We start from the raw sequence: 56,665 nt of genomic DNA on the forward strand, positions 1-56,665 counted from the left end.
GGCGTTCGCCGCTCCAGGCCAGGCTATCGTTTACCTCTTTTTCCTGCTCGGCGACGTGAATATGCACCGGCAGCGAGGCGGGGGAGGCCGCCAGCACGTCGCGCATCTGCTGCTCGCTCACCGCACGCAGCGAGTGGAAGCAAATTCCCTGGTTGTGCAGCGGCCTGTCGGCAATCATCGAAGCGACCTGCTGTTGCTGGCGCAGATAGCTGGCGCTGTCCTGAATAAAGCGTTTCTGACCAGGCTGTGGGGGCTGCGCGCCAAAACCGGCGTAGCTGTAAAGCACCGGCAGCAGCGTCTGACCAATCCCGGCGCGTTCCGCTGCGGCAATCAGCTGTTGCAGCATCTGATCCTGTGGATAGGGCGTGCCGTCGGTATCATGGTGCAAATAGTGGAATTCAGCGACCTGGGTATAGCCGCCCCGGAGCATATCGACATACAGATGGGCGGCGATGGCGCCGACCTGCTGCGGAGAGAGCCGCTGGACCATGCGATACATTAAATCGCGCCAGGTCCAGAAGCTGTCCTGCGGATCGCCAGCCACTTCGGCCAGCCCCGCCATGACCCGCTGAAAGGCGTGAGAGTGCAGGTTCGCCATCGCGGGGATTGCAGCGCCATTGAGGCGCTGTGCGTTATCCGCTGAGGCGTTGGGCGTCAGCGCGTGAATGAAACCTGCGCCGTCGACTTCAATCAATACGTTGTGCTGCCAACCGTCCTCAAGCAGGACGCGTGGCGCAAAATAGCGAGCCATCATGGTTGCTTCCCAGGCAATGTAGTTGTATATACATATACATACTTATGAATCAACAGTAAAGCCGGGAGAGAAGATGAGCGGTGAACTTCGCTGTGAAAGCCTGTGGTACGGCGCCGATATCGTGACGATGCAGGACGGAAAGTATAGCATCATCCCGGATGGGGCGATTGCGGTTCGTCAGGACAGGATCGTGTGGATTGGCCCCGCCAGGGAAGCTAAACACATTAAGGCCGGGATTCATACTCCTTTCAAAGGCGGCATCGTAACGCCAGGCCTGGTGGACTGCCACACTCACCTGGTGTTTGGCGGCGACCGCAGCCATGAGTTTGAGCAGCGCCTGAACGGCGTCAGCTACAGTGAGATCGCCGCGCAGGGCGGGGGGATAATTTCTACGGTCAACGCCACCCGCAAAGCGACGCTGGAGCAACTGGTCAGCAGCGCGGGCTGGCGTCTGGAAAGGCTGCTGGCTGAAGGCGTGACGACCGTAGAGATCAAGTCCGGCTACGGGCTGGATCGCGACAGCGAGCTGCGGATGCTGCAAGCTATTCGCCAGCTGGCCCATAATTATCCGGTTCAGGTCCAGTCAACCTGCCTTGCGGCTCACGCCACGCCTCCCGAATTTAAAGACGACCCCGACGGCTGGATCGCCGTGATTTGCGATGAGCTGCTGCCTCAGGTGGCGAGCGAGAAGCTGGCCGACGCGGTGGACGCATTTTGCGAGCATCTTGCCTTCTCTCCTGAGCAGGTTGCCCGCGTATTTACCGCAGCGCAGCGCCTGGGCTTGCCGGTCAAACTCCATGCCGAACAGCTCTCTTCGCTGGGGGGCAGCCGCCTGGCCGCGCAGTTCAACGCGCTTTCAGCCGACCATCTCGAATACGCGACGGAAGCTGACGTGGCGGCGATGGCGGCAAGCGGCACGGTGGCCGTCCTGCTGCCTGGTGCTTTCTATCTGCTGCGCGAAAAGCAGGTTCCGCCGGTTGAGCTGTTTAGAAAATATCGGGTGCCGATGGCGCTGGCGAGCGATGCCAACCCAGGCACGTCACCTGCGCTTTCGCTCCGCCTGATGCTCAATATGGGCTGCACGCTGTTTGGTATGACGCCGGAGGAGGCGTTGGCTGGCGCAACGATCCACGGCGCGCGCGCGCTGGGGCTGGCTGATTCTCAGGGCTCGCTGGAAGTGGGTAAATACGCCGATTTCGTTCACTGGCCGCTACAGCGTCCGGCGGAACTGGTCTACTGGCTTGGCGGGCAACTGCCCTGTCAGGTCATTTTCAGAGGAGAAGCAATACGATGAAACCCTTCGAATTTACTCAGGGAACGCTGCCGCTGCTGTTCAGCGCACCCCATGCGGGCACCGCGCTGACGCCGGAAGTCGAGCAGGGCTTGAGCGATGCTGCCCGTGGCCTGCCGGATACGGACTGGCATATCCCTCAGCTGTATGATTTTCTGCGTGACAGCGGCGTCAGCCTGCTGGTGGCGAACTATTCTCGTTTTGTGATTGATCTGAACCGTCCCCCGGACAACGAGGCGCTGTACACCACCGCCACCACCGGGCTTTTCCCGGAAACCTTGTTTGACGGCACGCCGACCTTTAAGCCTGGCATGACGCCGAACGAGGCCCAGCGTCAGGGGTATCTGGAGCAGATCTGGACGCCGTATCATCAGCAAATTCAGCAGGAGCTGGCGAGGATTAAGCAGAAGTTTGGCTACGCGCTGCTGTTTGACGCGCACTCAATAGCGTCAGTGATCCCGCGTCTGTTCGACGGCAAGCTGCCCGATCTGAATCTGGGCACCAACGGCGGCCTGAGCTGTAGCCCGGCGATAGCCAAAGGGCTTAGCGACGTTTGCGCCGCGCAGTCAGAATTTAGCTGGGTGATCAACGGCCGGTTTAAGGGCGGTTACATCACCCGCGCTTACGGCAAGCCCGAAGAAGATCAGCACGCGGTGCAGTTGGAGCTGGCGCAGTGCAATTATATGGATGAGACGCCGCCGTTTGGCTGGCGTGGCGACAAGGCGGCGAAGCTGCAACCGCTGCTGAAAAAAATTATCGACACCCTACAGCAGCGCTAGCCTCCTCTGGCTCCCGAACCTCGGGGGCCGCTTTACTCCAGCAGCAGCCTCTCAATATCCTGCCAGCTTTTCACCCGTCGATAGCCGGTAACCGCCAGATTATGCGGCGCGGTGTAGAGAATTCCCTCCCCGCAGAAGCCCTCAAAATTGATGGCGTTATCGTCGATCATATAATCGGCGTTGATGATGCTTTTGTTGCCGCAAAACACGATGTTGCTTGGTTTAATCGAGGGGAAGTGGGTGTTCAGCCAGCGGAATTTCGCGTTGAAAGAGCTGGGGACTTCCATCGCGGCGGTGGTGATAAAGACTTCGTACCGTCTGCTCAGCGCGGCAATGACCCGCTGGCTGTCGGCAATCACCTCAAGGTCGCCAAAAAACGCCGGTTCGCTGACCAGCGCCATAATCTCCTGTAGCATCTCTGGCTTTTCATGCCGCAGGCTGAACAGGTTCAGCTCGTCATGCGTCATTTGCAGGGAGAAATGGGCATTGACGGTATTAAGGATTTTAGGATGAAAATCGGCAATCACTTCATCCATGTCGATGGCAATTCTTTTCATTATCACTCCGTGACGGTTCTGAGATTAGGGGCATGATGCCTAATTTGGCGACTGAAATCGACCAAACATTTTGTAGCGTGCGCCGGGATAAAGGAGCCGGGCGCAGGTTACCACAGCCTGCTGATGCCAGGTGCGCCGCTGAATTTGCAGGCAGGGTTCATCGGCGGCGATATGCAAAAGCTGACGCTCCTCTTCCGTGGCGCTGACGGCCTCCACCACATGCTCGCCTGCCGTTAACGGGGCGACCTGGGTCAGATAAGCAAAGGGCGTACCCTGGGTGAAATCCTGCTGGAGATAGTCCGGCGCGACCAGCGGGTTGACCTGGCGATCCTCCAGCTGGACCGGGATCTCATTATCGAAATGAATAATGCGCGAGTGGAAGATCGTGGCGCCTACGCTTAACTCCAGCGCCTGCGCGGAAAGCAGTTCGGCTTTCTCAGCCCGCAGGAACAGCACCTTGCTGGCGTGGCGATGGCCCCGGCTGGCGATCTCATCGGCAATGTTATGCACTTCCAGCATGGGCGTGAAGGCCTTCGCCTCCGCGACAAAGGTTCCCACACCCTGCAAGCGCAGCAGAAAACCTTCGCTGGTCAGCTCACGCAGCGCGCGATTGATGGTCATTCTGCTGACGCTCAGCTCGGTCACCAGCTCGCTTTCTGAAGGCACGCGCTGGCGGGGTTGCCAGTGGCCAGAGCGGATCAGGCTGATGATCCCCTGTTTAACCTGTTGATAGAGTGGGGCGGGCTCGTTGCTGAGCAGGGTAATCCTCTCTGAAAGCGCTTTATGTTCTGACACACCGTTTACCTTTTTGCGGAACAGGAAGAAAAGTGTACACCAGACCAGCGGTCTGTATCTGTCTGTACAACAGACTTTTCTGCCGTGCAACACCGTCGTGCGGCCTGACCCTTTTCGGTGCGTGACGCCTTCAAATGGTGCAGACCTCTGCCGTTAAGCCACCGTTAACTCGCTGTTTTTTTCGACTGCCCGCTAATTTGTAAGGGGTTAATCGGGCGCTGGCGAAATGGCACAGTAATTGCTGTGGTTGTATGTACAAGACATAACAACCAATGTTACAGGTCATTAACATAGAGCGCGTCACAGTTTTGTCTTTCGTTACGAGAATAGTTAAATGAATGGTTGTATATACATGACATGGCTACTTAAAGTCTGTTGCTGGCTAACAGCGTTTTTTCCCCGGTCCGCTGCGTCTTTTTTGCCGTCGCCCGGCCACTATTTTTTTCCAGGAGCGCTTGATGAAACATTCGTTAATCCGTCGGGTATTGATTACCTCCCTTGTTACTTCCACGCTGGTTTGTGCGCTGCCTTCACAGGCGAAAGAGTGGAAATCGATCACCATTGCTACCGAAGGCAGCTATGAACCCTGGAATATGACGCTGCCCGGCGGCAAGCTCAGCGGCTTTGAGCCGGAGCTGATGGCCGATTTGTGCCAGCGCATGAAAATCAGCTGTAAGCTGGTGGTGCAAAACTGGGACGGCATGATCGCCGGGATGCAGGCAGGCAAGTACGACGTGATCATGGATGCGATTGTGATCACCCCGGATCGCCGCAAAGTGATTGATTTCACCGTGCCGTACGCCTCCACGCCCGCCAGCTTCATCACCACCAAAACCAGCGGCGTGCTGCCGAAAGGCACCGGCCCGGAAAATATCGTTAAGCTGCACGATGATGCGAAAGAAATTGAACCGGCCATTGCCAGCCTGAAAGCGGCGCTGAAAGGAAAAACGATCGGCATTGCTTCCGGAACGGTTTACACGCCGTTTATCGATAAGTACTTCAAGGATGTCGCCAGCGTGCGTGAGTACAACGCCTCGGCGGACGCCATTCTCGACCTCCAGGCTGAACGTATTGATGCGGTGTTCGACGATGTGACCTTTGCCAACTCAATCCTGAGCAAGCCGGAGAATAAAGACCTGCAGCTGGCTGGTACGCAGCTGGGCGGGCCGATCTGGGGAGAAGGGGAAGCGCTGGGCATCCGCAAGTCCGACGGCGATCTGAAGGCTAAGCTGGATGAGGCGATCAAAGCGGCGCTGGCAGACGGTACGGTGAAAAAGCTGAGCGAAAAATGGTTTAAAACTGACGTGACGCCATAGGCGGGGAGGGCAAACAATGGCCAATCTTGGGTTTGGAGAAAATGGCTGGGGAGGTTTAATCCTTAGCGCAGCGCTGACCACCCTACTGCTTTCGCTGGCAGCCATGCTGGTCGGCGCGGTGGCAGGCAGCGGCGTAGCGGCAGCCAAGCTTTCGCCTCGTCGGCCGGTGCGCTGGCTGGGCGATGGCTATTCCGTGATCTTTCGCGGCATCCCGGAGCTGCTGATTATCTACCTGTTCTATTTCGGTGGCTCCGGGCTGATTACCCAGATTGGCCAGATGTTCGGCGCGGATGGCTTTATTGAAGTCCCGCCGTTTCTGATTGGTGCGCTGGCGATTGGGCTGATCTCCGCCTCTTATCAGGCCGAGGTGTTCCGCGCCGCGCGTCTTGCGCTCAATTCCGGCGAGATTGAGGCGGCTCAGGCTATCGGTATGCCCCGGTGGCGCGTTTTGCAGCGCATCGTTCTGCCGCAGGTGGTTCGCTATGCACTGCCGGGTCTGTCGAACGTCTGGCAGATGAGCCTGAAAGATTCCGCGCTGATCTCGGTGACGGGCATTGTGGAACTGATGCGCGCCAGTCAGGTCGCCGCGGGCTCCACGCGCCAGTATTTCACCTTCTACCTGATTGGCGGCACCTGTTACCTGGTGCTGACGGTGCTCTCTAACACCGCCTTTAAAAAGGCGGAACAACGCCTTGGGCGCGCGCATCAAAGCCGCACTGCGGCCCACAGTTAACGGAGCGCCAGATGATTGATTTTCCCTTTCTTACCGATACTTTCCTCAAGCTTGCGGCGGCGCTGCCGGTGACGCTGGGGCTTTTTTTCGCTTCCTTCGTGCTCGGCGGCTTTCTGGCGCTGCTGATCCTGGCGATGCGGATGAGCCGCAACCCGCTGCTCAGCGGCTTTGCCCGGGGTTACATCCTGATTTTTCGCGGCTCGCCGCTGATGATCCAGCTATTCCTGATTTATTACGGGCTGGGGCAGTTTGAGGTGATTCGCCACAGCTTTGTCTGGCCGGTGCTGCGCGAACCCTTTTTCTGCGCCGTGGTAGCGCTGGCCCTGTGTACGGCGTCTTACACCGCCGAAATTTTTCGCGGCGGCCTGCTGGCGATCCCCGCCGGGCAGATTGAGGCGGGAATGGCCTGCGGCATGTCCCGCTGGCTGCTGCTGCGCCGGATTATCGCGCCGATTATGCTGCGCTACGCGCTGCCCGCTTACTCAACCGAAGCGATCCTGCTGGTAAAGTCTACCGCGCTGGCCAGCCTGGTTACGGTCTGGGACGTCACCGGCGTGGCGCAGCAGATTATTCAGCGTACCTACCGCACGATGGAAGTGTTCGTCTGCGCGGCGCTGATCTACCTGATCCTCAACTTTATCATTGTCCAAATTTATGCCTGGATTGAGCGCAGGCTGACGCCACGTCTGCGCCCGGTGGAGGCCGATTCGCCTCTGCCGGTTCCCCCTGTGATTGCCGGAGAGAAACATGACTAACTATGCCCCCATCACCCTGTCGATGAGCGAAATCCGCAAGTCTTTCGGCTCGCTGGAGGTGCTGAAAGGCATCTCGCTGGACGCCAGAAAGGGCGACGTCATCTCCATTCTGGGGGCCAGCGGCTCCGGAAAAAGTACCTTTCTGCGCTGCATTAATCTGCTGGAGACGCCGGACTCCGGCGTGGTCAGCGTGGCGGGCGAAACTATTGAGATGAAGCGCCACGCGCGCGGCCATCAGCTGGCGGCAAACCACCGTCAGGTTGAATCGCTGCGCTCGCGCCTTGGCATGGTGTTCCAGAGCTTTAACCTGTGGTCGCATATGACGGTGCTGCAAAACGTCATTGAGGGGCCGCTGTACGTGCTGAAGCGCAGTAAGAAAGAGTGCGTAGAGCAGGCGGAGAAGATCCTTGACCGCGTGGGACTGCTGAACCGCAAAGATTTCTATCCTTCGCAGCTTTCCGGCGGCCAGCAGCAGCGCGTGGCGATTGCCCGCGCGCTGGCGATGGAGCCTGAAGTGATGCTGTTTGATGAGCCGACCTCGGCGCTGGACCCTGAGCTGGTGGGCGACGTGCTGAAAGTGATGCGCAGCCTGGCCGAAGAGGGCCGCACGATGCTGGTCGTAACCCATGAAATGGGCTTCGCCCGCAACGTTTCCAACCGCGTGGTGTTTATGCATCAGGGCGCCATTGACTGTCAGGGAACGCCGGAGGAGATGTTTGGCGAGCAGGGATCGCCGCGTTTCCAGCAGTTTATCTCCAGCCACCGGGCAGGTTAAGCATGAGCGCAACGGAACAGATCACCTGGGGCGATACGCGCCTCAACTGGCAGGATGTAGTGCAGGTGGCGAAGTCTGGCGCGGTGCTACAGCTTAGCGTTGGCGCCTGGCAGCGAATCCACTCCGCCCGCGAGATCGTCGGCCGCATCGTTAGTGACAAGCAGATAGCGTATGGCATTAATACCGGGCTGGGCGCGCTGTGCAATATCACGCTGGAAGAGGATCAGCTTAGCCAGCTGTCGCGAAATACCCTGCTGAGCCACGCCTGCGGCGTCGGGCCAACGCTGACCAATGTCCAGGCAAGAGCGATTATCTGCGCGGCGATTGCCAATTACAGCCACGGCAAATCCGGCGTCTCGCCTGCCGTGGTGCAGGGGCTTCTTGCGCTGCTTAACCGCGGCATTACGCCGCAAATACCCTCGCAGGGTTCCGTTGGCTACCTGACCCACATGGCGCATGTGGGTCTGACGCTGATCGGCATTGGCTGCGTGAGCTATCGCGGCGAAATTGTTGCGGCTGCGCAGGCACTGGCCGCTGAGGGCCTTGAGCCTTGCCCGCTGGGCGCCAAAGATGGTCTGAGCCTGGTCAACGGCACGCCCTGCATGACCGGGCTTTCCTGCCTGGCGTTGGAGGAGGCCAGCCGCCTGTTCGCGTGGGCTGACGTCACCGGCGCGATGAGCTTTGAAGCGCTCCGCGGGCAGCTGGATGCCTTCGACGCCGAAATTCTGGCGCTGAAGGGCAGCGTTAACGTGCAGACTGTCGGGGAGAGGTTGCGCAAGCTGCTTGCCGGCAGCCAGATAATTCTGGCAAGCAAGGGGATTCGTACACAGGATGCGCTGAGCCTGCGGTCAATGCCGCAAATTCACGGCGCCAGCCGCGATCAGTTTGACTATGCCGCCCGACAGATTGAGACCGAACTGAATGCCGCCACCGATAATCCTCTGGTGCTGGGAACAACGGAGAAATGGCGGGTTGTGTCGCAGGCCAATCCTCACGGTCAGTCCGTGGCGCTGGCTGCCGATGCGTTGGCGATCGCGCTGGCGGAAACAGGCAGCGTGGCGGAGCGTCGTCTCGACCGGCTGATCAATCCGCTGGTCAGCGGTCTGCCGGCGTTCTTAGTGGCGGAGCCGGGCGTCAACTCTGGCATGATGATTGCGCAGTACGTGGCGGCCTCGCTGTGCGGAGAAAACCGTCAGCTTGCCCAGCCAGCGGTGCTGGATAACTACGTCACCTCGGGTTTACAGGAGGATCATCTCAGCATGGGCACCAGCGCGGCGCTGAAGCTGCTCAGGCTGGCGGAAAATACCGTGCAGATCCTTGCCATTGAGTATTTGCTGGCGGCGCAGGCGCTGGATTTCCACGGCGCGGAGAATGCGGGCGAGGGGACTCAGCGCGCCTGGGCATTACTGCGCAACGAGGTCGCCAGCTGGACGGAAGACCGTTGGCTGGCCCCGGAAATTGAGAAAGCCGCGGCGCTGATCCGCACCCAGCATCTCACCGTGTGAGGAGAGACAGCCGGCTATCCCTGTCGCCGCGCGTCCGGCCGCGTCAAATCGAAGCGTAACGCTTCGCTGATGCCGTAATAGGCGCTGGGGCCGCCCGCCCGCAGGATCGGGTTGGCCTTCGCCGTCTGATAAATGCCGTCTTCCAGCAGGGTCGGATCGATATGAATGGTCACGACTTCACCAAAAACCATCCACTGCTCCAGCTTCCTGCCGTCAGCGCCTTCCAGCTGTAACACCTGCGTCAGCCGACACTCAAAGTTCACCGGGCTTTCCGCCACCATGCTGACGTTAACCTGCGTTGCCGGTAGCGCCGTCAGGCCAGCCAGCACAAACTCATCCTCACCGCGTGGCACCGAGGCGGAGCTTTCGTTCATCGCTACTGCCAGCTCGCGGGTTGCCAGGTTCCAGACAAACTCGCCGGTCTCAACGATGTTGGCTACGCTGTCTTTCCAGCCCTGGCTGGAAAAGCCAATAATCGGCGGCTGATAATTGAAGCAGTTAAAAAAGCTGTACGGCGCCAGATTGCGCTCGCCCTTAGCGCTTTGCGAACTGATCCAGCCAATCGGTCGCGGGCCGATAATAGCGTTGAGCGGATCGTGGGGTAAACCGTGGCCTGCGCGGGGTTGGTATGAGTAACGTGATCGGGTCATCAGAGCGCCTGTGTCATTTTATCTGCCTGCGGCGCTTCCCAAAGGGAGGCCGCACAACAGCGGGATTCCCCTATACTAGCCGAACCGTTTGGGGAAAAAAGCCGGGAATTGTTTACGATCTTTACCATAGCAGGTATCTTACGCGCCTTCAGATAAGAGAGTCGCTCATGAAATACACCGCCGAAAAAACTCAGCTTCACCCGCGTAACCGCCACCGCGCGCGCTATGATTTTCCCGCGTTAATCGCAAGCCATCCGCGCTGGCCGATTTTGTCGCGGTGAATCAGCATGGTGATGAGTCGGTGAATTTTGCCGATCCGGCGGCGGTACGTACGCTGAACCAGGCGCTGCTGCGGCATTTCTATCAGATATCCAACTGGGCTATTCCTGACGGCTTTCTTTGTCCACCGGTGCCTGGCCGCGCTGACTACGTGCATCATCTGGCGGATCTGCTGGCCGGGGATAATAAGCGCGCGGTGCCGCGTCAGCTTAACGTGCTGGATATCGGCTGCGGGGCGAACTGTATCTATCCCCTGATTGGTCACCGCGAATACGACTGGCGATTTACCGGTAGCGAAGTGAACGAGGACGCGATGAAGGCTGCCAACGCTATCATTGCCGCTAACCCAGGCCTTAATCGCGGCGTCCGCCTGCGTCGTCAGAAAGATCCTCAGGCGATCTTCTCCGGCATCATCCATAAAAATGAGCTCTACCACGCGGTGATGTGCAATCCTCCTTTTCACGCTTCGGCCAGCGACGCTCAGCAGGGCACTCAGCGCAAGGTGCGCAATCTGGGCCTGGATAAACACGCTCCGCTGAACTTCGGCGGCCAGCAGGACGAGCTGTGGTGTGAAGGCGGCGAGAAGGGGTTTATCAGCCGGATGATTGCCGAAAGCGTTAACTTTTCACGTCAGTGCGTCTGGTTCACTTCGCTGGTGTCCCGCAAGGAAAACCTGCCGGAAATCTGGCGCGCGCTGGAAGCCGCAGAGGTTGCTGCCTCGCGCACCATTGAAATGGCGCAGGGGCAAAAGCAGAGCCGGATTATCGCCTGGACCTTTATGGATAAACCGGCTCGTGAACGGCAGATGGGCCGCGTTGGCTAAGCTGGCCCTGTCGCGTCAGGATACATGCTGCAGGAACTCGCGCAGGCGCGCACTCGGTGGGTTATCGATCAGCTCATCCGGGTTACCGTCTTCGGCGATGCGGCCTTTATCGATAAAGATCAGGCGCGAGGCGACTTTTTTAGCGAAGCCCACCTCGTGGGTCACAATCACCATCGTCATCCCTTCTTCCGCCAGATCCTGCATCACTTTCAGCACTTCATGACGCAGTTCCGGGTCCAGTGCGGAGGTCGGCTCATCAAACAGCATCATTTTAGGCTTCACCGCCAGCGCGCGGGCGATTGCCACGCGCTGCTGCTGGCCGCCAGAGAGCTCGGACGGGAAATGATGCGCGCGTTCGGCCAGGCCGACTTTACCCAGCAGCTCATTCGCCAGACGATGCGCCTCGGCTTTTGGCGTGCCGCGCACGCGGATTGGGCCAAACGCGACGTTATCCAGCGCGTTCATCTGTGGGAACAGATGGAACTGCTGGAACACCATCCCGGCTTCCTGGCGGATCAGGCGCTCGTCCACTTTTGGATCGTTAACCTTCAGGCCATCAACAATCAGCTCGCCGCTGGTGATCTCTTCCAGCTTGTTGATGCAGCGCAGCAGGGTCGATTTACCGGAGCCAGAAGGACCGATAATCACCACTACTTCACCTTTCTGGATCGTCAGATCGATATTGTGCAGTACCTGCGTTTCGCCAAAATGCTTGGAGACGTTTTTAAATTCAATCACAGGATTTTCATCCTTTTTTCAACGCGACGCAGCACGAAGCTCAGCACCAGCGTAATAAACAGATAGATAACCGCAACGGCGCTCCAGATTTCCAGCGCGCGGAAGTTACCGGCGATAATTTCCTGCCCCTGACGGGTCAGCTCGGCAACGCCGATCACGATAAACAGGGAGGTGTCCTTGATACTGACAATCCACTGGTTGCCCAGCGGCGGCAGCATACGGCGCAGCGCCAGCGGCATAATGACATAGCGCAGCGTTTCACGGCGGGACAGACCCAGCGCCAGCCCCGCCTCACGGAAGCCGTTATGGATGGACAGCACCGCGCCACGGGTAATCTCAGCGATATAGGCGCCGGAATTAATCATAATGGTCACCACGGCGGCGCTGAACGGATCGATGCGCAGATCGGTAAAGGCCATGGGCAGGGCGAAATAGATAAACATCACCTGCACCACAATCGGCGTGCCGCGGATCAGTTCGATAAATACCAGCGCGATATTGCGCGATATCCAGCCGCCATAAGCGCGGGCAAAACCGGCCACCAGGCCGATTATCAGACCGCCGATCAGACCGAGGACTGAAATCCACAGGGTGAGTCGGGCGCCTTCAAGCAGGGCCGGAATTGAAGGCCAGATAGCGCTCCAGTCAAACTGCATGATTTACTTCTCCTGATCAAAAAACCATTTATTGGTGGTAAAAACGCAGGCCTGAGCCTGCGTTAAAAACAACGTAGAAAAGGCATTATTTAGGATCGGTGCCGAACCATTTTTTATAAATTGTGTTGTAAGTGCCGTTCTCACGCAGGGTTTTCAGCGCGCCGTTCACTTTCTCACGCAGTTCGTCGCTGCCTTTCGGGAACGCAATGCCATACTGCTGCGCGGAGAGAGACTCACCGACCGCTTTGAACTGGCCTTTACCAGCGGTATGGATGAAGTAAAGAATGTTTGGCGTGTCGTGCAATACGGCATCCGCCCGGTTGGTGCCCAGCTCCATATACGCGTTGTCGATGTTCGGGAACTGCCGCAGATCCTTCGCTTTGATGTGCTCCTTAGCGTAATCCACCGAGCCCGTTCCGCTCTTCACCGCCACCACTTTACCGTCCAGATCGGCAATGCTTTTGATCGCGTCGTTATTGGCTTTGACCATCACCATCAGGCCACTTTTGTAATAGCCGTCAGAGAACTCAATGGCTTTCTCGCGCTCAGGGGTAATGGTGATACCCGCCAGCGCCAGGTCGATGTTGCGGGTTTGCAGGGCAGGGATAATGCCGCTAAAGTCCATTGGCTTCAGGGTGTAGTCAATGTTCAGCTGCTTAGCGATCGCGGCCCACAGCTCCACATCGAAGCCAACATACTTGTCGCCCTGCTTAAATTCGAAAGGAACGAAGGCGGTGTCGGTCGCGACAACCAATTTCTTTTCTGCGGCGGTAGAAGAGACGGCAAACGCCAACGTAAGCGCAGCCAGGGAAAACTTAACAATCGACTTCATCTTTTTATCCTTTTAGCCGTCAGGCATGGTCTTTGCCTGACTGAATGCCAGCAGCCATATGAAAATATTATGCCAACTTTCAAAATTGATTGAAAACAGCACGTTAAATCAAATTAAGCCGTGACGGGGAAAGGGTAAACTGGCTTAGCACCATTATGGTGCCCAGTTTTGGTGCTAATCGTCTTTTTTGGTGCAGGGTGTTTTGTAGCAAATGGCGGGAGAAATACAATCAAAAAGATCGGGGATGTTAAATAAGTGTTAGTCAGATCGGATTTTATCGCGCAGCGGGCGGTTAGCGAAGCTGGCTATCTTTGCTGCCACGCCGGTTGTACAGGCTGCTGGTCTGCCGACTGTCGCGCTGCTGCTGGCATTGCACACAATATTGTACGCCCGGCAGCGCGAGGCGGCGGGCTTCAGGAATGGCTTCGCCGCAGCTTTCGCAATATTCAGCGCTGGGGCCGCTGGTAATGGCCCGGCGCGCGCGGGTGACGGCGTCATCAATAGTGGAATCAATCTGCTGCTGAACGGCATCATCATGTGCCCATCCGCTTGCCATATTTTTCTCTCCCACAGTAAAAGAGCAGATGAAAGATCCCATCTGCTCCACGTTACACCATGACGCTACGCCTCAGGCGTAGCGGTAACCCTGTTTATTCGATATTAGATTCGATAAACCACAGGAACTTATCTAAATCGCGTGAAGCAGCGGTAAAGATATCTGCGGTATCCTCATCTTCAACCTCGCTGATGGCTTTACGGGTATCGTTAGCCACCACCGCGTAACGTTCTGCCAGCGCTTTAAGGTGATCCTGAACGCTATGGATGTTCAGCGGATAGCTTTTCAGCGGCGTTCTGTCGTTAACAATCTGACTGGTGCCCAACGCCACGCCGCCCAGCTGCACAACGCGTTCTGCAATAGTGTCCTGATGATCGGTAATGGCGGTACGGAAACCATCGAGCATTTCATGCACTGCAATAAAGTTTGCGCCGCGCATATTCCAGTGCGCCTGCTTGGTAATCAGAGACAGATCAATGAATTCCGTAACCAGACGATTGAGCACCTCAATGGTGGCTTTTTTCTCGTCGTCAGCCACGTTGTTACGGGTGAAAATCAGATCGGAAGATTTCGTTTTAACCAGTTTAGCGGTACTCATCATTAATATCCTCTTAATTGTGATTGTCCTAATTAAGTACGGGATTAAGTATAGCACCGGTTTTTAACCCTGCTGGAAAGTTACTGCCTATTAGTTGAATAGCACAGACCTTTTAGCCTTAATAATGTTGCTAATCATCTTGTTAGCCAGAGTAGAATGAGAGTGATAAATATTCTCACTCATAGAAAATAATCTATATGATTGATTTTTATTTATTTTATTTTTCTACGGGCATAAGCGTTCACTAAGCCGTTAATTTTAATGAATAACCCTTTCGGAATATTTCCTTAGTTATTTCACACAAAATATTTACTTGTTATTAACATTCACTTAACGCATGAAAGGGATAAAAAATAGCGCAGCGAGGCCGGGGCTAAAATAACCCCGGAGACTACTCACGCAGTTCGCTGACGGGATCGATTTTTTGTTTCGAAGGACGCATGGTCAACGTCGAACCAGCGGAGGCAAGGATAATCGCCACCAGTCCGGCCCACTGCACAACGTTCAGTATCTCGCCCAGGAACAACATGCCGGAGAGCGCGGCCATGGCCGGTTCCAGACTCATCAGCGTGCCAAACGTTTTGGCTGGAAGACGCGTCAAAGCCACCATCTCCAGCGAATAGGGCAGGGCGCTGGAGAGAATCGCAATAAGTATGGCGACGGGGATTAGCGAGAGCGCCCAGATACCGGTATTGGCATATACCAGGCCCAGCGGGACAAACACCACCGCAGCAATCAGTGAGCCCATCGCCACGGTAGCCGGACCATGCTCGGCACCGGCCCGCTGGCCGGCCAGGATATACACCGCCCAGAAGGCTCCAGCCAGCACCGCCAGCAGCGCGCCTTTAGGGTCGACGCTGGTGATATCCTTGCCAATCGGTAGCAGCAGCCACAGTCCCAGCAGCGCCAGCAGTACCCAGACAAAATCCAGCGGGCGCCTGGATCCAGCCAGCGCCAGCGCCAGCGGGCCGGTAAACTCCAGCGCCACCGCAATCCCCAGCGGTACGGTGCGCAAGGCTAAATAGAAGGAATAGTTCATGCTGCCCAGCGCCAGACCATAAAGGCACAGCGGCAAAAACTGCTGCCTGTTGAAGCGTAGCCGCCAGGGTTTGAAGATGGCGCAGAGAATCAGCGTCCCCAACCCAAGGCGAAGTGCGGTAATACCCGGCGCGCCAACCACCGGAAACAGGGTTTTAGCCAGCGCTGCCCCGCCCTGAATGGAGGTCATGGCGATAAGCAGAACTAAGACGGGGAGCCACGCCGGGGATTTTTGAGAAGAAGACATCCTGTGAACCAACCTTATTCGTCCATACGCGAGGGAAAAAGTTCCCTGAGTGTACTGGAAGGTTGTTGAAAACGGATCGCCAGCCAGAGAAAAAAAGTGAAGAAAGCGTTAAAAACAGCGCCATTACGGTAAAGAAACGTCAGGTTTAATTGAGAATTATCTCAATGAACATTTTCTTACATTACCATGACCGCACCAAGGGAACTCGACAATCATAAGCCAAAAGAATGACATACGAAGCTTCATTAACGTCCTGTTACACCAAACATTGTGTTGGACAACAATTTCGGGGCAGAGTTTCTGGCTGAGTTTTGTTATATTTTCAGGGTTGTCAGGAGAATAAGTATTTTCACATTTGAGGTGGTTATGAAAAAAATTGCATGTCTTTCAGCACTGGCTTGTGTACTGGCTGTTACAGCTGGTTCAGCAATGGCACAAAGCACCGTTTCTGGTGGTTACGCACAAAGCGATTACCAGGGCGTTGCCAACAAAGCAAACGGCTTCAACCTGAAATATCGTTACGAAAACGGCAGCGATCCATTAGGTTGGATTGGCTCTTTCACCTACACCGAAAAAGATAATACTGACGCTGGTATCTACAATAAAGGTCAGTATTACGGCGTTACCGCTGGTCCAGCTTATCGTCTGAACGACTGGGCAAGCATCTACGGCGTAGTGGGTATTGGCTACGGTAAATTCCAGCAGAATACCACTACCAGCCGTGACAAATCCGATTCAAGCGACGTTGGTTTCTCCTACGGTGCTGGCCTGCAGTTCAACCCAGGTATCCAGGACGTTGCCCTGGACGTGGGCTACGAGCAGAGCCGCATTCGTAGCGTTGACGTTGGCACCTGGATCGCCGGCGTAGGTTACAGCTTCTAAACCGCCGTTTTCAAGCCCAGCCTGGCTGGCGCTTTAAAAAATCCGCCCCAGTGGCGGATTTTTTTATGGCTATCATTTCCTGCTGCTTCGCGAAAATTTGTGCTTCCCGGCGGTTAGTTTACAATGTGACACCGATTGCTGATGCGAGCGGTTTGTGCATCAGAGAATAAGAAGAGGAAGCTCCATGAGTCGTCGCGCTAAAAGTGCAGTGCCCGCGCCACTGAAAGATATTGAAGAGCACGTCGAAGGCTTCCGCCAGGTGCGCGAAGCCCATCGTCGTGAGCTGATTGATGACTATGTTGAGCTGATTTCCGATCTGATCCGTGAGTTTGGTGAAGCCCGCCAGGTTGATATGGCCGCCCGTCTGGGCGTGTCGCAACCGACCGTCGCTAAAATGCTGAAGAGACTGGCCGCTGGTGGGCTGGTTGAGCAGGTTCCCTATCGCGGCGTGTTTCTGACTGCGGAAGGCGAGGCGCTGGCCGAAGAGAGCCGCAAACGGCACTATATTGTTGAGAACTTTCTGCTGGCGCTGGGGATCAGCCCTGATACCGCCCGTCGGGATGCGGAAGGTCTCGAACATCACGTCAGTGATGAAACGCTGGCCATTTTCGAGAAATTTTACCAAAGCCGTCAGTAACCCTCCTCTTTCAGTGAGTCTGTATGGTAACGCTGCTCAGGCCATTTTTGCATGACCGCTTTCTACATTTGTTGATTCTGACTGGCCTGATTCTGGCCTTCTTCGTGCCCTTTTCACCGTCGCAGCTTCCTGCGGCGGTTGACTGGCCGACCATTGTCACCCTGTGCGGCCTGCTGATGCTGACCAAAGGCATTGAGGCCAGCGGCTATTTTGACGTGCTGGGGCGGCGACTGGTGCAGCGTTTTCACCGGCAGCGGAGCCTTGCGCTGTTTCTGGTTGCCGCCGCCGCGCTGCTTTCCACCTTCCTGACCAACGATGTCGCGCTGTTTATCCTGGTGCCGTTAACGCTCTCTTTGCGGCGTTTTTCCGCACTGCCAATCGCCCGCCTGATCATTTTCGAAGCGCTGGCCGTCAATGCCGGTTCTCTGCTAACCCCCGTCGGCAACCCGCAGAATATCCTGATGTGGCGGCACGGCGATGCCGGGTTTTTGGGCTTTATCTGGCAAATGCTGCCGCTGGCCGCCGTGCTGGTGGCGAGCCTGCTGCTGCTGACCCTGTTCTGCTTTAGTCGCAAAAAGATTGAGCTGGCCGCGCAGTCGGCTGTGCCCAGTTGGCAACGTCCCTTAATGATCGCCAGCGTTGTCCTTTATGGCATATTCATTGTCGCGCTGGAGCTGAACCTGGCCCTGTGGGGATTGCTGGCGATCTTTGCGGTCTTTTTGCTGATGGCGCGGCGAATTTTGCTCAGTATCGACTGGAGCCTGCTGGCGGTCTTTATTGTGATGTTCATCGACGTCTATCTGCTCACCCGCCTGCCTGCTCTGCAAGTCTCTTTGCATCACCTCTCTCAGCTTTCGGCAATGGGTCAGTATCTGCTGGCGATTGGCCTGTCGCAGATAATCAGCAACGTCCCGGCGACCATTTTATTACTAAGCAGCCTGCCAGCAACCACGCTGATGGCCTGGGCGGTGAATATTGGCGGCTTCGGCCTGCTGCCCGGTTCACTGGCTAACCTGATCGCGCTGCGCATGGCGAAAGATCGCCGCATCTGGTGGCAGTTCCACTGCTATTCTGTTCCCTTGCTGATGTGGGCGCTGCTGCTGGGGTGGGGAATGCTGCGGATGCTGAAAGCTATTTGAGTTCGGCTAAACCCAAATTCAGACTTATCTCCAGACTGTTACTGATATTTACACAGGACGCGTGGTAGTGATTTTTATAACTTGTATAGTGTCGTAAAGCTGCGTTTGATTTTGTCAGCTTTCCTTCTATTGTTAAGGCAGCTTGCTTGATTTCAGGTCTGGTACAGGCCTTTGCTAACTGATGAGAACTATGGCTAATCAAACAAATAATGGGTCAGATGATGACCAGCGTCAGCAGGAAGAGCAACAACAGCAGGATAATAACGAGCAGCCGGAGCGGAAGCGCCCGGGTAAAAAACCGCTGATTATCCTTGGCATAGTGGTGGTGATTGCGATCGTCGTCGCACTGTTTTTCTGGCTCACCACGCGCAATATTGAAAGCACCGATGATGCTTTTACCGAAGCAGATGCGGTAACTATTGCACCGAAAGCGTCGGGCTACGTCACCGAGCTGAGGGTGAAAGATAACCAGCGGGTGAAGAAGGGCGATCTGCTGGTGGTGATCGATCCGCGTGATAATACCGCGCAGCGCGATCAGGCCCAGGCACAGCTTGGACTGGCTATCGCCCAGCTTCATCAGGCGCAGGCGTCGCTGGAACTCTCGAAGGTGCAATATCCCGCGCAGAAAGATCAGGCGCTGGCTCAGCAGGCCAAGGCCCAGGCCAACTATCTGAACGCCCAGGAAGATTATAAGCGTCAGCGCGGCGTGGACCCGCGTGCAACCTCCCAGCGTAATATCGACGCGGCCAGCGCGCAGTTAAGAAGTGCTCAGGCCGAGCTGGCAAGCGCCAAAGCGCAGGTGGAAGTGGCGTCGCAGATTCAGCTGCAAATTCGTCAGCAGGAAACGAACGTGGAGGCTCGCCAGCAGCAGGTTGAGCAGGCCCAGGCGCAGCTCAATACCGCTAACCTGAATCTCTCCTATACCGAAGTCCGCGCGCCTTACGATGGTTTCGTCACCAAACGTAATGTGCAGGTGGGCACGCTGGTCCAGGCCGGAAGCTCGCTGTTCTCGCTGGTCTCTCCTGAGGTATGGGTTACCGCTAATTTCAAAGAGTCTCAGCTTGAGCGAATGAAGCCGGGTGATAAGGTAGATATCAGCGTCGATGCCTGGCCGGATATGAAGCTGGAAGGGCATGTCGACAGCGTGCAGATGGGTTCCGGCTCGCGCTTCTCTACCTTCCCGGCGGAAAACGCCACCGGCAACTACGTGAAAATCGTGCAGCGCGTACCGGTGAAAATCGTCATCGATAAGGGGCTGGACCCGAATAAGCCGCTGCCGCTTGGCCTGTCGGTTGAACCGAAGGTGACGGTGGAATGAGCCACAGCGAAAGCTGGCAACCGGCCAGCAATCCCTGGCTGGTTGCCATGACGGTGACGCTGGCGGTGTTTATGGAAATCCTCGACACCACCATCGTCAACGTTGCGCTGCCTCACGTTGCCGGTTCGCTCTCTTCAAGCTACGATGAATCAACCTGGGTACTAACTTCTTATCTGGTGGCGAACGGTATTGTGCTGCCGATCTCCGCCTTCCTCAGCCGGGTATTCGGCCGTAAGCAGTTCTTCCTGATCTGCATCGTAATGTTCACCATCTGCTCCTTCCTCTGCGGCATCGCCACTGAGCTGTGGCAAATTATTCTGTTCAGGGTACTGCAGGGCTTTTTCGGCGGCGGCTTGCAGCCCGTACAGCAGTCGGTACTGCTCGATTATTTCAAGCCGGAAGATCGCGGCAAGGCTTTTGGCCTATCCTCGATTGCGATTATTGTCGCGCCGGTTCTCGGCCCGACGCTGGGCGGTTGGATCACCGATAACTACAGCTGGCGCTGGGTCTTCTTTATCAATATTCCGGTCGGCATTTTCAGCGTGATGGCTATTTATCAACTGCTGGAAGATCCGCCGTGGGAGCGCAAGTGGGCTAAGGGCAAGCTGAAAATCGACTATATCGGGATCGGCCTGATTACGCTGGGGCTGGGCTGTTTGCAGGTGATGCTTGATCGCGGCGAGGACGATGACTGGTTCAGCTCCAGCTTTATCGTCACTTTTGCCGTGCTGACCGCTATCGGGCTGGTGGGTGCCATTTACTGGCTGCTCTATGCTAAAAAGCCGGTGGTGGATCTGCACTGCCTGAAGGATAAAAACTTTGCCGTCGCCAGCATTCTGATGTCTGGAATGGCCGCCATTCTCTACGGTAGTTCGGTGGTGATCCCGCAACTGGCTCAGCAGGATCTGGGCTATACCGCTACCTGGTCAGGGCTGGTGCTGTCACCCGGCGCGGTGCTGATTGTGCTGTCGATTCCACTGGTGCTGAAGCTGATGCCGGTGGTGCAAACGCGCTGGCTGATTGCCTTTGGCTTCACCTGCTTATTCCTCTCATTCCTGTACTCGGCGATGATTACGCCGAACGTGGACTTCACTACGCTGGTGCTGATGCGCAGCGCGCAGACCATCGGGCTGGGTTTCCTCTTTGTCCCGCTGACGACCATTGCTTTTGTGACCATCCCGCAGCGGCTCAATGCCGATGCCTCGGCGCTGTTTACCATGTGCCGTAACGTGGCCGGATCGATTGGGATTTCACTCTCCACCGCGATGATTACTCAGCGAGAGCAGGTGCGCAGCGCGGATATGGTCCACAACATGAGCACGCTAAATGAACCCTTTAACCTGACGGTTGAGCGCTGGGCGCAGGGCGTGAGAGATTTTACCTCGGCGGTGGGGGATCCGGTCACTATCGCTACCGGCCAGCTGTATAAAGAGATGATTGTTCAGGCCCGTATCCTGGCCTATATCGACGTTTTTATGGGCCTCAGTATTGTCGCCCTGGTCCTTATTCCTTTTTGTTTACTGCTTGCGCCGATTAAGAGCGAGGGCAGTGCTGGAGCACACTGACATGAACGTTTTTCCTCTCTATCGGCGTCGGCGAGTTAGCGTGGTGATAGCTGTCACGCTGGCTTTGTCCGCCTGTGCCGTGGGGCCTGATTATCAGACGCCGAAGCCGGCCACGCCAGGGGCTTTTAACAGCATTAACTCGGACGCTGGTTCGAACCCTCAGGCGACGGCGACCAACGCCAGCTGGTGGAAATCGTTTAACGACCCGCAGCTGAACAGCCTGATCGACAGGGCGATTAGCGGCAACCTCAGCCTGCAACAGGCGGTGCTGCGCATTGCTGGTTCGCGTCAGCAGCTGAATCAGGCGCGCGGCGCATGGTTCCCTTCGGTGAATGGCAACCTTTCAGCCAAGCGGCAGCAGTTGGGTATTAAAGGCGAGCTGGAGTCTAACGGCGCTTACAGCCAGGTCGACCCGGAAGTCAGTTCGGCGCTGGATGGCCTGACCAAACCGGTGTCGATCTATCAGGGTAGCTTTGACGCTTCCTGGGAACTGGATCTGTGGGGCAAAGTGCGTCGCCAGGTTGAGATGGCCGATGCGCAGCAGCAGGAGTCGATTGAGAACCGCAACGATGCGCTGGTCTCGCTGGAGGCCGAAGTCGCCCGCACCTATTTACAGCTTCGCGGCGCGCAGTCGGTAAGCCAGACGCTGCAAACGCAGATTGACGTGGCGCAGCAGACGATGGAGCTTACGCAAAGCCAGCAGCATAACGGGCTGGCTCCGCAGATGGACGTCGAAAATGCCCGTGCACAGCTGAACTCGCTACGGGCACAGCTACCGCAGTATCAGGCGCAGATCCACCAGGCGATGAATGGCCTGGCGGTGCTGATCGGCAAACCGCCGGGCGCGCTGGACGGTGAGCTGATCGCCAACAAGGCGCTGCCGCCGCTGCCTGAAGTTGTCCCGGTTGGGCTGCCGTCCGCGCTGGCAAGAAGGCGACCGGATGTCCGTCAGGCCGAAGCGCAGCTGCACGCCGCGACCGCGAATATCGGCGTATCGGTTGCTCAGCTGTTCCCTGACCTGTCGCTGACCGGTCAGTTTGGCCTGCGTAATACGGATATCAGCTACCTGGACAACTGGAGCAGCCATTTTTACAGCATCGGCCCGGCGGTCTCGATCCCGATTTTTCAGGGCGGCAGGCTGATTTCCAGCGTCAAGCTGGCGAGGGCAGAGCAGGCCAGCGCGGCGCTGGGATACCGTCAGACGGTGCTGACCGCGTTGCAGGATGTTGAGAATGCGCTGGTGAGCTACCGCACCGATCAGCAGCAGGTGCAGGGATTAGACCAGACCGTGGAGGCGACGCAGAATGCCTTCGATCTGGCGAGCAACAGCTACCGTCAGGGGCTGTCATCCTTTATTGATGCGCTGGACGCTCAGCGCCAGCTGGCGCAGGCTAAGCAGCAGGCCGCGCAGGCCAGAGTGCAAAGCAGCCTGGATCTGGTGGCATTATATAAAGCGCTCGGCGGCGGTTGGGAGCTGTATCAGAACGTGAACATGCCGGACTATTCGGTGTTTGGCCCGGCAGAGAGTGCCGATAAGCCGCTGAATTAACGGCGGCGCTCTGGCTCCTCCAGTAGCAATCTCTGCCTGGTTAGCTCGCGGCTGTGGCGGATAGCAGTTTCCGTTTCACAGCCCGCCATGCCCATAATTTCCTGCTTGTAAAAATCATAGTCCAATATTTTATTCCACTGCCTCAGTAATAATACATTGATATTTCATTGGCCATTAAGAGTGGGACAGTGAAGTGCTCTGCGCAGTATCAGCCTCTATAAAATTGACAGTAATTTGACTTAGGGGTAATTTTGCATTGATTTGCAAAGCTGCATGTGAACCAGTGGCTTACATGCGGGCACATTTTTAAAATGGAGTTTAAAAATATGGCTATACCAGCTTATCTATGGCTTAAAGATGACCTTGGCACCACAATTCGTGTTTCTGTCGATGTGGCTGGCCGTGAAGGTGGTATTGAAATTCTTGGTCTGAATCATGGCGTAATGCTTCCCACAGACAACAGAACGGGCAAATCAACCGCAACCCGGGAGCACTCCCCATTTACCTTTGATAAAGAGATTGATGCTTCCACTCCCTACCTCTACAGAGCTGTGACTTCTGGTCAAAAATTCCAATCCGCTGAGGTAAAATATTACCGTATTAACGCTGTTGGTCAGGAGGTGGAATACTTCACTACCCTGATGGAGAGAGTGACGGTAATCAGTGCTGGGCCCGTAATGTATGACGTCAAATCTCAATATGGTGAGATTTGTAATCATTTCGATTTGGTTGAGCTGATATATGAGAAAATTAGTTGGCGTTATGTCGACGGCAACATCATTCATTCAGACAGTTGGAACGAATGCATTATCACATAAGGAGAAGTGCCAATGGAATGGACATATCAACAAAGCACGGGCCGACTTTACCGTGGGAATGAGTTCGTCGAAACTGGCTATTCAGGCAGCTTGACCAATAAAAATAATCCCGATCGCCAACATGTCAGAGGAATGGGACCGTTACCCAGGGGAATTTACAAAATCGCCGGTCACTCGGCTTCTAAAGGGCCATATACCATTATTCTGGTGCAGACATCCGGGGAGTCGTTTGGTCGCTCCGCGTTCCGCATTCATGGTGAGCGTATCGACAAGCCTGCTGGTTTCGCATCTGAAGGCTGCATTATTATGTCTGCAGGCACCCGGCGGCGCGTTTTGCGAGAAGGCGGGACCCTTAAGGTTGTGCGATGAAGCGCCTGGTTCTACTGTTATTGCCTGTGTTGGCCGCCAGTCCGATGGCTGCCGCTGTTAACTGGCCGGAGGCATTGCAGGGGATTGCTGCTGGTGAACAGATCTGGCTTGATAAAGTACCTCACCTTGCCGCCGTTGCGGATGTTAAGCAAGCTATAGCCCTTGAGGATGCGCTTTCCAGTTCACTGGTAAAAAACACTCAGGGAACGTTAGGTATTCTTAGTCTGATCGATGCCAAATCCTGGCCGCATATGATAGGGACGGAGATCGTCTGTGGTGTTCCAGTTGAGCAGTCTGCCGCTATGGTTGAGGATTTTTATCAGCAAACGCGTCACGCTTTACTGAGTACTGACAAAGGTGCGACCTGCCTCTGGCTCCTCGAAGCCAGCTATGAGGAATGGCAAGCGGATAATGCCCGCAAGGTTAAGTAAGATGTCCTCTCAGTTGTTGCAAAGCCCGGCACCCCGGCTGGGCTTTTCCTCCTCAAACCCTCTTTGGTTTCTTCTGTCCCTCACCCTGACTGACTGAAAGTCTCCTCCACTGTTTATCTTTCTGTTAGCCGCCGACAATATTTGGCCGGGTTAACAGGTCTGCCGGGGGAGCAATCTCAGGCGCAGCCACGCTTTGGCGAGATCTTTTGACGACATAAAAATGAAACGAAATTTTTAAATTATTTTGGATGGCATTTAATTGGTTTGTTTTATCCGGCACAACTGATGCCTTTCCACAATCAACACAGGGTGTTTATGTGACTTGTATCACACAAATACCGAAATGCACTGCGCTACATCTCAAAATTTAATTTCCATTATTATTATAAATGAAAAAAATAAACTAAATTAATGGGCGGCCACGGTAAATGTCGCCGTGATGTTTCATGCTCCGACCAACTCCTTTTTCAGGGTCAGAATAAGAGGTCAGAAATCACCATGGCAAAAGAACAGTATCTCACTCCCAGTCGGGCCTCCGGCCCTAACAGTCAAACCCCCACCGAACCCTTTGTTAAAGTTATCGCGCTTGTTGCCACGCTCGGTGGCCTGCTGTTTGGCTACGACACGGGTGTCATCTCTGGCGCGCTGCTGTTTATGGGCAATGAACTGCAGCTGACGCCGTTTACTACCGGGCTGGTGACCAGCTCATTGCTGCTGGGCGCGGCGTTTGGCGCGCTGTTTTCCGGTCATTTTGCGGCAGCGGCCGGGCGTAAGAAAATCATTATTATCCTCGCGGTGCTGTTCGCCGTTGGGGCGATGGGAACCTCGCTGGCACCGGACGTGCACTGGATGATTTTCTTCCGCCTGGTGCTGGGCGTGGCGGTTGGCGGAGCATCGGCCACGGTGCCGGTTTACATCGCGGAGATCGCTCCAGCCAATCGCCGCGGGCAGTTAGTCACCCTGCAGGAGCTGATGATTGTCTCCGGCCAGATGCTGGCCTACATCTCTAATGCGGGCTTCAACGCCGCCTGGGGAGGAGAAACCACCTGGCGCTGGATGCTGGCAGTCGCCACCATTCCTGCCGTGGCGCTGTGGTTTGGCATGATGTTTATGCCCGATACGCCGCGCTGGTACGCGATGAAAGGGCGACTGGCCGAAGCGCGGAAGGTGCTGGAACGCACCCGTGCGCCGAGCGACGTCGAGTGGGAGATGACCGAAATTGAGGAAACGCTGGCCGAACAGGATAATCAGGCCAGGCCCAGGCTGAGGGAGCTGAAGAAGCCCTGGCTGTTCAAGCTGTTCCTGATCGGCGTAGGGATCGCGGTGATCCAGCAGACCTCCGGCGTCAACACCATCATGTACTACGCGCCAACCATGCTGAAAGCAGTGGGTATGAGTACCGACTCGGCGCTGTTTGCCACTATCGCGAACGGTGCGATTTCGGTGCTGATGACCTTTGTCGGCATCTGGCTGCTGGGCAAGATTGGCCGCCGGACGATGATCAAGATTGGCCAGTTCGGCTGTACCGCCTCGCTGTTGTTTATTGGCTGCGTCAGCTACTTCATGCCTGAAACCGTCAATGGCCAGGTGGACGTGCTGCGCGGCTATATGGTGCTGCTGGGCATGTTGATGTTCCTGAGCTTCCAGCAGGGGGCGCTGTCGCCCGTGACCTGGCTGCTGCTGTCCGAAATTTTCCCAACTCGTCTGCGCGGCATTTTTATGGGCGGGGCGGTCTTTGCTATGTGGATGGCCAACTTTGCTATTTCGCTGGCCTTCCCGATCCTGCTGGCGAGCGTTGGCCTCTCCGGCGCCTTCTTTATCTTTGCCGTTATCGGCCTGGCCGGTGCGGTCTTCGTCATTAAATGCGTGCCTGAAACCCGCAACCGCAGCCTGGAGCAGATAGAACATTACCTGCATGACTGGCTGAGCGACGACGTGGAAACGCGTCCGCTGCCAGCGTCAAAACGCAAGATAGAAAGCCACTGACGGAAACTAAAGGGGTGGCAGGGGGGGGCGGTGTATTCGCCGCCCCTTTTTTTTGGCATAATGCGCGCTGGTTCACATTCTCACATCGCAAACGAAAGGCAAACCTGTGCTAGTTTCCAGCAACGTCACCATGCAGTTTGGCAGTAAGCCGCTGTTCGAAAACATCTCTGTCAAATTTGGCGGCGGTAACCGCTATGGCCTGATCGGCGCCAACGGCAGCGGCAAGTCCACCTTTATGAAAATTCTGGGCGGAGATTTGGCGCCTTCAGCAGGCAACGTGTCGCTCGACCCTAACGAGCGTATCGGTAAGCTGCGCCAGGATCAGTTCGCCTTCGAAGAGTATACCGTGCTGGATACGGTGATCATGGGCCACGGCGAGCTGTGGGAAGTGAAAGAAGAGCGCGATCGCATTTACGCGCTGCCGGAGATGAGCGAAGAAGACGGCTATAAGGTGGCCGACCTCGAAGTCAAATATGGCGAAATGGACGGCTATACCGCGGAAGCGCGCGCGGGCGAGCTGCTGCTGGGCGTTGGCATTCCGCTGGAGCAGCATTACGGCCCGATGAGCGAAGTGGCGCCAGGCTGGAAGCTGCGCGTGCTGCTGGCGCAGGCGCTGTTCTCGAACCCGGAAATTCTGCTGCTTGATGAACCGACCAACAACCTGGACATCGATACCATTCGCTGGCTGGAGCAGGTGCTGAATGAACGTAACAGCACCATGATCATCATCTCGCATGACCGTCACTTCCTGAATATGGTTTGTACTCATATGGCTGACCTGGACTATGGCGAGCTGCGCGTCTATCCGGGCAACTACGACGAATACATGACGGCCGCCACCCAGTCTCGTGAACGCCTGCTCTCTGACAACGCCAAGAAAAAGGCGCAGATCAACGAGCTGCAGTCGTTCGTCAGCCGCTTCAGCGCCAACGCCTCGAAGTCTCGTCAGGCGACCTCGCGCGCTAAGCAAATCGACAAAATTAAGCTGGAAGAAGTTAAAGCCTCCAGCCGTCAGAATCCGTTTATCCGTTTCGAACAAGATAAGAAACTGTTCCGTAATGCGGTTCAGCTCGAGTCGCTGGCGAAAGGGTTCGATCAGGGCCCGCTGTTTAAAAACGTTAACCTGCTGCTGGAAGTGGGCGAAAAGCTGGCGATCCTCGGCCCGAACGGCATTGGTAAAACCACGCTGCTGAAAACGCTGGTGGGCGAGCATCAGCCGGATAGCGGCGAAGTAAAATGGTCCGAGAATGCGCAGATTGGTTATTACGCGCAGGATCATGCCCATGACTTCGCCAATGACCTGACGGTGTTCGACTGGATGAGTCAGTGGAAGCAGGAAGGCGATGATGAGCAGGCCGTTCGCGGTATTCTCGGTCGCCTGCTGTTCAGCCAGGACGACATCAAGAAGCCTGCTAAGGTCCTCTCCGGGGGGGAAAAAGGGCGAATGCTGTTTGGCAAGCTGATGATGCAAAAACCGAACGTGCTGATCATGGATGAACCGACCAACCACCTGGATATGGAGTCGATTGAGGCGATCAACATGGCGCTGGAGATGTACGAAGGCACGCTAATCTTCGTGTCCCATGACCGTGAGTTCGTCAGCTCGCTGGCTACCCGCGTGATTGAAATGACGCCGGGCAAATTCAACGACTTTACCGGCAACTACGAAGACTATCTGCGCAGCCAGGGCATCAATTAATTCCGCTCCGGCACCGGCAAAAAGCAGAAGGGGGATCGTAAGATCCCCCTTTTTTGCGCGCGCGAAGGCTACCCCGCCAGGCTGCCAATATTGACATACTGGGTTTCCAGATACTCTTCCAGGCCGCAGTCCGAGCCTTCACGGCCCAGTCCAGACTCTTTTACCCCGCCGAACGGCGCTACCTCGGTGGAAATTATGCCTTCGTTGATGCCGACCATGCCGCTTTCTAACTGGGCGGTAACGCGGAACGCGCGGGAGAGATCGCGGGTATACAGATAGGCCGACAGGCCGAACGGTGTGGCGTTAGCCCGACGGATCGCCTCCTGCTCATCGCGAAAGCGGAAGCAGGCGGCCAGTGGCCCAAACGTCTCTTCCTGCGCCAGCAGCATACTCTCCGTCGCATTACCGATAACGGTGGGCTGGAAGAAGCTGCCGCCGAGCGCATGGCGCTCGCCGCCGCAGTGCAGGTCGCCGCCTTTCGCCAGCGCATCTTTGATATGACGCTCGACTTTTTCCACCGCCTGAAGGTGAATCAGCGGCCCCTGTTCGGCGCCCGGCGTCATGCCTGGCGCCACTTTCAGCGCCCGCGCCGCCTGGCTCAGCTGCGCCACAAAACGATCGTAGATCCCTTCCTGAACGTAGAAGCGGTTGACGCAGACGCAGGTCTGGCCGCTGTTGCGGAATTTTGCCGCCATCGCGCCGGCAATGGCGGCGGGAATATCCGCATCGTCAAACACGATAAACGGCGCGTTGCCGCCCAGCTCCAGCGAGAGCTTTTTCACCGTATCCGCCGCCTGGCGCATCAGCAGCTTGCCGGTGGGCGTGGAGCCGGTAAACGAGATTTTACGCACCGTCAGGCTTTGCATCAGCGTTTCGCCAATGGCTGGCGTATCGCCCGTCACCGCGTTGATAACGCCCGGCGGAACGCCAGCCTGCTCTGCCAGCACCAGCAGCGCGAAGGCGGACAGCGGCGTTTCGTTGGCCGGTTTTATCACCGCCGTACAGCCCGCAGCGAGCGCAGGGCCAAGCTTGCGGGTCAGCATTGCCAGCGGGAAGTTCCACGGCGTGATTGCCGCCACCACGCCCACCGGGTGCTTGAAGGTCAGGATCTGGTTACCCGCTTTTGGCGTGGGGATCGTTTTCCCGTTGGCGCGCTTAGCCTCTTCGGCAAACCACTCAATAAAGCTGGCGGCATAGAGCACTTCACCCATCGCTTCGCCATGCACTTTACCCTGTTCGCTCACCATCAGCTCGGCCAGGGCGGTCTGGTTTTCTACGATTAGCTGATACCAGCGGTGCAGGATCTGCGCGCGGGCTTTGGCGGTCATGGCTCGCCAGGCCGGCAGAGCGGCGGCGGCGGCATCAATTGCCTGCTGAGTTTCCGCCGCTCCGGCCAACGCCACGCTCGCGACTTCGCTCAGATCCGCTGGATTGAGCACCGGGTAGGTGTTGGCCGCCGTACGCCATTCGCCTGCACAATACCAGCCGGTGCGCAGCAGCGCTGAAAATGAACTCATGCGATATTCCTTGCTTGCGTTGTGTGTTCGAAATACTGGCGAGCGGCGCGGCTTTCGCGCGCAATCCGTTTCCCGGCGGTGTAATCGTTGATGACGTCGCAGGGAGTGTAGTTGCGCTCAAGCTCATAGCGCTCTTCTTCGCTCAGGCTGGTGGAGAGGGCGGCCACCGCGCTGTCAATCTGCGCGACCGAATCAGCCCCAACCAGCATCACGTCCACCGCCGGGTGGTTCAGCACCCAGGACTGGGCAATCTGTGCGGCCGGGACGCCGCGCCACTGCGCCACACGGCTGACCGACTCCGCCACCTGGCGGGAGGTTGTGTCGGCATACATTTCATGGGTGAAGAAATCAGTCTGATTCCTCACCGAGCTGATATCGCAGCTCAACAAGCCACGGGCCAGCGGGCTGAACACCGAGACGCCAATCCGCTGATCGCGGCAGAACGGCAGCATCTCCCGCTCCTCTTCACGATAGGCGCAATTCAGCTGAAGCTGCATATTGATTGGACGGGTAAAGCCGTTGCGATCGCAGCACCAGAGGATTTTTGCCAGCTGCCAGCTATACATGGTCGAGACGCCGACGTAGCGGGCCTTGCCGCTGCGCACAATGTCGTTCATCGCCTCCCATGTTTCTTCAACCGGGGTATTAACGTCGAAATAGTGCAGCATATACATATCGATATAATCGGTGCCCATTCGCCGCAGGCTGTCATCAATACTCTTCATAATGTGTTTACGTGAGTGGCCCTGATTATTGGCGCCACCGCCGATGGGGTAGCCAACCTTGGTCGCCAGAACCAGCTCGTCACGTTGGGCAATCCGCTTGAGTATCCGGCCAACCACCTCTTCGCCCGCGCCGCTGGAATAGAAGTCGGCAAGGTCGATAAAGTTAATGCCTGAATCGAGCGCGTGGCGCAGCAGCGGCTCGCTCTGCGTCTCGTCAAAAATCCACGGCTTCCACTCTTTGCTGCCCATGTTCATGGTGCCAAGGCACAGGCGCGAAACCTTAAGGCCGCTGTTGCCCAGATTGAGATAGTCCATCACGGTTTCCTCACGCTTTTGGGGTGTAGAACGGGTTGCCAGGCGATTTCAGCGCCTGGGTCAGCTGGGCGCGGCCGGGGAGTTTCTCCATCGCGGCCTGGATAGCCTGAGTACAGGCCTGATAGTTATTACGATAAACCTCGTCAACGTCGTCACAGGCCGGATTCACCCAGTTAGCGGTGACAATGCACCACTCGTCCTCGGCTTCCGGCGGCAGCGTACCGGCCAGCTGCGCTTCCGTCACGGCGACGGCAATCGCCGCCTGCGAGGCTCCCCATGTCGCCTTGCCGTGCAGCTCGCCCTGAATTTCGGCTTTGTTAACGTACAGCGTCATTGGCCTGGCCGGAACGTTGGGCTGTAGCACCACCATGAAAGGGCTGTGTCCCCGGGAGGGGGAGGCCAGGCTGCTGGAGAACGCCTGACCCACCACCCCGCTGCGCGGCCCGATCATGATGTTGATATGGGATGCGTTGATACCTTTACCTGCAAAACCCTCACCGATATACATTTCCATGGTTTCTCCTGCTAGTGATGAAGTGTGGCCGTCCGTGCGGACGGCTGTGGTGCTTCCGGGCTGGCCGCCTCACCGGCGTCGACCAGCGTTAACCCTTTGGTTTCAGGCGCCCAGGCCAGTGACACTATCGCGCCGATGGCGAGGATTGCGGCCAGAATGGCGATAGTGCCGGACAGGCCGAGATGGACAATTCCCAGCGGCAGCAGCAGCGTGCCGGTGGCGGAACCGAGACGGCTCATTGAAGTGGCGAAGCCGACGCCCATTGAGCGAACTTCGGTCGGAAAGCTCTCAGCCGGGAAGACTCCAACCAGATTGCTGACCGCAGACATCATCAGCGTGAAGGCGGCGAAGCAGGCAATCATCCAGCCTGACTGGCTGCCCGTCAGCAGGCTCATGGCGACCAGGCAGGCGGCCAGAAAGACAAATGAACCGATCAGAAAGCCCCGGCGAGAGCAGATAGCCGTCAGCCCGATCCCCATCACTGCGCCGACAATCAGCAGACCATTCAGCAGCAGATCGGTGCCGAAGTTTTTATCCAGCCCCATCGCCTGCAAAATGGCCGGCAGAAAGGTGTAAATAGCGAAGTAGGGGATCACCAGGCAGACAAAGAACAGGCAGTTAAACGCGGTGCGCTTGCGATAGCGCGCCGTAAACAGCACGCCCAGATTGTGCCGCTTGCTGTGCGCTGGCTCAGGCTGAAGGGTAACGTGCTCGCCGAAATAGCGGTGGATAATAGCCAGAGCCTGCTGCTGCTGACCTTTACGCATCAGCCAGCGCGGCGATTCGGGCGTGCCGATACGTAGCAGCAGGATGATCACCGCCGGAACGGCAGAAGAGGCCAGCAGCCAGCGCCAGGCATCAGGGCTCAGATCGCTGATAAAGTGCCCGGCGAAGCTGGCCGCCACGTAGCCAACGGTCCACAGCACGCTGAACGCGCCCAGCAACACGCCGCGATGCTTACGCGGTGAGAATTCAGCCAGCATGGTGTGACCCACGGAGAAGTCGCCGCCAAGACCAAAGCCAATCAGCACCCGCAGCAGGAACAGCTGTTCGGGACCGGTGACAAAAAACTGTAGGGCGGAGGCGAGGGTAATAATGACAAAGCTAAAGCAGAAAATTTTCTGTCGGCCCACGATGTCACCGATCCACCCCAGCAGCAGGCTGCCCAGGAACAGACCGATCAGCGCCGAGCTGCCGAGCATCCCCTCCCAGAACGGCGTTAATCCCATCTGCGGTTTAATTTGCGCCAGCGCGAAGCCAATCACGCCCAGCACATAGCCGTCGGTGAGGTGAGCGCTGAAGGTCAGCCCGGTGATCTTAAGATGAAAGCGATTGAGCGGTACATCGTCCAACTGAATGGTCTGTTGCATTTTTCCGTCCTCATAGGGTGAAGCGGTTGTTTGTTATTTTTGTGTTTTATTTGTTAATAAGGTGGCAGCGAACGGTCGCCGCAGCCAGTGCGTTTTAGTCATACCCTCATTCCTGAAAAACATGTGATTTAACGCCAATTTTGGTGATTTTTGCCTGCCTGAGAGATCGGTTCTCAAGCAATATGGATACAAATTCGCAACATTTCGTTCGCGTAAGGATCGGCCGTTATGCGTAAGCTTCCTTCTCTCAGCATGCTGCGGTTATTTGAAGAAACCTGCCGTAGTCTCAGCTTCAGTAAAGCCGCTGATGCCCTGTTTATTACCCAAAGTGCCGCCAGCCGACAGATGAAACAGCTCGAGGCCTTTCTGGGCAGGGATCTCTTTATCCGCAGCCACAGCGGGCTGATGCTTACTCAGGAAGCGATACTGCTACTTCCGGTGGTCAGGCAGTCGCTGGATATTCTGGAAGAGGGCATCCGACATGTGCAGTTGCCTAATCCTTTACAGCATCTGCGGCTTCAGGTGGCCCCGACTTTCGCCACGCGCTGGCTGGCTCCTCGCCTGGCAAGGCTCTGTCAGCGTAACAGCCAGCTGCAAATCGCGCTGATCAGCGAAGCCCGGCAGAAGTACAGCGATTTTGACTGCGCCGTGCGCTTTGGTACGCCGGAAGAGAGCGTCCACAACGGGGAGTGGCTGGGTCATGAAGCGCTGGTGATGGTAGGAAGTCCGCTACTGCGCATAAACGGTAACTATCCTCCCTATACGGCCGTGCCGTCGCTGCACGTACTGAGCGGCGATCTGCGGCTGGGCAACTGGCAGCGCTGGTGTGAGGCGGCGGGCGTCAGCGATTTGTCCAAAGGCTGCGGCCTTGAGTTCAGCACTCAGGACCAGGCTATCAACGCCTGTATCACCGGGACCGGCTATGCGGTGCTGGACCGCAGTATGATCCGCAATGAGCTGGCGAGCGGCATGCTGATCCAGCTTTCCCCTCTGGTGTTAACCAGCGCCAACGGCTACTGGCTGGAGACCCCGCCGGGGAAAAAAGTTTTACCCCGGGTTGCCTGGTTCCGCGACTGGCTGGTTGAAGAAATGGGAACCCTTTCACAGGATGATGTTCTGCCTGCGCTCGCCGGTAGCCTTTAACGTTGTGCTCAGGCAGCATAAGGAGATAACCCCGTCCGCCTGAAGAGAGCACAAGTGTCCCTGCATCAGTTGTTAAAGAAATCTCCCGTTGTCGCTGCCGTTAAGGATGCCCAAAGCCTTGAGGTGGCGATTGCTTCGGACTGCGCTATCGTCTCGGTGCTGTTCGGCACCATCTGCAATATTGGGCGCATCGTGCAGCAAATTAAGCAGGCCGGTAAAATGGCCTTCGTCCACGTTGATCTGCTCGAAGGCAGCTCAAACCAGGAGGTGGTGATCAACTTCCTGAAAATTGTCACCCAGGCTGACGGCATCATCAGCACCAAGCCCGCGATGGTGAAAGCCGCCCGTCAGCAGGGGTTCTATGCAATTCATCGTCTGTTTATGCTGGACTCTATCTCCTTCAACAATATTGATAAGCAGGTCGCTCAGTCGCAGCCGGACATGGTTGAGATCCTGCCGGGCTGTATGCCTAAGGTGCTGGGGTGGATTACCGACAAAATAGCCCAGCCGGTGATTGCCGGTGGGCTGGTTTGTGATGAGGAAGATGCCCGGCTGGCGCTTGCCGCCGGGGCGGTGGCGGTATCGACCACCAATCACCAGGTCTGGCAGCTGGCGCAGGGCGCCCTCAGCCGGTAATGTCGCTCAGGCGCATCAGCAGCGGGTCGAGATGGTCGTGCAGCGGCCGATATACCTGCTGATTGATGGCGTTATAGAGCCGGTGATTTTCCTCGTTGGGCTGAAAAGCTTCGGCAGGTTGCACCAACCGTTCGCTGGCCTGCTGATAGCTGTCGAAAGCGCCAACGGCTATCCCGGCGTTGATAGCACAGCCAATCGCCGCTGCGCTCTTCATGCGGTTGCGCTGGGTAGGAAGTCCAAATACGTCGGCAAAAATTTGCATCATCAGATCGCTGTTTGCGCCGCCGCCGGAGAGGATTATCTGGGTGAACGGTTTGCCCAACTCCTCCGCCATGCCGTCCATATGGTTCTTCATGGTCAGGGCGATGCCTTCCAGCAGTGAACGAAACATATGCGCGCGGGTATGGCGGCCGTCAAAGCCGATAAATGCTCCCTTGCGGTATTCGGCTTCGGCCGGAGCCGCCCAGTCGTGCAGGGTGATAAGACCTTCGCTGCCTGCCGGAACCTGGCTGGCTTCTTTGCTCAGCAGCGCCTCAATCGATTCGCCCCAGCTGGCGACCTCGGCCATCGCGCCGCCAAACTGATCGCGAAACCAGCTGACGGTCCACATACCACGCCGCACGCCCATGCATTCATAAAGATATTTTCCCGGTACCGAGGCCTGAAAAGGCCAGAAGTTTTTGGCTTCCGTTTGCGCCGAGTCGCCGTGCACCATCGCGCCGATATAGGTTCCCAGCGAGACGAGGCAGACCCCCTGGCGTAAAGAACCGGAGCCAAGCGCTTCCACCGCTTTATCGTGCGCCGTGGCAACAATCGGCAGCCCGGCAGGCAGACCGGTGGCCTCTGCGGCCAGTGGGGTAAGCGTGCCCAGAATTTCCCCCGGCTTCACCACGTCGAAAACCTGCTCGCGCGTCAGGTTGCAGCGCTGCCAGCTGGCGGCATCTTCGCTCCATGCCTGGCGCTGGTTGTCCATTGGCCACCAGCCAATATAGTTAGCGCTGGTATCCTTAAACTCTCCGGTCAGCCGATGGGTGATATAGCCGGAGGTGGTGGTGAGGTAGCGGACGTCGCCATAGCTTTCATGGTACTGCCAGGGTTGGTTTAACCGCCGATCCATCCAGTTGATCACCGGCCACGCCAGCGCGCCGTCAGGTTTCAGCAACACCCGACAGCAGCGGATCACGCAGAGCCCGGCGCCAAGAATGGCGCCCTCATCCAGACCCAGTACGCGAAACTGCTGCATCGCTTTCTGGCAGGCCGCGCTGAGCGAGCTCCAGAGATCGTCGTCAGGATGCTCCGCCAGCTGCGGAGCGGGGATGACCAGCGGGCGCAGCGGCTGATGCCCCTCGCAGATCTGTTCGCCCAGCAGGTTAAAAATGACTACTTTGGCACTTTGCGTGCCCACATCGATGCCGATCAGATAGCCCTGTTTCATCACTATTCTCCTGATAAATCCTGTACTTCTCCATTGAAATCAGGCTGCCGTTTGAGCTGTCTGAACAGCAGGCCGGTAAACAGCAGCACTAAAACGATGGCGGCCAGCCCCATCAGCCACATCCGGTGATAGGCCGCGGCGGCGGGCAGCGTATCCTGCCAGTGTCCGATAATGGGATAGACAAAAACATCCGGCAAAAAGCCTATTACCGAGCAGATGCCGACGGTCGTGCCCAGAATATGTTTTGGCGTTCTGGCCTCGCCAATACAGGCGAAATAGAGGCCGCGAGAGGCGTAGCAGGTGAAGCCCAGCAGCAGGATTAGCGTAATGGCTACCGAGATCCCCATCGGATGAGAATGGGTAAACAGCAGCAGGGCGACGGTAACGAAAGCCAGCACCGCCAGCAGTTGAATCACCCGCGTGGGCGAGCGCCAGCGGCTGTAGGTCGTGACCAGCCCGCCCAGCGGACCGCAGGCCGCACGGAAAATTTTGTTGACGACGATCCCCATATAGCTCGCGGCCACCAGCGTCATGCCGTACATTTCCGCCAGATAGTTGGTTGAGTAGCTCAACAGCGCGTAAATGGTGTAGACGCCAAAAATAATCATGCTGCAATACCAGGTGGTAGGAATTTTCAGCACCGCCACGATATCCCGCCAGCTGAACTTTTTGCGATCTTCCTGCGGGCCTGCCGTGGCGTGACCGTCGCTGACCAGCAGCCAGCAGAGCACTCCCAACAGGATATAGACGCCGCTGTAGGTGAGGATCACCGTTTTCAGGCTGGCAGGATTGTCTGCGGAGAACAGGGAGAAGATCCACATCGTAAACACCGCCAGCACCATGACGCCGATGCCGCGCAGGCCTTCCATCCAACCCATGATTTTGCCCTGTTCATCATGGCTTCCCAGCAGCGAAGCGGCTTTGATCGACACCGACCAGAGCAGCAAAATGGTGGTGATGGCGAAGGCCACCTGAATAATCAGCATCAGCCACAGCGGGGGGAAGGTCGCCATCAGCAGCCCCAGCAGCCCGGTCGCTACCATGGCGAAGGTCATCATTTTGCGGTGCGAGAATTTATCCGCAATAATCCCGCTCGGGGCATACAGCACGATAGCGGCAATGCCAAAGGTGCTCATAATTAGTCCGATTTCGGTATTCGAAAATCCCATAAATTTCGCCATAGGGATTTGATAAATGTAGCGTAAATAAGCCAGGTCAAAACTTATACCGCCGCTGATACTGATGACTGCCAGCGTAAGCCAGCGTCGGACTGAGGATGTTTCCATGGTTTTATACGCTCATTAGCAAGGCATCAGGCAAAAAAAAAGAGAAAAGCAAGCTCCCCGACGCGCGGGGAGTTACTTTTCTCAGGGTCTCGTTCAGTAACGGCGAAAGTAGTATCACGGCGAAGTGGGTTTATTCTGTGAATGAAATCACACAAACCAGTTTTGCTGAATTCATCACCGGATAATGGCCAGCTGAATTAAAAAATACGCTGGAGGTCATTAAGAATCTTCTGTCTTTATTGAATCAATGAAATAATATTTTTTTGTGACCGCGATCGCTGGTCAATCTTCGGAATTCTGTGTTAGCGTTTCGGGCAGTTACTCGAGACGAAGAGAAAAGTAACTTCTCCGCCAGCGCGGAGGAGGATGCTTTTCTCTTTTTTTTTGCTTGTCTGGCAATGAGGTGAATCATGACCGCAAACGCATTAACAGCATTTTCACTGGACTTTTTTTCACTAAAAGGGAAAGCGGCGATTGTAACCGGAGGCAACACCGGCCTGGGCCAGGCCTTTGCGGTCGCGTTAGCCAAAGCGGGGGCGGATCTGTTTATCCCCGACCTGAATCCTGCCGACGCGCAAACCCGTGAACTGCTGGAACAACAGGGGGTTCGCGCTGAATTTATGCAAATTGATATCAGCCAGAAAGGCGCGGCGGCGCAGGTGATGGCGGAATGTCTGGAGCGCTACGGCCGCGTCGATATCCTGGTGAACAATGCCGGGATCTGCCGCCTGAACCCGGTGCTGTCGTTTGGCCGCAGCGACTGGGACCCGATGATGGAGATTAACCTGAACGCGGCCTTTGAGATGAGCCATGAGGCGGCAAAAATCATGGTGGCTAACCGCCAGGGGAAAATCATTAATATCTGCTCGCTATTTTCCACGCTGGGCGGGCAGGGATCGCCGGCTTACGCCGCCTCAAAACATGCGCTGGCCGGGTTAACCAAGGCCTATTGCGATGAACTGGCCCAGTACAATATTCAGGTCAATGGGATTGCGCCTGGCTATTACGCCACGCAAATCACTACGGCGACGCGAGCTAATCCAGAAACGAATCAGCGCGTGCTCGATCATATTCCGGCAAATCGCTGGGGAGAAACTCAGGATTTAATGGGGGCCATGGTTTTCCTGGCCAGTCGCGCTTCTGATTATGTTAATGGTCATTTACTGGTCGTCGATGGCGGCTATTTAGTTCGCTAGTCAGCTTAATTAATTTACCGTTCTTCCTGCTGTGAGGGAAATAAGATGTCGTTATCACGCGAAGCTATCGTTAATTATTTGAAAGAGATCGTTGGGCCGCAACAGGTTATTACTGATGAAGAGGTGTTACGCCGGAATAGCATTGACCGTTTCCGTAAATATGCCGATATTCACGGCGTCTTTACTCTGCCGCTACCCGCTGCGGTGGTGAAGCTGCAAAGTACGGAACAGGTCTCCCGCGTACTGGCCTTTATGAATCAGCACGGCATCAACGGCGTGCCTCGAACCGGCGCTTCGGCCACGGAAGGGGGACTGGAAACGGTCGTCGAGAACTCCGTGGTGCTCGACGGCGCCTCTATGAATCGGGTGATCAAGATTGACGTGGAAAACATGCAGGCCACCACGCAGTGCGGCGTGCCGCTGGAAATCCTGGAGAACCAGCTGCGGGCGAAAGGCTACACCACCGGCCATTCGCCGCAGTCTAAACCGCTGGCGCAGATGGGCGGTCTGGTCGCCACCCGCAGTATTGGTCAGCTCTCCACGCTTTATGGCGCTATCGAAGACATGGTCGTCGGGCTGGAAGCGGTGTTCCCTGACGGTACGATAACCCGCATCAAAAACGTACCGCGCCGCGCCGCTGGGCCGGACATCCGTCATATCATTATCGGCAATGAAGGGGCGCTGTGCTACATCACCGAGGTAACGGTGAAGATCTTCAAATATATGCCGGAAAACAACCTGTTCTATGGCTATACGCTGGACAACATGAAAACCGGCTTCGATATTCTGCGCGAGGTGATGGTCGAGGGCTATCGTCCTTCTATCGCCCGCCTGTATGACGCCGAGGACGGCAGCCAGCATTTCACCCATTTCGCTGACGGTCGCTGCGTGCTGATCTTTATGGCTGAGGGTAATAAGGGCATCGCCAGGGCGACCGGTGAAGGGATTCAGGAGGTAGTCGCACGACACCCGGAATGCCAGCAGGTAGACAGCGCGCTGATTGAACAGTGGTTTAACAACCTCAACTGGGGACCGGATAAGGTGGCCGCCGAGCGCGAGCAGATCCTGCGCACGGGGAACATGGGCTTCACCACGGAAGTGTCCGGCGACTGGTCGAGCATCAACGCGATTTATGAAAATGTGATCCGGCGAATCCGCACGGAGTTCCCGCACGCTGACGATATCACCATGCTGGGCGGACACTCATCGCACAGCTATATCAACGGCACCAATATGTACTTCGTCTACGACTACAACGTAGTGGACTGCAAGCCGGAAGAGGAAATTGATAAGTACCATAATCCGCTGAATAAGATCATCGTTGAAGAGACGATTAAGCTGGGCGGCTCAATGGTGCACCACCACGGAATCGGTAAGCACCGCGTTCACTGGTCAAAAGAGGAACACGGCAGCGCGTGGTATATTATGCAGGCACTGAAGGAAATCTACGATCCGAAAGGCATTATGAACTGCGGTACGATCTTCCCACGGACAAAATGAGCCACGCGTAAAACTTTTTCAGGGGCAGAGAAATCTGCCCTTTCTTGTTTCCCCTTCGTCGTTCTATGTCTCGTCCATACGGTTCTTTCCTGAGGCTTTCGCCTGATACAGCGCCTTATCCGCCTGACCAATCAGTGCCTGGCGCGTGCTTTCCGACAGGCCGCCCTGCATGACGTGCAGGCCAATACTGATAGTGACAATTTTTGCCTGGTGATCGCTATTCAGATGGGGAATGCCGAGCGCTGCCACGGCCTCCAGCGCGGAACGGGCAAAGCGCGCGGCGCCTTCACGATCGCTGCCGGGCAGGATCACCGCAAACTCTTCGCCGCCATAGCGCGCAATCAGGTCGTCCGATCGGTGCGAGACCCGTAGCAGAGCGTCTCCAACTCGCTTCAGACAGTCATCGCCAGCCAGGTGGCCGTAAGTGTCGTTAAAACGCTTAAAGGTGTCGACGTCGATCATCAGCAGCGCCAGCGGCTTTCTTAATTTGTTGGCGCGCTCCAGGCTGCGGTCGAGATAAAGATCGAACTGCCGACGATTTGCCAACCCGGTCAGGCCGTCAACCAGCGCCAGCGTTTGCAGCGTGTTGTTCATGACGGTCAGCTGCTCGCGGACCTGAGCCAGCTCGGCCTGGTCACGGATATTCTGGCTGAGATTGCGCAGCAGGAAGTAGCCCAGCGCGAAGATCACCATCATCAGCAGGCAGCAAAGGATCAGATACACCAGCAGGTCGGTAAACCAGGCGTGTACCAGCTGCTTGCGATCAAAGCCGACGGTCACCACCAGCGGATAGCGCTTCAGGCTGGCGTAGCCAAACACCCGCTTAATGCCGTCCAGCGCGGCGGTATAGGTGGCGGTGCCGCTCGGCGCTCTTTTCAGCAGATCGGTAAAAAGCGGGCTTTCGGAGATATTTTTGTTGATGGTACTGTCCGGAAAAGGGCGGGCATAGAGAATATCGCCATTGTTGACTATCAGCGCCATCAGACCTCGCTCACCCAGATTGTAGTAGCCAAAAATCTGCCGGAAGTAGTCAATCCGCAGGGTAGCCAGCAGCACGCCGCGAAACGAGCCGTCGCTGTTGTTCAGCCTCATGGATAAAGGGATGATCAGATCGCCCGTTGACCGGCTGTGGATCACCTCACTGATATGCAGGCCCGGATCGGTATTGTGCTGATGATAGCGAAAATATGCCCGATCGCTGTTGTTGCTGTGCTGCCGGACCGCACCTTCAGAGGTGACCAGCCAGTTGCCTTGGCTATCGTAGATAAACAGTCCGTGAAGCTGTGGGAGGGAAGCCTTGCGCTGCATCAGCAGCGCCTGCAAATAGGGCTGCCGTTCAGTATCCAGACCGACCAGGGTGATGCGGTCGCGCAAATCCTGTAGGGTCAGCTCCACCTGCATCACTGAATCTTCCGACTGGCGAGCCACCGACTGAGACAGGTTGCGCGCATCGTTCTGAGTCTCATTAACCATGCGTTGCCATGTGTTGACCACTACCCAGGCTGAGACCAACAGCACTGCGCCGCTAATAATCAGCAGGAAGACGATCAGCATCCGCCGCAGGTTCAACATGCTGGCATCAGGGTGTAGAGGAGGCTCTCCAGTCATTAACAAAACTCTCTCTTTCACGGACATTATCGTATCCTAACTATAGTGTCCGCCAGAAAAGCGCGTTGTTTTTCCTTCTGAAAAAAGCAGCTGAGTGGGCGCGGGTAGGTCAAAACGCCCAGGGGAAGGTTAACTGAGCTAATTAATGCTCGCGACCGCAGACTTCGCAGGCCGGATCTTTTTGCAGCTTCAGCTCGCGGAACTGCAGCGTCATGGCGTCATACATCAGCAGTTTTCCCGGCACGGCGCTGCCATATTGCGTCAGCACCCGCAGAGCCTCCATGGCCTGAAGCGAACCGATCACCCCCACCAGCGGTGCCATGACCCCAGCCTCCACGCAGCTTAGGGTGGCCTCGCCAAACAGGCGGCTGATGCAGCGGTAGCAGGGCTCATCCTGCCGCCAGCGAAAGACGCTGATTTGCCCCTCCATGCGGATTGCCGCCCCGGAGATTAGCGGCGTTTTGCTGCTGTGGCACAGCCTGTTCAGCTGCTCGCGGGTGGCTACATTATCCGTGCAGTCCAGCACCACATCATGGCGGCTGATAAGCTCAGCGAGTTTTTCCTCGCTGAGCCGCTCGCTGATGGCCTCAATAGCGATTAGCGGGTTGATGGCGCTGAGCTGGCGGCGGGCAGATTCCACCTTCGCTACGCCAATCTGGTCATCGCGATGCAGGATCTGCCGCTGGAGATTGGAGAGCGACACGGTGTCGAAATCCAACAGCGTGAGGTGCCCCACGCCAGCCGATGCCAGGTAAGGGCTGGCTGCGCAGCCCAGGCCGCCAAGGCCGACAACCAGCGCTTTTGACGCCTTCAGCTTTTCCTGACCGTCGAAATCAAAGCCGCGCAGCACAATCTGGCGGTTGTAGCGCAGGGTCTCTTCATCGCTGAGCTCTGGCAGCATCTCAGCCCTCCAGCAGGCTATTGAACGGCTCGATCTCTACCCACTCACCGACCTCAACGTTCCCCCGATCGCGCTCCAGTACGATAAAGCAATTGGCCTGGCTGAACGAGCTGAAGACATGCGAACCCTGCGGACCAGTGGTGTGAACCTCAAGTTCTCCCTGAGCATTACGCCGCAGATGGCCGCGCTGGAAATCCAGGCGTCCGGGAGACTTCTTCAATCCTGTAGCCGCCTTCACGCGCTGGCGGGGAGGAAGCGCAGGCCCCTGTTGCCCGGTCAGCTTGGCCAGTAGAGGTTGCACCAGTTGGTAAAAGGTGAGGGCGGCGGAAACCGGATTGCCCGGCAGGCCGCAGAACCAGCTGTTGCTCAGGCGGCCAAAAGCAAAGGGTTTGCCCGGCTTGATCGCCAGCTTCCAAAAGCTGATTTCACCGAGCTCTTCCAGCAGGTTTTTAGTGTAGTCAGCCTCGCCTACCGACACGCCGCCGCTGCTGATGACCACGTCTGCCTGGCCGTCAGCCAGCCTGAACGCTTCGCGCAGCGCCTCGCGATCGTCGGGAATGATGCCCAGATCGATCGTTTCACAGCCAAGCTTGTCCAGCATCAGACGGACGGCAAAACGGTTGGTGTCGTAAATCTGTCCCTCGGCCAGCGTCTGCCCAACGGGCTGAAGCTCATCGCCGGTGGAGAACAGAGCAACGCGCAGTTTGCGCCGCACCTGCACTTCTGCAATGCCAAGCGAGGCCAGAAGCGGTAGCTCCGCCGCGCCGAGGCGCGTACCTGTACGCAGCACCGTAGCGCCCTGCAAAATATCATCGCCAGCCAGGCGAATATTCTGTCCTTCGATCACGTCGGCCAGGATGCGAATGCTGTCGCCATCTTCCCCGACCTGCTCTTGCATCACCACGGCTTCGGTGCCTGGTGGGATCGGCGCGCCGGTCATAATACGGACGCAGCTTCCCGCCGGCCATTCACCTTTAAACGGTGCGCCGGCAAAGGCTTTGCCCACAACCTTCAGTGGCTGAGCGGCCAGATCGGCCATCTTCAGCGCATAGCCGTCCATCGCCGAGTTGGCAAAAGGCGGCACGTCAAGGGGGGAGGTCACGGCACAGGCGGTAATCCGTCCGGCGGCCGAGGTAATCGGCAGCGTTTCCGTTTCGGTAACAGGGGTAATGGCCGCCAGCATGAGTGCCAGCGCATCGTCAAGCGAGATCAAACCCGCAGTAAAGGCTTCCATAAAGTCTCCAGCGTGCCCGAACGGTCAGGCAGGCATCTAATCAGATGATGTTATTATGGCGCGATTTCCCCCTCTGGTCACGCAAACCCCCAGCGGAGGTATGACATAGAACATTTCGTTATTATCAGCCAGCGAACATTCTGCTTTACATCACTTTACAGCCTGCCTATAGTCGAAAACGGCTTAATACTTAACAAATTCAATCTAACTCAGTGTTTTTCATGCTGATTTGGCACGCAGGGTTATCAGATTATGGTCAGAGCAGTTATTGCTATCCACGGTGGTGCGGGCGCAATCGCGCGCGCCAGCATGAGCGCCGGGAAAGAGCAGCGCTATATTCAGGCCCTGTCGGAAATTGTTGCCAGCGGTCAGGCGATCCTCGCCAGCGGCGGCAGCGCGCTTGAGGCCGTCACCGAAGCGGTGCGGCTGCTGGAAGAGTGTCCGCTGTTTAATGCGGGTAAAGGCGCTGTGTTCACGCATCAGGGCAGCCACGAGCTGGACGCCAGCGTGATGGACGGTCGTTCGCTGGAGGCGGGCGCCGTTGCTGGCGTTCGCACCGTGCGTAATCCCGTGCTGGCTGCCCGCGCAGTGCTCGAAAACAGCCCGCATGTGATGTTTACCGGCGAAGGGGCCGAGAAATTTGCTGCGGCCCAGGGACTGGAGATGGTGTCCCCGGACTTCTTCTCCACTTCTGAACGCCGGGAGCAGTTACAGCGTGCGCTGCAATCCGAAGGCGTGATGCTGGATCACGACGGCGCGGCGCACACCTCTGACGATCCGCTTGATGCGGATCGCAAGTTCGGCACGGTAGGTGCCGTAGCGCTGGATTTGGCTGGTAACCTTGCTGCCGCGACTTCTACCGGCGGCATGACCAACAAACAGCCAGGACGCGTAGGGGATTCTCCGATCGTTGGCGCGGGCTGCTATGCCAACAATGCCAACGTGGCGGTTTCCTGCACCGGCACTGGCGAAGTCTTTATGCGCACGCTGGCCGCTTATGATATCGCGGCGCTGATGGAGTACGGCGGTTTGTCGCTGAAAGAAGCCAGCGACCGCGTGGTAATGGAAAAAATTCTGGTGCTGGGCGGCAGCGGCGGTGTGATAGCCGTTGACCGTGAGGGCAACGTGGCGCTGCCCTTCAACAGTGAAGGGATGTATCGCGGCTATGGCTACGTTGGCGATGCGCCTAACATCGGTATTTACCGCGAAAAATAAGGAAGAAGGATGTCGGCAACCCCCGAATTGCCTGCCGGGCAGGTGCTCTCAGTCAGAAATCTCAGCGTCAGCTTCCGTCAGGAGGAGGGCGTGGTGCAGGCGGTTAAAAACCTGTCGCTGGACGTTCAGCGCGGCGAAACGCTGGCTATTGTCGGTGAATCAGGCTCGGGAAAATCCGTTACCTCGCTGGCTTTGATGCGGTTGGTGGAGCAGGGTGGCGGCAGGATCGACAGTGGCCAGATGTGGCTACGCAGGCGAAACGATCGGGTCATCGATCTGGCAGGCGCGCGCCAGTCCCAGCTGCGCGGTATTCGCGGCGCTGATATGGCGATGATTTTTCAGGAGCCGATGACCTCGCTGAATCCGGTTTTTCCGGTAGGGGAACAAATTGCCGAGTCTGTTCGCCTGCATCAGGGCAAAAGCCACCGTGAGGCGCTGAAAGAGGCGGAACGGCTGCTCGACCTGGTGCGTATTCCTGAAGCCAGAAACGTGCTCTCGCGCTTTCCGCACCAGCTTTCCGGCGGGATGCGTCAGCGGGTAATGATTGCGATGGCGCTGTGCTGCAAACCGGCGCTGCTGATTGCCGATGAGCCGACCACGGCGCTGGACGTGACGATTCAGGCGCAAATCCTACAGCTGATCCGCGTGCTGCAAAAAGAGATGCAGATGGGGGTGATTTTTATCACTCATGATATGGGCGTGGTGGCTGAAATGGCCGACCGGGTACAGGTGATGTACCGGGGTGACGTGGTGGAGACCGGTCCGGTTGAGGACATTTTCGCCTCCCCGCAGCAGCCTTATACTCAGGCGCTGCTGGCCGCGGTGCCTAAACTCGGCTCCATGACCGGGCACCCTTTCCCGGCTAAATTTCCCCTGCTCTCACCGCAGAAACATGATGCGATCGAGGTGCCGCAGGACACGGTGTCGCCGGAGGCCGAACCGGTTTTACAGGTTCGGGAGCTGGTCACCCGCTTTGATATCCGTAGCGGCCTGTTTAATCGGGTCACGCGACGCGTTCATGCGGTAGAAAAAGTGAGTTTTGACCTCAGACCTGGCGAAACGCTGGCACTGGTTGGCGAGTCCGGCTGCGGAAAATCCACCACCGGTCGGTCGCTGCTAAGGCTGGTTGAGAGTCAGGGCGGCAGCATTACCTTCAACGGCAAGCGCATCGACACGTTGTCCGGCCCGGCGCTGTCCCATCTGCGGCGGGATATCCAGTTTATTTTTCAGGATCCCTACGCGTCGCTTGATCCCCGGCTCACGGTTGGCTTCTCGATAATGGAGCCGCTGCTGGTTCACGGTCTGGCAAAAGGGCAGGAAGCGGAAGCGCGCGTGGCATGGCTGCTGGAGCGGGTTGGCCTGCTGCCGGAACACGCGCGGCGCTATCCTCACGAATTCTCCGGCGGGCAGCGCCAGCGGATCTGTATTGCGCGTGCGCTGGCGCTTAACCCGAAGGTGGTGATTGCCGATGAGTCCGTCTCGGCGCTGGACGTTTCTATTCAGGCTCAAATCGTCAACCTGATGCTCGATCTCCAGCGTGAGTTTGGCATAGCTTTCCTGTTTATTTCTCACGATATGGCGGTGGTTGAGCGGATTAGCCATCGCGTGGCGGTCATGTATCTTGGACAGATTGTGGAAATCGGCCCTCGCCAGTCTGTCTTTGAAAATCCTCAACATCCCTATACGCGCAAGCTGATGTCAGCCGTGCCGGTGGCCGATCCCAGTCATCGACGCCGCGAAAGGGCACTGCTGGTAGAAGAAATTCCCAGCCCGATCCGTGCCTTAGGGGACGAACCGGTCGTGGCGCCGCTGATTGAAGTGAGCGCCGGACACTATGTAGCCCGCCATGCGATTGGCGGTGCCTGATTTTGCTGCACAACAACAAGGACTTCAGGAGATGAACGCAAAATGATGATTCATAGCAAACGTAAGTTACTGTTAGCCGCCGGTCTGTTAGGCAGCGTTGCCGCCGTTCCTGCCTGGGCAGCGAAAGATGCGGTGATCGCCGTTGGCTCCAACTTCACTACGCTCGATCCCTACGACGCAAACGATACTTTGTCGCAGGCGGTCGCCAAGTCATTTTATCAGGGCCTGTTTGGCTTTGATAAAGACATGAAGCTGGTCAACGTGCTGGCTGAGAGTGTTGATGCCAGCAAAGACGGGCTGACCTACACCATCAAGCTGCGAAACGGCGTTAAATTCCAGGACGGCAGCGACTTCAATGCCGAAGCGGTGAAGGTCAACCTGGATCGCGCCAGCAATCCTGATAACCATCTGAAGCGCTATAACCTTTTTAAATCTATAGCGACGACGGAAGTGATCGATCCCTCCACGGTGAAAATCACCCTGAAGCAGCCGTTTTCCGCCTTTATCAATACGCTGGCCAGCCCGGCTGCGGCGATGATTTCGCCAACCGCACTGAAAAAGTACGGCAAGGAGATTGGCTTCCACCCGGTTGGCACCGGGCCGTACGAGCTGGAGACCTGGAACCAGACCGATTTTGTCAAAGTGAAGAAATTCGCTGGCTACTGGCAGCAAGGCTATCCGAAGCTGGACAGCATCACCTGGCGTCCGGTGGTGGATAACAACACCCGCGCGGCGATGCTGCAAACCGGCGAGGCGAACTTTGCCTTCCCGATCCCTTACGAGCAGGCAAAACTGCTGGAGAAGAATCCAAAGCTGGATCTGGTGACCTCTCCCTCGATTATGCAGCGTTACATCAGCTTTAACGTTACCCAGAAGCCGTTCGACAACCCGAAAGTGCGTGAAGCCATTAACTATGCCATCAACCGCCAGGCGCTGGTGAAAGTGGCGTTTGCGGGCTATGCCACCCCGGCAACGGGCATTGTTCCTCCTGCTATTCAATACTCTCAGGCTTATCCGGCCCCGGAATACAACCCGGCTAAGGCGCGTGAGCTGCTGAAGGAGGCTGGCTTCCCGAACGGTTTCACCACTACACTGTGGTCGTCGCATAACCACAGCACTGCGCAGAAAGTATTGCAGTTCACCCAGCAGCAGCTGGCGCAGGTCGGCATTAAAGCCACCCTCACCGCGATGGACGCGGGCCAGCGTGCGGCAGAGGTGGAAGATAAAGGACAGAAAGAGAGCGGCGTGCGCCTGTTCTACACCGGCTGGTCGGCTTCCACCGGCGAGGCTAACTGGGCTCTGACGCCGCTGTTTGCCACCCAGTCCTGGCCGCCAACCATCTTCAATACCGCGTTCTACAGCAACCAGAAAGTGGATAGCGATCTGGCCGATGCGTTAAAAACCACCGACGGAGAGAAAAAGGCCGCGCTGTACAAAGATGCGCAGGACATTATCTGGAAGGAACAGCCGTGGGTGCCGCTGGTGGTCGAAAAGCTGGTTTCGGCCAATACCAAAAATCTGACGGGCTTCTACGTCATGCCGGACACCTCGTTCAGCTTTGACGACGCCGATCTGAAGTAAACCCCGCTATGGACGGCCGCGCCTCTCAAACGAGAGGCGCGGCCGTCTGCGGCGCAGGATGACGCATGCTCAACTATTTTATCCGACGCATTCTGGGACTGATCCCCACGCTGCTGATTGTCGCGGTGCTGGTGTTCCTGTTTGTTCATATGCTGCCGGGCGATCCGGCGAGGCTGATTGCCGGTCCGGAAGCTGACGCCACCGTGGTGGCGCTGGTGCGGCAGCAACTGGGACTGGACCAGCCAATGATCCACCAGTTCTGGCACTTTATCAGTAGCGCCGTGCAGGGCGATTTCGGTCATTCAATGGTGTCAAAGCGGCCGGTTTCAGCTGAAATTGCGGCCCGATTCTATCCTACGCTGTGGCTGACGCTGAGCAGCATGGTGTGGTCGGTCATTTTTGGTATGACGATCGGCATTGCCTCTGCCGTCTGGCGCAACCGCTGGCCTGACCGCCTCGGCATGACGCTGGCCGTCTCCGGCATCTCCTTCCCGGCTTTTGCGCTCGGGATGCTGCTGATGCAGCTGTTCTCAGTGGAGTTGGGCTGGCTGCCTACTGTTGGCGCCGACGGCTGGAAGCACTACATTTTACCCTCGATCACGCTTGGCGCAGCGGTGGCGGCCGTTATGGCACGCTTTACCCGCGCCTCTTTTGTCGAGGTAATGCAGGAAGACTATATGCGTACCGCGCGCGCCAAAGGCGTGCGTGAAACGCTGGTGGTGGTGAAGCACGGTCTGCGCAACGCGATGATCCCGGTGGTGACCATGATGGGCCTCCAGTTTGGTTTCCTGCTGGGCGGCTCGATCGTGGTGGAAGTGGTCTTTAACTGGCCCGGTCTGGGGCGCCTGCTGGTGGACTCGGTAGAAATGCGTGACTACCCGGTGGTGCAGGCTGAAGTGCTGCTGTTCTCGCTGGAATTTATTCTTATTAACCTGGTTGTGGACATGCTTTACGCCGCCATCAACCCCGCGATACGTTACAAATAAGGATATGCGATGAAAAACTGGCGACGTAGCGCGGCGCTCACCGCGATGCCAACGATTAACCAACATCGCGTGCGAACGCCCTGGCGGGAGTTCTGGCGACGCTTTCGCCGCCAGCCCGTAGCGATGGCGGCAGGCGTGTTCGTGCTGCTGCTGATTGTGGTGGCGGTGCTGGCACCGTGGATTGCGCCGTTTGATGCCGAGAACTACTTTGATTACGATCGGCTGACCGAAGGCCCATCGATGATGCACTGGTTTGGCGTTGATTCGCTGGGCCGCGATATTTTCAGCCGGGTGCTGGTAGGGACGCGGCTGTCGCTGATTTCCGGCTTCTTTTCCGTGGCGATTGGCGCCGCCATTGGCACGGTGCTGGGGCTGATGGCGGGTTACTACGAAGGCTGGTGGGACCGGATCATCATGCGCATCAGCGACGTGCTGTTCGCTTTTCCGGGGATTCTGCTGGCTATTGCGGTAGTGGCGATTATGGGGTCCGGTATGTCCAACGTTATTGTGGCGGTGGCTATCTTCAGCATTCCGGCCTTCGCCCGCCTCGTTCGGGGTAATACTCTGGTGCTGAAGCACCTGACGTTTATCGAGTCAGCTCGCAGTATCGGCGCATCAGATTTCACCATCATCCTGCGGCATATTTTGCCCGGCACCATTTCGTCGATCGTGGTTTATTTCACCATGCGCATCGGCACCTCAATTATCACCGCCGCCAGCCTGTCTTTTTTGGGGTTAGGCGCACAGCCGCCCACGCCTGAGTGGGGAGCCATGCTGAATGAAGCCCGCGCCGATATGGTGATGGCGCCGCATGTGGCGGTGTTCCCCAGCCTGGCGATTTTCCTGACGGTGCTGGCCTTTAATCTGCTGGGCGACGGCCTGCGTGATGCGCTGGATCCTAAGCTGAAGACCTGAGAGGGAAGAAGTGCTGGCGCACCAGAGGAAAGGCGCTGATAGTCAGGGAGCGCAGATAAAAAAGCCGCCGACAGCATAAGCCAGACGGCGGCCTTTTTTTCGCAACGGGCTTAAATCTTCGAAGCCCAGAGATCGTATTCGTCGGCGTTATCCACCATCACGCGAACGACATCGCCCGGCTTCAGGGACTTTTCGCCGTTCAGGTAGACCGCGCCGTCGATTTCAGGCGCATCCGCCATGCTGCGGCCAATAGCCCCTTCTTCATCCACTTCGTCGATAATCACCAGAATTTCACGGCCTACTTTCTCCTGCAAACGTTCGGCAGAAATCGCCTGCTGTAGCTGCATAAAGCGTTCATAGCGCTCTTCCTTCACCGATTCCGGCACCTGCTCCGGCAGCTGATTAGCGGTAGCGCCTTCGACCGGGCTGTATTTGAAGCAGCCTACGCGATCCAGCCGCGCTTCCTTCAGGAAGTCGAGCAGCATCTGGAAGTCCTGTTCCGTTTCGCCAGGGAAGCCGACGATAAAGGTCGATCGCAGCGTCAGGTCCGGGCAGATTTCGCGCCAGCGCTTGATACGCTCCAGCGTGCGTTCCACCGCGCCAGGGCGCTTCATCAGCTTCAGAATGCGCGGGCTGGCGTGCTGAAGAGGGATATCCAGATAGGGCAGGATTTTACCTTCCGCCATCAGCGGAATGACGTCGTCCACATGTGGGTAAGGGTAGACGTAGTGCAGGCGAACCCACACGCCCAGCTTCGCGAGCTGCTCGCACAGGCTGACCATACTGGTTTTCACCGGCGACCCGTTCCAGAACCCGGTACGATGCTTAACGTCCACACCATAGGCCGAGGTATCCTGAGAGATCACCAGCAGCTCTTTTACGCCGGATTCAACCAGGCGTCTGGCTTCGTCCAGCACAGAACCAATTGGGCGGCTGTCGAGGTCGCCGCGCATTGAGGGGATGATGCAGAAGGTGCAGCGATGGTTGCAGCCTTCCGAAATCTTCAGATACGCATAGTGGCGCGGCGTCAGCTTCACCCCCTGTTCCGGCACCAGGCTAAGAAACGGATTATGCTGAGGCTTCGGCACGTAGTGGTGAACGTGCGACAGTACCTGCTCGTAGCTGTGTGGTCCGGTAATCTCCAGCACCTTTGGATGCACTTCCCGGATCTGGTTCTCTTTCGCGCCCAGACAGCCGGTCACGATCACCTTACCGTTTTCATTCAGTGCTTCACCGATCGCTTCCAGCGATTCTTGTACCGCGCTGTCGATAAATCCGCAGGTGTTGACGATCACGATTTCGGCATCGTCATAACGCGGTACGACTTCATACCCTTCGGTCCGCAGCTCGGTGAGGATCCGCTCGGAGTCGACCAGGTTTTTAGGGCAGCCGAGCGAAACAAATCCGACCCGGGGCGCCATTGTTGTGTTTTGCGACATTACTCATTTCCTGTTCTGCACAGCATTTTTCGCGGGATTTTACCCATCTCCTCGCAAAATTTATACAGCAATATGAAGAGTAGGGAGATTCTCAGGAAAAATGAGGGGCCTGGCGTAAATGTCGGCTGGACATATCGACCCGCAATGCCTGCAGCTACTGGATAAGGCTAGTGCTAACAGCCAGAATGAAAACGATATTGCTTACAATATTGAGGTAAATAGATATAAAAATTTCACTTTCGGTGTGAGTGGCTAAAAAATTCAAACTTTAAGTTAACAAAAAAGGTTTTGAAAGGCTATTTAAAAACTATACCAATAGTTTCATTAAGCAGTACTGCAAATGATTAAGCGAGATTCGATCAATTATTTCTAATGATGATGCTTTGGCAACATATACCGAAAGCTGATAACTTATTTCTATCATCGTTTATTTTTTTATTTTTATCTCTATCTTTTTCTTGATTCATACCTACCAGTTATAGTATTACAGGAATATCAACAGGAGGTGCAAGGTAACGTATGGATACGGTAGAAGAACTAAACGGAACGTACTTCTATGATGGAACATCAAATCTGAGTGCAGGTGAATTGTTCTTCTGGATAATGATTGATGAAACGTTGGATCATTTTGGTATCACAGATATCGCGGCCGTGACAGGAATTTATTTGGGATAAAACAGCGTTACTGTAGCGGGGAAGCTGGCTGGAGCGACCGCCGGTACCTCGGTCGCATCTGTCTATTCAAGAAGATTGTTTCGAAGCCGAATGATGCCAGTAAGGCTACCGACATGGATTGGTTTTCCTCCTAATGCTAAAAGGATTATGACTCAGAGATTAGGAACATTTGTAGGAAGGACTATACCATTAGTTGGTTGGGTAATTTTAGCCGTTGACGTGTCAACCATTACTTTTAAAGCAGTAAAAAAATATAATACTATTGCACATCCATCCGACCGTCTGTGGTAGGTACTTAATGAGCTATTCATGCAACATTGAACAACAAGTCATAAATTGGTATCAAGAATGCTGGAACAAACCCATTTTTCCCTTATTTAAACGTCCAGTATTGACACTGGATACCAGCCTTTCTACAGGTAAATATCCGTGGGCTAACGAAGATGCGGTGGAAATTCTTGAACAGTTTTTTGACACTTTTGAAGTGGATAGAAGGGAGTTCTCGTTCGCTAAGTACTGGCCTAATGAAGAGACATTTATACCAATTAACTCCCTGCGTTCTAAACAAAACAAGTGGAGGTGGGTGGAACCCGAACCACTAACCCTAAAAATGCTTGTGGAATCAGCTAAAGCTGGCCATTGGCTTTATGATTAAAAGGAGTTTTTCTATGGCTATTCCCTCTCACCTGTGGCTGAAAGATGATGGTGGAGCACTTATTAAAGGTTCATCTGACGCCAGATACCGTGAAGGAAGTATAGAAGTTATTGGTTTTGGGCACGGTTTACATATTCCAACAGATAACAATACAGGGAAGATTACAGGAACAAGAATTCATACGCCCATGATAATCGAAAAAGAGTTTGATAGTTCAACACCATACCTATACAAAGCAGTAGCAACAGGCCAATCACTTCAAAGTGCTGAAATTAAATGGTACAAAATTAATGATGCAGGTCAGGAGGTGGAATACTTTAATATGTTTCTTGAAAATGTGAAAGTAGTCGCTGTTACTCCTGTCATGTATAACACAAAAACAGTGGAAAAATGTAACCATATGGAGCGACTAGAGCTACGCTATGAGAAAATAACATGGAACTATGTAGACGGTAATATTCAGTACACAGATGCATGGAATGAACGAACTACCGCTTGATATCGAGAGGGGGGCCTCATATCTTGCGTGTATTCATTTGAGCGGTCTTTCCCATTTCAATATCGTTCATGCTTTTCTCAGATTCCAAAATAGCTAGTGATATAAGTGACTGTGCAGTCTATAGCTGTAAATGACATGTTCTCAATTATTCTCAGAGTCGACCCGACACCTGCCAGCAGTTTTTTCAGGATCAGGCACTCCCTTCGCCTTCAACATACAAATAGCCGATCCCAAGGATCTGGCTGGCGCGATCGAGCTGACCAAACTGAATGTGGGTTGCTTTGATTTTCGGGCTGTCCTGCTGGTCAAACGGGTTGAAGGCAATCTGCTGCACCAGCGTTTTACGCCAGGATTCGCCAAAGGCACAGCTGCGGCCGTAAAGCCAAATCTGATTAATATTCAGAATATTAAGGAAATTATACAGACTCATACCGATTGCTTTTGCCGACTGTTCCACCCAGTCCTGAATCCAGGGTTCCCCCGCATGCCACTCACGCAGAAGCTGCGCAGTGCCGGGCGTGGCGTGATTTTGCGTATGCAACCGCGCCTGCTGCTTGAGCGCGGAAAGAGACGCCACCGTTTCCAGACAGCCATGGCGGCCACAGCTGCACGGCGCACCGTTAGGGTCGAGGATGGTGTGGCCTATTTGCCCGCTACCGTACAGGCTTCCGCGATAAATTAGCCCGTTAATGACGAAGGAAGAACCGATGCCGTAATCGACATTAATCACGCAGAAGTCAGCCTGATGGCCGCTGTTCAGCCACTTCTCCGCCAGCGCCAGCATCACGCAGTCATTATCCACCCGCACCTGGACACCCAGCCGCTCTTCCAGCAGATACTTTAACTCAACCGGCTTCTTCCATGCCGCCTGCGGCATATGCTGCGAAACGCCCGTCACCGGGTCAACCTGCCCATGTACGGCCAGCGCCAGATTGATGGTGCGATCGGGCCAGCGCCTGCGCTGCTGCTGCCACAGCGCTTCAATCTCATCCAGCAACTGTTCGGGTCTGGCAATAGCGATCGCCCGATGCTGATACTCCCCCTGAGGTATCAGCCTGGCATCGGCAATCAGGCACTCAATGCGGGTTGGCGTAATGTTCATGCACAGCGTCCAGTCACCCGACTCCGGGAGCTGAAAACTGCCGCTATTTTGTCCACGATTGCTCAGATTCTGGCTGGAATGCCACAGCCGCCCCTCGTCCACCAGCTCCTGCAAGATTTTCCCGGCTGCGGGCGTCGACAGGCCGGTAAGCCGCGCCATCTGCGATTTACTCAGACGCTTATGTCGCCACATCTGACGCATAAATAGCTGTTTATTGAGATGACGTATCTGCTGATTATTCAGTCCGCTGCTAAGCATCTGCCCGTTTCTCCTCATGCGGTTATGCAGCATGCCCATACTGGCAAGGTCGGGCAAGTCATTCACTGAGTTTACTAAACACTGTTAACTATGTTCTGTGACCCGCTCTTCAACCACCGCTGAGACTTTCCGCCAGAATTCAGCCTGACCATCGACAACCGTATGAGGAAAATCACCGATGCGCTTCACTCTTCGCCCCCGGCAACAGCTGGCTGACGAACTGTCTTTTACCCAGGTCCCGGAAAATGCGCTGGCCGTCTGGAGTCTGGGGCAGTCCGGGATGGTGCTGAAAAACGCGGCGGGCGATCTGCTGGCTATCGATCCTTATTTAAGCGATGCCATTGAACGAAATAATCCGGGGACCGAATTCGTTCGCCTGTTTCCGCCGGTCTTGCCGCCTGAGGCGCTGAAAGTCTGCGATGCGGTGCTGATCAGCCATTTTCACGATGACCACATGGACAGGGCCACGCTGGAGCCGCTGGCTGCTGCTGCGCCCACCATGCCGTTCTGGATACCTTCGCCAGATGCCACAACGCTGAGGCAAGACAATCCTCACTTACGCGACAACGTCAGGGCGGCCATTACCGGGGAAGCTTTCCAGATTGGCGCGTTTCAGGTGCTGCCCATTGCCGCCGCCCACAGCGAGTATGAAAAAAACGCCGAAGGACACGATCGTTTTCTCGGCTACTTCATCACCTGTGGCGAGATCCGCTTCTGGCACAGCGGCGACACGCTGGTCACCGCAGAATTGCAGGCAGAGATGCAACAGCTTGCGCCCGACATCGCCGTTTTACCGATTAACGGCGGTGATTATGCGCGAGGCGCTCGTGGGATCCTGCCCAATATGAGTTTTCGTGATGCCGCAGACTTAAATCACCAGCTTGGCTGCGATCTGCTGCTGCCCTGTCACTACGACCTGTTCAGCTGTAACCGCGACAACCCCGCCTGGTTCGTGGATTACATCATGAAGCGTTATCCCGGCGATAAATTTCACCTGATGATGCCGGGAGAGCGGCTGCTTTATCTGAAGGAGAGAGACCACCAGGAAAGCCTCCGGCACGCTCGCTGAGCCGCCGGAAAAGACCAACCCTAACGCACGACTATAACGACCGAAGGGAAAAACCTGTGACCAACCCATCCTCTGCTCACCCAATACTGAACCGGCTTGGCATTCCGCCCGGCCTTGCAATGGGCTATATCGCGGTGCTGATCTTTATGATCGGCGACGGCGTAGAGTCCAACTATCTGGCTCCCTATCTGGAACAGAACGGTTTCTCGCTGGATATCGCAGCCACGGTGATCGCCTTCTACGGCATTACCGTAACGCTCGGTTCCTGGCTGGCCGGTTCTCTTTCCACCCTCTATGGGCCGCGCCGCGTGATGCTGCTGGGCGCGGCTATCTGGATTATCTTTGAGATCCTGTTCCTCAGCTTCGCCTTACCGAATAAGAGCGTGGTCCTGACCGCGCTGACCTACGGCCTGCGCGGCGTAGCTTATCCAATGTTTGCCTATGCCTTTCTGGTATGGATTCAGGCCGCGGCGCCGGCAGAGATGCGCGGTTCAGCCACCGGCTGGTTCTGGCTGGCGTTTACCGGTGGGCTACCCACGCTGGGTTCGCTGGTTGCCATCTTCTCTATCAAGGTCATTGGCGAATATGCCACCTTCTGGCTGTCGCTATGCCTGGTAGCTCTTGGCGCGCTGCTGATGCTGGTGGCGGTGAAAGAGCGAACCGGGCGTGCGCCGCTGTTGGACCCCGCGCACCGCAGCCAGAGCAAGCTGCAAACGCTGATGGGCGGTATTGATATCCTCTGGCGTCGCCCGCGCATTGCCGCAGCGGCGGTGGTGCGTATCATCAACACCACTCCCTATTTTGGCTTTTTTATCTTTTTACCGGGGTTCTTCACCAAAATCGGCTTCAGTCAGACCGAATATCTGACGCTGATCACCATCATGGGCCTGGTCGGCATGAGCTTTAACCCGGTGATCGGCAAGCTGAGCGATCGGATTGGCTGGCGTCGCGTGCT

At 56.3% G+C, this 56,665-nt stretch carries 53 protein-coding genes and 2 pseudogenes (2 of these 55 running past the window's edge); 33 read left to right on the forward strand and 22 right to left on the reverse strand.

Features of this window, described 5'->3' with window-relative positions; genetic code table 11:
- A protein-coding gene (locus NG99_RS19395) for a formimidoylglutamate deiminase (RefSeq protein WP_034896690.1) crosses the window boundary here: on the reverse strand, positions 1-751 show its 5' portion. It extends 605 nt beyond the left edge of the window; 751 of the gene's 1,356 nt are visible here — the first part of the coding sequence; it begins with the start codon at positions 749-751; its stop codon lies off the left edge, out of view.
- Between the two features lie 76 nt (positions 752-827).
- Here NG99_RS19395 and hutI point away from each other — a divergent pair, with 76 nt between their 5' ends.
- Positions 828-2,048, forward strand: a complete 1,221-nt coding sequence (hutI, locus tag NG99_RS19400; protein WP_034896551.1) for an imidazolonepropionase — start codon at positions 828-830, stop codon at positions 2,046-2,048.
- The gene (gene hutG, locus NG99_RS19405; protein WP_034896553.1) at positions 2,045-2,824 is read left to right on the forward strand and encodes an N-formylglutamate deformylase; all 780 of its coding nucleotides are present in this window, start codon (positions 2,045-2,047) and stop codon (positions 2,822-2,824) included. The genes hutI and hutG overlap by 4 nt, the downstream gene beginning before the upstream one ends.
- A 32-nt stretch (positions 2,825-2,856) precedes the next feature.
- On the opposite strand, the gene NG99_RS19410 is transcribed toward hutG, so the two are convergent.
- Together NG99_RS19410 and hutC are read right to left on the reverse strand one after the other, a co-directional pair.
- Entirely contained in the window at positions 2,857-3,381 is a 525-nt protein-coding gene (locus NG99_RS19410) for a 5' nucleotidase, NT5C type (RefSeq protein ID WP_034896555.1), read from the reverse strand.
- Between the two features lie 39 nt (positions 3,382-3,420).
- Entirely contained in the window at positions 3,421-4,176 is a 756-nt protein-coding gene (gene hutC, locus NG99_RS19415; protein ID WP_034896557.1) for a histidine utilization repressor, read from the reverse strand.
- Between the two features lie 458 nt (positions 4,177-4,634).
- Here hutC and NG99_RS19420 point away from each other — a divergent pair, with 458 nt between their 5' ends.
- Genes NG99_RS19420 through NG99_RS19440 form a run of 5 tightly spaced genes read left to right on the forward strand, consistent with a single transcriptional unit; the run spans position 4,635 to position 9,260 of the window.
- Entirely contained in the window at positions 4,635-5,492 is an 858-nt protein-coding gene (locus NG99_RS19420; protein ID WP_034896560.1) for a transporter substrate-binding domain-containing protein, read from the forward strand.
- 16 nt (positions 5,493-5,508) lie between these two features.
- The gene (locus tag NG99_RS19425; protein WP_034896563.1) at positions 5,509-6,225 is read left to right on the forward strand and encodes an ABC transporter permease; all 717 of its coding nucleotides are present in this window, start codon (positions 5,509-5,511) and stop codon (positions 6,223-6,225) included.
- 11 nt (positions 6,226-6,236) lie between these two features.
- The gene (locus tag NG99_RS19430; RefSeq protein ID WP_034896567.1) at positions 6,237-6,980 is read left to right on the forward strand and encodes an ABC transporter permease; all 744 of its coding nucleotides are present in this window, start codon (positions 6,237-6,239) and stop codon (positions 6,978-6,980) included.
- On the forward strand, positions 6,973-7,755 hold the full coding sequence (locus tag NG99_RS19435; protein WP_034896571.1) for an ABC transporter ATP-binding protein: 783 nt from the start codon (positions 6,973-6,975) through the stop codon (positions 7,753-7,755). The genes NG99_RS19430 and NG99_RS19435 overlap by 8 nt, the downstream gene beginning before the upstream one ends.
- Before the next feature lie 2 nt (positions 7,756-7,757).
- Positions 7,758-9,260, forward strand: a complete 1,503-nt coding sequence (locus tag NG99_RS19440) for an HAL/PAL/TAL family ammonia-lyase (RefSeq protein ID WP_034896573.1) — start codon at positions 7,758-7,760, stop codon at positions 9,258-9,260.
- 14 nt (positions 9,261-9,274) lie between these two features.
- On the opposite strand, the gene NG99_RS19445 is transcribed toward NG99_RS19440, so the two are convergent.
- A complete protein-coding gene (locus tag NG99_RS19445) occupies positions 9,275-9,910 on the reverse strand; it encodes a flavin reductase family protein (protein ID WP_034896575.1) in 636 nt (211 codons plus the stop codon).
- Positions 9,911-10,077: 167 nt separating this feature from the next.
- Here NG99_RS19445 and rlmF point away from each other — a divergent pair.
- A pseudogene (rlmF, locus tag NG99_RS19450) lies at positions 10,078-11,012 on the forward strand (23S rRNA (adenine(1618)-N(6))-methyltransferase RlmF).
- A gap of 15 nt (positions 11,013-11,027) precedes the next feature.
- Here rlmF and glnQ read toward each other — a convergent pair.
- The 6 genes from glnQ to rhtA all read right to left on the reverse strand — a co-directional run bounded on the left by glnQ (position 11,028) and on the right by rhtA (position 15,677).
- Positions 11,028-11,750, reverse strand: coding sequence for a glutamine ABC transporter ATP-binding protein GlnQ (gene glnQ / locus NG99_RS19455; protein WP_034896576.1), 723 nt, complete (start codon positions 11,748-11,750; stop codon positions 11,028-11,030).
- Complete coding sequence (glnP, locus tag NG99_RS19460; protein ID WP_034896579.1) at positions 11,747-12,406, reverse strand: glutamine ABC transporter permease GlnP; 660 nt, start codon at positions 12,404-12,406, stop codon at positions 11,747-11,749. Before glnP ends, glnQ begins: the two co-directional genes overlap by 4 nt.
- Positions 12,407-12,491: 85 nt before the next feature.
- A complete protein-coding gene (gene glnH, locus NG99_RS19465; RefSeq protein ID WP_034896581.1) occupies positions 12,492-13,238 on the reverse strand; it encodes a glutamine ABC transporter substrate-binding protein GlnH in 747 nt (248 codons plus the stop codon).
- Positions 13,239-13,530: 292 nt separating this feature from the next.
- Positions 13,531-13,794, reverse strand: coding sequence for a DksA/TraR family C4-type zinc finger protein (locus NG99_RS19470; RefSeq protein ID WP_034896692.1), 264 nt, complete (start codon positions 13,792-13,794; stop codon positions 13,531-13,533).
- Positions 13,795-13,888: 94 nt separating this feature from the next.
- Positions 13,889-14,392, reverse strand: a complete 504-nt coding sequence (gene dps, locus NG99_RS19475) for a DNA starvation/stationary phase protection protein Dps (protein ID WP_034896582.1) — start codon at positions 14,390-14,392, stop codon at positions 13,889-13,891.
- Between the two features lie 391 nt (positions 14,393-14,783).
- Positions 14,784-15,677: a threonine/homoserine exporter RhtA gene (gene rhtA, locus NG99_RS19480; RefSeq protein ID WP_034896584.1), complete on the reverse strand. Its 894-nt coding sequence runs from the start codon at positions 15,675-15,677 to the stop codon at positions 14,784-14,786.
- Positions 15,678-16,043: 366 nt separating this feature from the next.
- On the opposite strand from rhtA, the gene ompX reads away from it, so the two are divergent.
- From ompX to NG99_RS19510, 6 genes are all read left to right on the forward strand, one after another.
- On the forward strand, positions 16,044-16,559 hold the full coding sequence (ompX, locus tag NG99_RS19485) for an outer membrane protein OmpX (RefSeq protein WP_034896586.1): 516 nt from the start codon (positions 16,044-16,046) through the stop codon (positions 16,557-16,559).
- A 184-nt stretch (positions 16,560-16,743) separates the two neighbouring features.
- Positions 16,744-17,196: a manganese-binding transcriptional regulator MntR gene (mntR, locus tag NG99_RS19490; protein ID WP_034896588.1), complete on the forward strand. Its 453-nt coding sequence runs from the start codon at positions 16,744-16,746 to the stop codon at positions 17,194-17,196.
- A gap of 23 nt (positions 17,197-17,219) precedes the next feature.
- Positions 17,220-18,335 carry an SLC13 family permease gene (locus NG99_RS19495; protein ID WP_034896590.1) on the forward strand — a complete coding sequence of 372 codons (1,116 nt, stop codon included), beginning with the start codon at positions 17,220-17,222 and terminating at the stop codon, positions 18,333-18,335.
- A 181-nt stretch (positions 18,336-18,516) separates the two neighbouring features.
- The gene (locus NG99_RS19500; RefSeq protein WP_034896591.1) at positions 18,517-19,653 is read left to right on the forward strand and encodes an HlyD family secretion protein; all 1,137 of its coding nucleotides are present in this window, start codon (positions 18,517-18,519) and stop codon (positions 19,651-19,653) included.
- On the forward strand, positions 19,650-21,218 hold the full coding sequence (locus NG99_RS19505; RefSeq protein ID WP_034896592.1) for a DHA2 family efflux MFS transporter permease subunit: 1,569 nt from the start codon (positions 19,650-19,652) through the stop codon (positions 21,216-21,218). The genes NG99_RS19500 and NG99_RS19505 overlap by 4 nt, the downstream gene beginning before the upstream one ends.
- Position 21,219: 1 nt before the next feature.
- Positions 21,220-22,767 carry an efflux transporter outer membrane subunit gene (locus NG99_RS19510; RefSeq protein ID WP_034896593.1) on the forward strand — a complete coding sequence of 516 codons (1,548 nt, stop codon included), beginning with the start codon at positions 21,220-21,222 and terminating at the stop codon, positions 22,765-22,767.
- Here the strand turns inward: NG99_RS19510 and NG99_RS30235 are convergent.
- The gene (locus NG99_RS30235) at positions 22,764-22,892 is read right to left on the reverse strand and encodes a hypothetical protein (RefSeq protein ID WP_269745688.1); all 129 of its coding nucleotides are present in this window, start codon (positions 22,890-22,892) and stop codon (positions 22,764-22,766) included. The genes NG99_RS19510 and NG99_RS30235 overlap by 4 nt on opposite strands.
- A 201-nt stretch (positions 22,893-23,093) precedes the next feature.
- Here NG99_RS30235 and tssD point away from each other — a divergent pair, with 201 nt between their 5' ends.
- The 5 genes from tssD to NG99_RS19535 all read left to right on the forward strand — a co-directional run bounded on the left by tssD (position 23,094) and on the right by NG99_RS19535 (position 28,070).
- On the forward strand, positions 23,094-23,585 hold the full coding sequence (gene tssD / locus NG99_RS19515) for a type VI secretion system tube protein TssD (protein WP_034896594.1): 492 nt from the start codon (positions 23,094-23,096) through the stop codon (positions 23,583-23,585).
- Between the two features lie 12 nt (positions 23,586-23,597).
- Complete coding sequence (locus NG99_RS19520; protein WP_034896595.1) at positions 23,598-23,954, forward strand: tlde1 domain-containing protein; 357 nt, start codon at positions 23,598-23,600, stop codon at positions 23,952-23,954.
- Positions 23,951-24,385 (forward strand): hypothetical protein, encoded by a 435-nt coding sequence (locus NG99_RS19525; RefSeq protein WP_034896596.1) that lies wholly within the window; start codon positions 23,951-23,953, stop codon positions 24,383-24,385. Before NG99_RS19520 ends, NG99_RS19525 begins: the two co-directional genes overlap by 4 nt.
- Positions 24,386-24,883: 498 nt before the next feature.
- On the forward strand, positions 24,884-26,371 hold the full coding sequence (locus NG99_RS19530; protein ID WP_034896599.1) for a sugar porter family MFS transporter: 1,488 nt from the start codon (positions 24,884-24,886) through the stop codon (positions 26,369-26,371).
- 106 nt (positions 26,372-26,477) lie between these two features.
- Entirely contained in the window at positions 26,478-28,070 is a 1,593-nt protein-coding gene (locus NG99_RS19535; RefSeq protein WP_034896601.1) for an ABC-F family ATPase, read from the forward strand.
- A 68-nt stretch (positions 28,071-28,138) separates the two neighbouring features.
- Here NG99_RS19535 and NG99_RS19540 read toward each other — a convergent pair whose 3' ends face one another.
- Genes NG99_RS19540 through NG99_RS19555 form a run of 4 tightly spaced genes read right to left on the reverse strand, consistent with a single transcriptional unit; the run spans position 28,139 to position 32,511 of the window.
- Positions 28,139-29,587 (reverse strand): NAD-dependent succinate-semialdehyde dehydrogenase, encoded by a 1,449-nt coding sequence (locus NG99_RS19540; protein WP_034896602.1) that lies wholly within the window; start codon positions 29,585-29,587, stop codon positions 28,139-28,141.
- On the reverse strand, positions 29,584-30,627 hold the full coding sequence (locus NG99_RS19545) for an aldo/keto reductase (RefSeq protein ID WP_034896605.1): 1,044 nt from the start codon (positions 30,625-30,627) through the stop codon (positions 29,584-29,586). Before NG99_RS19545 ends, NG99_RS19540 begins: the two co-directional genes overlap by 4 nt.
- A 10-nt stretch (positions 30,628-30,637) precedes the next feature.
- Positions 30,638-31,141, reverse strand: coding sequence for a formaldehyde-activating enzyme (gene fae / locus NG99_RS19550; RefSeq protein WP_034896608.1), 504 nt, complete (start codon positions 31,139-31,141; stop codon positions 30,638-30,640).
- A gap of 11 nt (positions 31,142-31,152) precedes the next feature.
- Positions 31,153-32,511, reverse strand: coding sequence for an MFS transporter (locus NG99_RS19555; RefSeq protein ID WP_034896611.1), 1,359 nt, complete (start codon positions 32,509-32,511; stop codon positions 31,153-31,155).
- Between the two features lie 228 nt (positions 32,512-32,739).
- Here NG99_RS19555 and NG99_RS19560 point away from each other — a divergent pair, with 228 nt between their 5' ends.
- Complete coding sequence (locus tag NG99_RS19560) at positions 32,740-33,654, forward strand: LysR substrate-binding domain-containing protein (RefSeq protein WP_034896613.1); 915 nt, start codon at positions 32,740-32,742, stop codon at positions 33,652-33,654.
- A gap of 54 nt (positions 33,655-33,708) precedes the next feature.
- The gene (locus NG99_RS19565; protein ID WP_034896616.1) at positions 33,709-34,290 is read left to right on the forward strand and encodes a glycerol-3-phosphate responsive antiterminator; all 582 of its coding nucleotides are present in this window, start codon (positions 33,709-33,711) and stop codon (positions 34,288-34,290) included.
- On the opposite strand, the gene NG99_RS19570 is transcribed toward NG99_RS19565, so the two are convergent.
- Both NG99_RS19570 and NG99_RS19575 read right to left on the reverse strand, forming a co-directional pair.
- Positions 34,280-35,725 (reverse strand): FGGY-family carbohydrate kinase, encoded by a 1,446-nt coding sequence (locus NG99_RS19570; protein WP_034896619.1) that lies wholly within the window; start codon positions 35,723-35,725, stop codon positions 34,280-34,282. The two genes, NG99_RS19565 and NG99_RS19570, sit on opposite strands and share 11 nt — an antisense overlap.
- Before the next feature lie 2 nt (positions 35,726-35,727).
- The gene (locus tag NG99_RS19575) at positions 35,728-37,011 is read right to left on the reverse strand and encodes an MFS transporter (protein WP_052130791.1); all 1,284 of its coding nucleotides are present in this window, start codon (positions 37,009-37,011) and stop codon (positions 35,728-35,730) included.
- Positions 37,012-37,421: 410 nt separating this feature from the next.
- Here NG99_RS19575 and NG99_RS19580 point away from each other — a divergent pair, with 410 nt between their 5' ends.
- Positions 37,422-38,207, forward strand: a complete 786-nt coding sequence (locus tag NG99_RS19580; RefSeq protein WP_034896622.1) for an SDR family oxidoreductase — start codon at positions 37,422-37,424, stop codon at positions 38,205-38,207.
- 45 nt (positions 38,208-38,252) lie between these two features.
- Complete coding sequence (locus NG99_RS19585; protein ID WP_034896624.1) at positions 38,253-39,707, forward strand: FAD-binding oxidoreductase; 1,455 nt, start codon at positions 38,253-38,255, stop codon at positions 39,705-39,707.
- Positions 39,708-39,770: 63 nt separating this feature from the next.
- On the opposite strand, the gene NG99_RS19590 is transcribed toward NG99_RS19585, so the two are convergent.
- From NG99_RS19590 to moeA, 3 genes are all read right to left on the reverse strand, one after another.
- Positions 39,771-41,315 carry a sensor domain-containing diguanylate cyclase gene (locus NG99_RS19590; protein WP_034896627.1) on the reverse strand — a complete coding sequence of 515 codons (1,545 nt, stop codon included), beginning with the start codon at positions 41,313-41,315 and terminating at the stop codon, positions 39,771-39,773.
- Between the two features lie 142 nt (positions 41,316-41,457).
- Complete coding sequence (gene moeB / locus NG99_RS19595; RefSeq protein ID WP_034896630.1) at positions 41,458-42,216, reverse strand: molybdopterin-synthase adenylyltransferase MoeB; 759 nt, start codon at positions 42,214-42,216, stop codon at positions 41,458-41,460.
- A gap of 1 nt (position 42,217) precedes the next feature.
- On the reverse strand, positions 42,218-43,450 hold the full coding sequence (moeA, locus tag NG99_RS19600) for a molybdopterin molybdotransferase MoeA (protein WP_034896632.1): 1,233 nt from the start codon (positions 43,448-43,450) through the stop codon (positions 42,218-42,220).
- A gap of 252 nt (positions 43,451-43,702) precedes the next feature.
- Between moeA and NG99_RS19605 the strand changes: the two genes are divergently transcribed.
- The 5 genes from NG99_RS19605 to gsiD all read left to right on the forward strand — a co-directional run bounded on the left by NG99_RS19605 (position 43,703) and on the right by gsiD (position 50,013).
- Positions 43,703-44,665, forward strand: a complete 963-nt coding sequence (locus tag NG99_RS19605) for an isoaspartyl peptidase/L-asparaginase (protein ID WP_034896634.1) — start codon at positions 43,703-43,705, stop codon at positions 44,663-44,665.
- Between the two features lie 9 nt (positions 44,666-44,674).
- The gene (gsiA, locus tag NG99_RS19610) at positions 44,675-46,531 is read left to right on the forward strand and encodes a glutathione ABC transporter ATP-binding protein GsiA (RefSeq protein WP_034896636.1); all 1,857 of its coding nucleotides are present in this window, start codon (positions 44,675-44,677) and stop codon (positions 46,529-46,531) included.
- A 45-nt stretch (positions 46,532-46,576) separates the two neighbouring features.
- Positions 46,577-48,112, forward strand: a complete 1,536-nt coding sequence (gene gsiB, locus NG99_RS19615; RefSeq protein ID WP_034896695.1) for a glutathione ABC transporter substrate-binding protein GsiB — start codon at positions 46,577-46,579, stop codon at positions 48,110-48,112.
- 65 nt (positions 48,113-48,177) lie between these two features.
- On the forward strand, positions 48,178-49,098 hold the full coding sequence (gsiC, locus tag NG99_RS19620; RefSeq protein ID WP_034896638.1) for a glutathione ABC transporter permease GsiC: 921 nt from the start codon (positions 48,178-48,180) through the stop codon (positions 49,096-49,098).
- A gap of 9 nt (positions 49,099-49,107) precedes the next feature.
- Positions 49,108-50,013: a glutathione ABC transporter permease GsiD gene (gene gsiD, locus NG99_RS19625; protein ID WP_034896641.1), complete on the forward strand. Its 906-nt coding sequence runs from the start codon at positions 49,108-49,110 to the stop codon at positions 50,011-50,013.
- Positions 50,014-50,123: 110 nt separating this feature from the next.
- Here gsiD and rimO read toward each other — a convergent pair whose 3' ends face one another.
- Complete coding sequence (rimO, locus tag NG99_RS19630) at positions 50,124-51,452, reverse strand: 30S ribosomal protein S12 methylthiotransferase RimO (RefSeq protein WP_034896643.1); 1,329 nt, start codon at positions 51,450-51,452, stop codon at positions 50,124-50,126.
- Between the two features lie 519 nt (positions 51,453-51,971).
- Here rimO and NG99_RS19635 point away from each other — a divergent pair.
- The 3 genes and pseudogenes from NG99_RS19635 to NG99_RS19645 all read left to right on the forward strand — a co-directional run bounded on the left by NG99_RS19635 (position 51,972) and on the right by NG99_RS19645 (position 53,281).
- A pseudogene (locus NG99_RS19635) lies at positions 51,972-52,418 on the forward strand (STM2901 family protein).
- 7 nt (positions 52,419-52,425) lie between these two features.
- A complete protein-coding gene (locus NG99_RS19640; protein WP_034896645.1) occupies positions 52,426-52,782 on the forward strand; it encodes a DUF1493 family protein in 357 nt (118 codons plus the stop codon).
- 13 nt (positions 52,783-52,795) lie between these two features.
- The gene (locus tag NG99_RS19645) at positions 52,796-53,281 is read left to right on the forward strand and encodes an Hcp family type VI secretion system effector (RefSeq protein WP_034896647.1); all 486 of its coding nucleotides are present in this window, start codon (positions 52,796-52,798) and stop codon (positions 53,279-53,281) included.
- Positions 53,282-53,471: 190 nt separating this feature from the next.
- Here the strand turns inward: NG99_RS19645 and NG99_RS19650 are convergent, their stop codons facing one another.
- Positions 53,472-54,641, reverse strand: a complete 1,170-nt coding sequence (locus tag NG99_RS19650; RefSeq protein WP_034896649.1) for an ROK family protein — start codon at positions 54,639-54,641, stop codon at positions 53,472-53,474.
- Positions 54,642-54,819: 178 nt separating this feature from the next.
- Between NG99_RS19650 and NG99_RS19655 the strand changes: the two genes are divergently transcribed.
- Together NG99_RS19655 and NG99_RS19660 are read left to right on the forward strand one after the other, a co-directional pair.
- Positions 54,820-55,710, forward strand: a complete 891-nt coding sequence (locus NG99_RS19655; RefSeq protein ID WP_034896650.1) for an MBL fold metallo-hydrolase — start codon at positions 54,820-54,822, stop codon at positions 55,708-55,710.
- Positions 55,711-55,766: 56 nt separating this feature from the next.
- Positions 55,767-56,665, forward strand: partial view of an MFS transporter gene (locus NG99_RS19660; RefSeq protein WP_072017624.1) — the 5' portion only. 418 nt of this gene lie beyond the right edge of the window; the window shows 899 of its 1,317 coding nt (coding positions 1-899); it begins with the start codon at positions 55,767-55,769; the stop codon falls past the right edge of the window.

The sequence above is a fragment of the Erwinia typographi genome (assembly GCF_000773975.1).
Lineage (GTDB): Bacteria > Pseudomonadota > Gammaproteobacteria > Enterobacterales > Enterobacteriaceae > Erwinia > Erwinia typographi.

Bases quoted from the DNA above. Each gene is read 5' to 3' on its own strand.
- hutI (WP_034896551.1), top strand. From the start codon at position 828: ATGAGCGGTGAACTTCGCTGTGAAAGCCTGTGGTACGGCGCCGATATC.
- hutG (WP_034896553.1), top strand. From the start codon at position 2,045: ATGAAACCCTTCGAATTTACTCAGGGAACGCTGCCGCTGCTGTTCAGC.
- NG99_RS19410 (WP_034896555.1), bottom strand. From the start codon at position 3,381: ATGAAAAGAATTGCCATCGACATGGATGAAGTGATTGCCGATTTTCAT.
- NG99_RS19420 (WP_034896560.1), top strand. From the start codon at position 4,635: ATGAAACATTCGTTAATCCGTCGGGTATTGATTACCTCCCTTGTTACT.
- NG99_RS19425 (WP_034896563.1), top strand. From the start codon at position 5,509: ATGGCCAATCTTGGGTTTGGAGAAAATGGCTGGGGAGGTTTAATCCTT.
- NG99_RS19430 (WP_034896567.1), top strand. From the start codon at position 6,237: ATGATTGATTTTCCCTTTCTTACCGATACTTTCCTCAAGCTTGCGGCG.
- NG99_RS19435 (WP_034896571.1), top strand. From the start codon at position 6,973: ATGACTAACTATGCCCCCATCACCCTGTCGATGAGCGAAATCCGCAAG.
- NG99_RS19440 (WP_034896573.1), top strand. From the start codon at position 7,758: ATGAGCGCAACGGAACAGATCACCTGGGGCGATACGCGCCTCAACTGG.
- NG99_RS19445 (WP_034896575.1), bottom strand. From the start codon at position 9,910: ATGACCCGATCACGTTACTCATACCAACCCCGCGCAGGCCACGGTTTA.
- glnP (WP_034896579.1), bottom strand. From the start codon at position 12,406: ATGCAGTTTGACTGGAGCGCTATCTGGCCTTCAATTCCGGCCCTGCTT.
- glnH (WP_034896581.1), bottom strand. From the start codon at position 13,238: ATGAAGTCGATTGTTAAGTTTTCCCTGGCTGCGCTTACGTTGGCGTTT.
- NG99_RS19470 (WP_034896692.1), bottom strand. From the start codon at position 13,794: ATGGCAAGCGGATGGGCACATGATGATGCCGTTCAGCAGCAGATTGAT.
- dps (WP_034896582.1), bottom strand. From the start codon at position 14,392: ATGAGTACCGCTAAACTGGTTAAAACGAAATCTTCCGATCTGATTTTC.
- rhtA (WP_034896584.1), bottom strand. From the start codon at position 15,677: ATGTCTTCTTCTCAAAAATCCCCGGCGTGGCTCCCCGTCTTAGTTCTG.
- ompX (WP_034896586.1), top strand. From the start codon at position 16,044: ATGAAAAAAATTGCATGTCTTTCAGCACTGGCTTGTGTACTGGCTGTT.
- mntR (WP_034896588.1), top strand. From the start codon at position 16,744: ATGAGTCGTCGCGCTAAAAGTGCAGTGCCCGCGCCACTGAAAGATATT.
- NG99_RS19495 (WP_034896590.1), top strand. From the start codon at position 17,220: ATGGTAACGCTGCTCAGGCCATTTTTGCATGACCGCTTTCTACATTTG.
- NG99_RS19500 (WP_034896591.1), top strand. From the start codon at position 18,517: ATGAGAACTATGGCTAATCAAACAAATAATGGGTCAGATGATGACCAG.
- NG99_RS19505 (WP_034896592.1), top strand. From the start codon at position 19,650: ATGAGCCACAGCGAAAGCTGGCAACCGGCCAGCAATCCCTGGCTGGTT.
- NG99_RS19510 (WP_034896593.1), top strand. From the start codon at position 21,220: ATGAACGTTTTTCCTCTCTATCGGCGTCGGCGAGTTAGCGTGGTGATA.
- tssD (WP_034896594.1), top strand. From the start codon at position 23,094: ATGGCTATACCAGCTTATCTATGGCTTAAAGATGACCTTGGCACCACA.
- NG99_RS19520 (WP_034896595.1), top strand. From the start codon at position 23,598: ATGGAATGGACATATCAACAAAGCACGGGCCGACTTTACCGTGGGAAT.
- NG99_RS19525 (WP_034896596.1), top strand. From the start codon at position 23,951: ATGAAGCGCCTGGTTCTACTGTTATTGCCTGTGTTGGCCGCCAGTCCG.
- NG99_RS19530 (WP_034896599.1), top strand. From the start codon at position 24,884: ATGGCAAAAGAACAGTATCTCACTCCCAGTCGGGCCTCCGGCCCTAAC.
- NG99_RS19540 (WP_034896602.1), bottom strand. From the start codon at position 29,587: ATGAGTTCATTTTCAGCGCTGCTGCGCACCGGCTGGTATTGTGCAGGC.
- NG99_RS19545 (WP_034896605.1), bottom strand. From the start codon at position 30,627: ATGGACTATCTCAATCTGGGCAACAGCGGCCTTAAGGTTTCGCGCCTG.
- fae (WP_034896608.1), bottom strand. From the start codon at position 31,141: ATGGAAATGTATATCGGTGAGGGTTTTGCAGGTAAAGGTATCAACGCA.
- NG99_RS19555 (WP_034896611.1), bottom strand. From the start codon at position 32,511: ATGCAACAGACCATTCAGTTGGACGATGTACCGCTCAATCGCTTTCAT.
- NG99_RS19560 (WP_034896613.1), top strand. From the start codon at position 32,740: ATGCGTAAGCTTCCTTCTCTCAGCATGCTGCGGTTATTTGAAGAAACC.
- NG99_RS19570 (WP_034896619.1), bottom strand. From the start codon at position 35,725: ATGAAACAGGGCTATCTGATCGGCATCGATGTGGGCACGCAAAGTGCC.
- NG99_RS19575 (WP_052130791.1), bottom strand. From the start codon at position 37,011: ATGGAAACATCCTCAGTCCGACGCTGGCTTACGCTGGCAGTCATCAGT.
- NG99_RS19580 (WP_034896622.1), top strand. From the start codon at position 37,422: ATGACCGCAAACGCATTAACAGCATTTTCACTGGACTTTTTTTCACTA.
- NG99_RS19585 (WP_034896624.1), top strand. From the start codon at position 38,253: ATGTCGTTATCACGCGAAGCTATCGTTAATTATTTGAAAGAGATCGTT.
- NG99_RS19590 (WP_034896627.1), bottom strand. From the start codon at position 41,315: ATGACTGGAGAGCCTCCTCTACACCCTGATGCCAGCATGTTGAACCTG.
- moeB (WP_034896630.1), bottom strand. From the start codon at position 42,216: ATGCTGCCAGAGCTCAGCGATGAAGAGACCCTGCGCTACAACCGCCAG.
- moeA (WP_034896632.1), bottom strand. From the start codon at position 43,450: ATGGAAGCCTTTACTGCGGGTTTGATCTCGCTTGACGATGCGCTGGCA.
- NG99_RS19605 (WP_034896634.1), top strand. From the start codon at position 43,703: ATGGTCAGAGCAGTTATTGCTATCCACGGTGGTGCGGGCGCAATCGCG.
- gsiA (WP_034896636.1), top strand. From the start codon at position 44,675: ATGTCGGCAACCCCCGAATTGCCTGCCGGGCAGGTGCTCTCAGTCAGA.
- gsiB (WP_034896695.1), top strand. From the start codon at position 46,577: ATGATTCATAGCAAACGTAAGTTACTGTTAGCCGCCGGTCTGTTAGGC.
- gsiC (WP_034896638.1), top strand. From the start codon at position 48,178: ATGCTCAACTATTTTATCCGACGCATTCTGGGACTGATCCCCACGCTG.
- gsiD (WP_034896641.1), top strand. From the start codon at position 49,108: ATGAAAAACTGGCGACGTAGCGCGGCGCTCACCGCGATGCCAACGATT.
- rimO (WP_034896643.1), bottom strand. From the start codon at position 51,452: ATGTCGCAAAACACAACAATGGCGCCCCGGGTCGGATTTGTTTCGCTC.
- NG99_RS19640 (WP_034896645.1), top strand. From the start codon at position 52,426: ATGAGCTATTCATGCAACATTGAACAACAAGTCATAAATTGGTATCAA.
- NG99_RS19645 (WP_034896647.1), top strand. From the start codon at position 52,796: ATGGCTATTCCCTCTCACCTGTGGCTGAAAGATGATGGTGGAGCACTT.
- NG99_RS19650 (WP_034896649.1), bottom strand. From the start codon at position 54,641: ATGCTTAGCAGCGGACTGAATAATCAGCAGATACGTCATCTCAATAAA.
- NG99_RS19655 (WP_034896650.1), top strand. From the start codon at position 54,820: ATGCGCTTCACTCTTCGCCCCCGGCAACAGCTGGCTGACGAACTGTCT.